The organism is Paenibacillus tianjinensis (genome assembly GCF_017086365.1).
Taxonomy (GTDB): domain Bacteria; phylum Bacillota; class Bacilli; order Paenibacillales; family Paenibacillaceae; genus Paenibacillus_AQ; species Paenibacillus_AQ tianjinensis.
This window is the reverse complement of record NZ_CP070969.1, coordinates 980415-1038085: the sequence shown is the minus strand read 5'-3', so window position 1 is coordinate 1038085 and position 57671 is coordinate 980415. Positions and strand designations below refer to the sequence as shown.

Annotated in this window: 50 protein-coding genes and 1 other annotated feature (2 of these 51 cut by a window edge); of the genes, 13 read left to right on the top strand and 37 right to left on the bottom strand. The window is 52.6% G+C overall.

All coding sequences use genetic code 11. The features are described from left to right. Positions 1–1119, top strand: the 3' portion of a protein-coding gene (locus JRJ22_RS04430; RefSeq protein WP_206103410.1) for an IS256 family transposase. The gene continues 72 nt to the left of window position 1, outside the view; only the last 1119 of its 1191 coding nucleotides appear in the window; its start codon lies beyond the left edge, outside the window; the stop codon is at positions 1117–1119. A gap of 283 nt (positions 1120–1402) precedes the next feature. Here JRJ22_RS04430 and hutH read toward each other — a convergent pair whose 3' ends face one another. The 5 genes from hutH to msrA all read right to left on the bottom strand — a co-directional run bounded on the left by hutH (position 1403) and on the right by msrA (position 7778). Then, positions 1403–2956, bottom strand: a complete 1554-nt coding sequence (gene hutH / locus JRJ22_RS04425; RefSeq protein ID WP_206103409.1) for a histidine ammonia-lyase — start codon at positions 2954–2956, stop codon at positions 1403–1405. Between the two features lie 126 nt (positions 2957–3082). Further along, positions 3083–3544, bottom strand: coding sequence for a histidine utilization transcription antiterminator HutP (hutP, locus tag JRJ22_RS04420; protein WP_206103408.1), 462 nt, complete (start codon positions 3542–3544; stop codon positions 3083–3085). Between the two features lie 330 nt (positions 3545–3874). Beyond that, the gene (locus JRJ22_RS04415; RefSeq protein WP_206103407.1) at positions 3875–5560 is read right to left on the bottom strand and encodes an ATP-binding protein; all 1686 of its coding nucleotides are present in this window, start codon (positions 5558–5560) and stop codon (positions 3875–3877) included. Continuing rightward, a complete protein-coding gene (locus tag JRJ22_RS04410) occupies positions 5553–6644 on the bottom strand; it encodes a cobalamin B12-binding domain-containing protein (RefSeq protein ID WP_206103406.1) in 1092 nt (363 codons plus the stop codon). The genes JRJ22_RS04415 and JRJ22_RS04410 overlap by 8 nt, the downstream gene beginning before the upstream one ends. Before the next feature lie 144 nt (positions 6645–6788). Continuing rightward, a complete protein-coding gene (gene msrA / locus JRJ22_RS04405; protein WP_206103405.1) occupies positions 6789–7778 on the bottom strand; it encodes a peptide-methionine (S)-S-oxide reductase MsrA in 990 nt (329 codons plus the stop codon). A 184-nt stretch (positions 7779–7962) separates the two neighbouring features. Between msrA and JRJ22_RS04400 the strand changes: the two genes are divergently transcribed. The 3 genes from JRJ22_RS04400 (at position 7963) to JRJ22_RS04390 (ending at position 10500) form a co-directional block, all read left to right on the top strand. Further along, positions 7963–9465: an NAD(P)H-binding protein gene (locus JRJ22_RS04400; protein ID WP_206103404.1), complete on the top strand. Its 1503-nt coding sequence runs from the start codon at positions 7963–7965 to the stop codon at positions 9463–9465. Positions 9466–9606: 141 nt separating this feature from the next. Beyond that, positions 9607–9942 carry an ArsR/SmtB family transcription factor gene (locus tag JRJ22_RS04395; RefSeq protein ID WP_206104974.1) on the top strand — a complete coding sequence of 112 codons (336 nt, stop codon included), beginning with the start codon at positions 9607–9609 and terminating at the stop codon, positions 9940–9942. Between the two features lie 48 nt (positions 9943–9990). Continuing rightward, entirely contained in the window at positions 9991–10500 is a 510-nt protein-coding gene (locus JRJ22_RS04390; RefSeq protein ID WP_206103403.1) for an SRPBCC domain-containing protein, read from the top strand. A gap of 123 nt (positions 10501–10623) precedes the next feature. Here JRJ22_RS04390 and JRJ22_RS04385 read toward each other — a convergent pair whose 3' ends face one another. From JRJ22_RS04385 to JRJ22_RS04360, 6 genes are all read right to left on the bottom strand, one after another. Beyond that, complete coding sequence (locus JRJ22_RS04385) at positions 10624–12060, bottom strand: M20 family metallopeptidase (RefSeq protein WP_206103402.1); 1437 nt, start codon at positions 12058–12060, stop codon at positions 10624–10626. A 36-nt stretch (positions 12061–12096) separates the two neighbouring features. Continuing rightward, a complete protein-coding gene (locus JRJ22_RS04380; protein ID WP_206103401.1) occupies positions 12097–13338 on the bottom strand; it encodes an MFS transporter in 1242 nt (413 codons plus the stop codon). Between the two features lie 170 nt (positions 13339–13508). Further along, the gene (locus JRJ22_RS04375) at positions 13509–14807 is read right to left on the bottom strand and encodes a helix-turn-helix domain-containing protein (protein ID WP_206103400.1); all 1299 of its coding nucleotides are present in this window, start codon (positions 14805–14807) and stop codon (positions 13509–13511) included. 106 nt (positions 14808–14913) lie between these two features. Continuing rightward, positions 14914–15243: a hypothetical protein gene (locus JRJ22_RS04370; RefSeq protein WP_206103399.1), complete on the bottom strand. Its 330-nt coding sequence runs from the start codon at positions 15241–15243 to the stop codon at positions 14914–14916. Beyond that, complete coding sequence (locus JRJ22_RS04365; protein WP_206103398.1) at positions 15230–15406, bottom strand: hypothetical protein; 177 nt, start codon at positions 15404–15406, stop codon at positions 15230–15232. Before JRJ22_RS04365 ends, JRJ22_RS04370 begins: the two co-directional genes overlap by 14 nt. After that, complete coding sequence (locus tag JRJ22_RS04360; protein WP_206103397.1) at positions 15403–15687, bottom strand: hypothetical protein; 285 nt, start codon at positions 15685–15687, stop codon at positions 15403–15405. Before JRJ22_RS04360 ends, JRJ22_RS04365 begins: the two co-directional genes overlap by 4 nt. 214 nt (positions 15688–15901) lie before the next feature. On the opposite strand from JRJ22_RS04360, the gene JRJ22_RS04355 reads away from it, so the two are divergent. After that, the gene (locus tag JRJ22_RS04355; RefSeq protein WP_206103396.1) at positions 15902–16873 is read left to right on the top strand and encodes a tRNA dihydrouridine synthase; all 972 of its coding nucleotides are present in this window, start codon (positions 15902–15904) and stop codon (positions 16871–16873) included. A gap of 80 nt (positions 16874–16953) precedes the next feature. Here JRJ22_RS04355 and groL read toward each other — a convergent pair whose 3' ends face one another. The 7 genes from groL to JRJ22_RS04320 form a co-directional block, all read right to left on the bottom strand. Continuing rightward, a complete protein-coding gene (groL, locus tag JRJ22_RS04350) occupies positions 16954–18585 on the bottom strand; it encodes a chaperonin GroEL (RefSeq protein ID WP_054939031.1) in 1632 nt (543 codons plus the stop codon). A gap of 126 nt (positions 18586–18711) precedes the next feature. After that, positions 18712–18993 carry a co-chaperone GroES gene (gene groES / locus JRJ22_RS04345; RefSeq protein ID WP_054939030.1) on the bottom strand — a complete coding sequence of 94 codons (282 nt, stop codon included), beginning with the start codon at positions 18991–18993 and terminating at the stop codon, positions 18712–18714. Positions 18994–19329: 336 nt separating this feature from the next. After that, complete coding sequence (gene tatC / locus JRJ22_RS04340; RefSeq protein WP_206103395.1) at positions 19330–20100, bottom strand: twin-arginine translocase subunit TatC; 771 nt, start codon at positions 20098–20100, stop codon at positions 19330–19332. A gap of 108 nt (positions 20101–20208) precedes the next feature. Then, positions 20209–20448, bottom strand: coding sequence for a twin-arginine translocase TatA/TatE family subunit (gene tatA, locus JRJ22_RS04335; RefSeq protein ID WP_082451926.1), 240 nt, complete (start codon positions 20446–20448; stop codon positions 20209–20211). A 135-nt stretch (positions 20449–20583) separates the two neighbouring features. Continuing rightward, on the bottom strand, positions 20584–21069 hold the full coding sequence (locus JRJ22_RS04330; protein WP_054939027.1) for a MogA/MoaB family molybdenum cofactor biosynthesis protein: 486 nt from the start codon (positions 21067–21069) through the stop codon (positions 20584–20586). 78 nt (positions 21070–21147) lie between these two features. Next, entirely contained in the window at positions 21148–21621 is a 474-nt protein-coding gene (moaC, locus tag JRJ22_RS04325; protein WP_206103394.1) for a cyclic pyranopterin monophosphate synthase MoaC, read from the bottom strand. Beyond that, positions 21602–22252, bottom strand: coding sequence for a 5-formyltetrahydrofolate cyclo-ligase (locus JRJ22_RS04320; RefSeq protein WP_206103393.1), 651 nt, complete (start codon positions 22250–22252; stop codon positions 21602–21604). Before JRJ22_RS04320 ends, moaC begins: the two co-directional genes overlap by 20 nt. A gap of 310 nt (positions 22253–22562) precedes the next feature. Between JRJ22_RS04320 and JRJ22_RS04315 the strand changes: the two genes are divergently transcribed. Continuing rightward, positions 22563–24515: an ABC-F family ATP-binding cassette domain-containing protein gene (locus tag JRJ22_RS04315; RefSeq protein WP_206103392.1), complete on the top strand. Its 1953-nt coding sequence runs from the start codon at positions 22563–22565 to the stop codon at positions 24513–24515. Positions 24516–24965: 450 nt separating this feature from the next. Here the strand turns inward: JRJ22_RS04315 and JRJ22_RS04310 are convergent, their stop codons facing one another. The 9 genes from JRJ22_RS04310 to JRJ22_RS04270 form a co-directional block, all read right to left on the bottom strand. Next, entirely contained in the window at positions 24966–26534 is a 1569-nt protein-coding gene (locus tag JRJ22_RS04310) for a 2-isopropylmalate synthase (RefSeq protein ID WP_206103391.1), read from the bottom strand. Positions 26535–26737: 203 nt separating this feature from the next. Next, entirely contained in the window at positions 26738–28129 is a 1392-nt protein-coding gene (gene ltrA, locus JRJ22_RS04305) for a group II intron reverse transcriptase/maturase (protein ID WP_206100576.1), read from the bottom strand. A 432-nt stretch (positions 28130–28561) separates the two neighbouring features. Further along, positions 28562–28865 (bottom strand) — a binding site (T-box leader). A gap of 420 nt (positions 28866–29285) precedes the next feature. After that, positions 29286–30335 (bottom strand): tRNA (adenosine(37)-N6)-threonylcarbamoyltransferase complex transferase subunit TsaD, encoded by a 1050-nt coding sequence (gene tsaD, locus JRJ22_RS04300; RefSeq protein WP_206103390.1) that lies wholly within the window; start codon positions 30333–30335, stop codon positions 29286–29288. Further along, positions 30332–30856, bottom strand: coding sequence for a ribosomal protein S18-alanine N-acetyltransferase (rimI, locus tag JRJ22_RS04295; protein WP_206103389.1), 525 nt, complete (start codon positions 30854–30856; stop codon positions 30332–30334). The genes tsaD and rimI overlap by 4 nt, the downstream gene beginning before the upstream one ends. After that, on the bottom strand, positions 30853–31692 hold the full coding sequence (gene tsaB / locus JRJ22_RS04290) for a tRNA (adenosine(37)-N6)-threonylcarbamoyltransferase complex dimerization subunit type 1 TsaB (RefSeq protein WP_206103388.1): 840 nt from the start codon (positions 31690–31692) through the stop codon (positions 30853–30855). The genes rimI and tsaB overlap by 4 nt, the downstream gene beginning before the upstream one ends. Then, the gene (gene tsaE, locus JRJ22_RS04285; RefSeq protein ID WP_206103387.1) at positions 31689–32180 is read right to left on the bottom strand and encodes a tRNA (adenosine(37)-N6)-threonylcarbamoyltransferase complex ATPase subunit type 1 TsaE; all 492 of its coding nucleotides are present in this window, start codon (positions 32178–32180) and stop codon (positions 31689–31691) included. Before tsaE ends, tsaB begins: the two co-directional genes overlap by 4 nt. A gap of 85 nt (positions 32181–32265) precedes the next feature. After that, the gene (locus JRJ22_RS04280) at positions 32266–33270 is read right to left on the bottom strand and encodes a DMT family transporter (protein ID WP_206103386.1); all 1005 of its coding nucleotides are present in this window, start codon (positions 33268–33270) and stop codon (positions 32266–32268) included. A gap of 216 nt (positions 33271–33486) precedes the next feature. Further along, positions 33487–33672 carry an H-type small acid-soluble spore protein gene (locus tag JRJ22_RS04275; RefSeq protein WP_206103385.1) on the bottom strand — a complete coding sequence of 62 codons (186 nt, stop codon included), beginning with the start codon at positions 33670–33672 and terminating at the stop codon, positions 33487–33489. Between the two features lie 218 nt (positions 33673–33890). Next, the gene (locus JRJ22_RS04270; protein WP_206103384.1) at positions 33891–34064 is read right to left on the bottom strand and encodes a hypothetical protein; all 174 of its coding nucleotides are present in this window, start codon (positions 34062–34064) and stop codon (positions 33891–33893) included. Positions 34065–34228: 164 nt separating this feature from the next. Between JRJ22_RS04270 and ku the strand changes: the two genes are divergently transcribed. The 3 genes from ku (at position 34229) to ligD (ending at position 37144) form a co-directional block, all read left to right on the top strand. Beyond that, positions 34229–35200, top strand: coding sequence for a non-homologous end joining protein Ku (gene ku, locus JRJ22_RS04265; RefSeq protein WP_206103383.1), 972 nt, complete (start codon positions 34229–34231; stop codon positions 35198–35200). A gap of 35 nt (positions 35201–35235) precedes the next feature. Continuing rightward, on the top strand, positions 35236–36183 hold the full coding sequence (locus JRJ22_RS04260) for an ATP-dependent DNA ligase (protein WP_206103382.1): 948 nt from the start codon (positions 35236–35238) through the stop codon (positions 36181–36183). Between the two features lie 76 nt (positions 36184–36259). Further along, on the top strand, positions 36260–37144 hold the full coding sequence (gene ligD / locus JRJ22_RS04255) for a non-homologous end-joining DNA ligase (protein ID WP_206103381.1): 885 nt from the start codon (positions 36260–36262) through the stop codon (positions 37142–37144). A gap of 203 nt (positions 37145–37347) precedes the next feature. On the opposite strand, the gene JRJ22_RS04250 is transcribed toward ligD, so the two are convergent. Together JRJ22_RS04250 and cls are read right to left on the bottom strand one after the other, a co-directional pair. Beyond that, positions 37348–38178, bottom strand: a complete 831-nt coding sequence (locus tag JRJ22_RS04250; protein ID WP_232381153.1) for a YitT family protein — start codon at positions 38176–38178, stop codon at positions 37348–37350. A gap of 251 nt (positions 38179–38429) precedes the next feature. Then, entirely contained in the window at positions 38430–39857 is a 1428-nt protein-coding gene (cls, locus tag JRJ22_RS04245; RefSeq protein WP_408637886.1) for a cardiolipin synthase, read from the bottom strand. A 250-nt stretch (positions 39858–40107) separates the two neighbouring features. On the opposite strand from cls, the gene JRJ22_RS29420 reads away from it, so the two are divergent. Continuing rightward, positions 40108–41310, top strand: a complete 1203-nt coding sequence (locus JRJ22_RS29420; RefSeq protein ID WP_269751870.1) for a M23 family metallopeptidase — start codon at positions 40108–40110, stop codon at positions 41308–41310. A 49-nt stretch (positions 41311–41359) separates the two neighbouring features. After that, the gene (locus JRJ22_RS04235) at positions 41360–41809 is read left to right on the top strand and encodes a bactofilin family protein (RefSeq protein ID WP_206103378.1); all 450 of its coding nucleotides are present in this window, start codon (positions 41360–41362) and stop codon (positions 41807–41809) included. Between the two features lie 64 nt (positions 41810–41873). On the opposite strand, the gene JRJ22_RS04230 is transcribed toward JRJ22_RS04235, so the two are convergent. From JRJ22_RS04230 to JRJ22_RS04210, 5 genes are all read right to left on the bottom strand, one after another. Next, entirely contained in the window at positions 41874–42662 is a 789-nt protein-coding gene (locus JRJ22_RS04230; RefSeq protein WP_206103377.1) for an ABC transporter permease, read from the bottom strand. Next, positions 42655–43584 (bottom strand): ABC transporter ATP-binding protein, encoded by a 930-nt coding sequence (locus JRJ22_RS04225; RefSeq protein ID WP_206103376.1) that lies wholly within the window; start codon positions 43582–43584, stop codon positions 42655–42657. The genes JRJ22_RS04230 and JRJ22_RS04225 overlap by 8 nt, the downstream gene beginning before the upstream one ends. A gap of 446 nt (positions 43585–44030) precedes the next feature. Next, complete coding sequence (gene gltB, locus JRJ22_RS04220; protein ID WP_206104972.1) at positions 44031–48626, bottom strand: glutamate synthase large subunit; 4596 nt, start codon at positions 48624–48626, stop codon at positions 44031–44033. 476 nt (positions 48627–49102) lie between these two features. Next, on the bottom strand, positions 49103–51457 hold the full coding sequence (locus JRJ22_RS04215) for a YhgE/Pip family protein (RefSeq protein WP_206103375.1): 2355 nt from the start codon (positions 51455–51457) through the stop codon (positions 49103–49105). A gap of 184 nt (positions 51458–51641) precedes the next feature. Continuing rightward, positions 51642–52232 carry a TetR/AcrR family transcriptional regulator gene (locus JRJ22_RS04210; RefSeq protein WP_206103374.1) on the bottom strand — a complete coding sequence of 197 codons (591 nt, stop codon included), beginning with the start codon at positions 52230–52232 and terminating at the stop codon, positions 51642–51644. A 304-nt stretch (positions 52233–52536) separates the two neighbouring features. Between JRJ22_RS04210 and JRJ22_RS04205 the strand changes: the two genes are divergently transcribed. Further along, positions 52537–53727, top strand: coding sequence for an MGDG synthase family glycosyltransferase (locus JRJ22_RS04205; protein WP_206103373.1), 1191 nt, complete (start codon positions 52537–52539; stop codon positions 53725–53727). A 67-nt stretch (positions 53728–53794) separates the two neighbouring features. Here the strand turns inward: JRJ22_RS04205 and JRJ22_RS04200 are convergent, their stop codons facing one another. Then, complete coding sequence (locus tag JRJ22_RS04200) at positions 53795–54682, bottom strand: cell wall hydrolase (protein ID WP_206103372.1); 888 nt, start codon at positions 54680–54682, stop codon at positions 53795–53797. Positions 54683–54764: 82 nt separating this feature from the next. Further along, a complete protein-coding gene (gene thpR, locus JRJ22_RS04195) occupies positions 54765–55364 on the bottom strand; it encodes an RNA 2',3'-cyclic phosphodiesterase (RefSeq protein ID WP_206103371.1) in 600 nt (199 codons plus the stop codon). A gap of 89 nt (positions 55365–55453) precedes the next feature. On the opposite strand from thpR, the gene JRJ22_RS04190 reads away from it, so the two are divergent. After that, positions 55454–56410: a D-2-hydroxyacid dehydrogenase gene (locus JRJ22_RS04190; protein ID WP_206103370.1), complete on the top strand. Its 957-nt coding sequence runs from the start codon at positions 55454–55456 to the stop codon at positions 56408–56410. 71 nt (positions 56411–56481) lie between these two features. On the opposite strand, the gene JRJ22_RS04185 is transcribed toward JRJ22_RS04190, so the two are convergent. Beyond that, on the bottom strand, positions 56482–57671 hold the 3' portion of the coding sequence (locus tag JRJ22_RS04185; protein WP_206103369.1) for a methyl-accepting chemotaxis protein. The gene runs 592 nt beyond the window's last position; only the last 1190 of its 1782 coding nucleotides appear in the window; its start codon lies off the right edge, out of view — the gene reads right to left on this strand; it ends in the stop codon at positions 56482–56484.

The window sequence follows — 57671 nt, the reverse complement described above, 5'->3', positions numbered from 1 at the left end:
CTAGAGTCCATTATGAAAGCGGAAATCCAGCAATTCATGACCAGTGAAGAAGCCGGGAACCACAACAGCCGCAACGGATACTACACCCGGGATCTACACACGAAATACGGAAATGTAGAGGATCTGGCCGTTCCTAGGGACCGTCAAGGAGCCTTCCAAACGCAGTTGTTCGAGCCCTACCAGCGGCGAGATGGATGGCTAGAGGAGGCTGTCATCCAGATGTACAAAAGTGGTATGGGAACGCGAGATGTGGCCCGGTTCATTGAAAGTATGTTCGGCAGCCACTATTCACCCACGACCGTTAGCAACATTACAGCTACGGTACTTGACGACATTCATCAGTGGCAGAAGCGCCCGTTAAACAAACGCTACTCCGTTATCTACCTGGATGGCCTATATGTGAAACTCAAGCGCAGCACCGTTAGCGGAGAAGTCGTTTATTTCGCCATGGGGATCGACGAAGACGGTCACCGCCAGATCCTTGGCTTTTACGTAGGCGGCCAGGAGAGCGCAAACGGCTGGCGCGAGGTGCTCAAAGACCTCTACGACCGTGGTGTCCAGGAAGTCTTGCTGGGCGTGTTTGATGGGCTTCCGGGACTCGATGCAGCGTTCCGTGAAACTTATCCGAAGGCGGATGTGCAGCATTGTATCGTCCACAAAGTGCGTTCGACCTTTCCGAAAATTCGAGTTCAGCACAAAACGGAAGTCATTGAAGATCTGAAGACCATCTACACGGCTGCAGACCATGATCTGGCCCGGGCTGCGTTTGACACGGTGAAGGCCAAATGGGGCAAGCTCTACCCGAAAGAAATGCGGTCCTGGGAAGAACAGTTACCGACGCTGCTGACCTTTTACAAGTATCCCGTGCTCATAAAAGAAGCCATCTACACATCCAATCCGATTGAACGAATGAACAAGGAAATTCGAAAACGCCTGAAGCCGATGAACAGCCTCACGAATATGGATGCGGCAGAGAAAATTGTCTACCTGGACGTCATCGATTACAACGAACGTTTTAGCGAACGGGTCATTCGCGGCTTCGGCGATCTGGAAGTAAAGAAGAAACTAAATGAGATGTTTGAAGAGCGATATCCAGCGCAGGCAGAGCCAGAGAAGTAACTCGAAATCCCTTGTTCTTTGGGGCGGGGTCTCCCCCGCCCCAAAGAACATCTGCACTTACCAACGAACACCCGAGAAGTTACATTCTGCTCTCTTACACAAACTTCTTGACGCTACCGTCTCTGCTCCGCCCGGAGGAATTTAGATGGAGGAAATCCCGTTACTTCGCCCTCCTGAAGCAAGCTTTCCTTCGGAAAGCTTACAGGCGGACGTTATCTTACCGCTCCTACCACTTCAATTCCCCCTGCGTAACTTAACTTCACCGTTTTTGCACCTGCTCCACTCACTTCACACAGCTGCTAAACGGCACCTGGGCTATTAATCCGTCTAGCACGCCTGGCTCCTTCATCCACTCCCTAATAGCAGCAAAATCGCCGGAGAGCACGCGGTCTTCCTTCACCGCAGCCACCTGCTCTCGGCAGCGGTCATAGATCCATTTGGTGCCTTTGCCGAGCCGCTGCGGCCCTCGGAAATCGATGGCCTGCGCCGCGCAGAGCAGCTCAATGGCCAGTACCGCATAGGCATTGTCAACGATTTGCCTTGCTTTGCGTGCACCGATTGTCCCCATGCTGACATGATCCTCTTGATTGCCCGAGGACGGAATGGAGTCCACGCTGGCCGGATGAGCCAGTGATTTGTTCTCCGAGACGACAGCGGCTGCAGCGTACTGTGCGATCATGAATCCGGATTGCAGCCCGCCGTTCAGCGTCAGAAACGGGGGCAGCCCCTCGTTCAGCTGCGGGTTGACCAGCCGCTCAATCCTCCGCTCACTAATATCAGCCAGCTCTGCCGCGCAGACCGACAGATGGTCCATCGGCAGGGCAACCGGCTGACCGTGGAAGTTCCCGCCGGAGATTACCTGCTCTTCATCAGCAAAAATCAGCGGATTGTCCGTAGCTGAATTCATCTCGATACTCAGCTTCTCCGCGATATAAGTCAGCGCGTCCCTGCTAGCCCCGTGAACCTGGGGTGCGCAGCGCAGCGAATAGGCATCCTGTACCCGCTTCTCCCCCTGATTCGTCATCAGGGTGCTGCCGGCTGTCAGATTCCGGATGTTGGCGGCCGCCTGCTGCTGGCCCTTATGCGGCCGGACGGCATGCGTCGCCGGATCAAAAGCATCCCGTACCGCCAGCAGCGCCTCGCAGGTCAGTGCCGCCGTACAGTCCGCCCAGTCCGCCAGCTTCAGCGCATCCCAGCAGGCCAGCGTGCCGACTGCCGTCATGACCTGCGTTCCGTTAATCAGCGCCAGCCCTTCTTTGGCCTCCAGTACAATCGGTGTGAGTCCTGCCTTAGCCAGCGCCTCAACCCCCGGCAGCCGCACTCCCCGGTAATAGGCCTCGCCTTCACCGATCAGGACGAGCACCATATGCGATAACGGAGCCAGGTCCCCGCTTGCGCCCAGGGAACCTTTTTCCGGGATCACCGGCACAACACCTCTGTTAAGCAGTTCTATCATCAGCCTTAGGACTTCCAGGCGGATGCCGGAGTAGCCAAGGGCCAGCGCATTAACCCGCAGCAGCAGGATGGCCCGGACGACCTCCTCCGCAAACGGCGCCCCGATCCCGCAGCTGTGGCTGCGGATCAGGTTAAGCTGCAGCGCCTTCGTATCCTCCGGGGAGATATACGTATCGCTGAATTTGCCGAAGCCTGTGGTCAGGCCATACACCACTTTTTTCTCCTGCAGCAGCTTCTCCACATAGTTACGGGTATGCTCCACTTTCCGGCAGCTCTCTTCACTAAGCTCCACATGGTGGTGGTACCGGGCTACATGGACGACCTCCTCCATGGTCAAAGAATTACCGTATATAACCACTGTAGATTTAGCTGTTTCCAACATAAGCCTCACCTGCTTTTTGAGTAATAGAAAAAGCCCATACCCTAATAAGAGGTACCGGCTTCTATATTACTAATCACTAAATTACGGCTTGATCACGTTAAGGTGACTTCTTCAGCAATCCAACTGCTAAATATGATTGAACCCGAACCCGATGGCCTCATGCTCAAATCCCTTTTTCGGAGCACCAATCGTCCCGTAGGCACATACCACGATCCATTCCCCTTCATGCTCCACAGCCCCCGACATCTTCCCTCTTACAATGGCAAAAGTCAGCCCTACCGTGCGCAGAATATCGCCGAACTGAACGATGCCGCGGCCAATGCTCTGAATCGCCTCAATGATGGCATGATACAGCGAATGCACCTCCCGGTAGGAACCCGGATCGATAATGTGATTGCTTTTTGCTGCTGTTTCGATGGCTGCGATCACTTTAATCATATCCATAGCCCCGACCCGCCCGATCGTATAGCGGAAGTCCTGCGAAGCCAGCTCCTGCTCAATAACCTTTTTCCATTCATGCTCCTGAAGAACCGCAAGCAGTATAGCTAACTTCCCGATCGGAAAAGATGAAACGGATGTTTCCCCCATGCAGAAATTCTCCTCGATTCTTTGGCATTGATTGGTATGTCCGGGATCTTAGTTCATAAAAAAAATGCACCCGAAACTAGGAAACGTCCGTCTCCTGATTCTCAGCTACATTCTGTTGACTAATCACTATAATTCGCTGAGAAGAATATATACCTGGCTCCAGCATTTGTCAATCGTAAATGTGACCTTATATGACATTGTCAGAGAAAAGCAGCAATACCGTCTGCGACCACGCTATATAATATGTCTCTACTGCCTTGATATGATCATGCGTCTAAAAAAAGACCGGCAGCCCCGAAAAATGGGCATACCGGTCTAACATTCCTGTATCTACAGCAGGTTTTCGAGCTCCCGGCAGGCTTCCTCGTAGGCAGGCCCAAGTTTAGTCAGCTGCTGTACGGCCAGGTCATATTCATCTGCTCTGGCATGAAGCTCAACCAACGCGCACAAATGGGAAAAATACTGTGCACCGATGCTCAGACTGCCCGATTTAAGGCCGTGGGCCACCGCCGCCATCTCCGGAAGATCCCTCATCGACGCCGCTGCATCCAGCGCCGCCAGCCGAAGAGGAGTATCACTCTTGAAAATCTCTACCAGCATGCGGAGAAATTGCGGCTCATCTTCACCGTCCATCTCCCGGATGCCGGTCAGCGTGTCTTGTTGAAGTACGGGAATATACGGCTCCCTGCCAAACCATTTGTCCAGAAGCTGCTGCAGCTTCTGCAGACTCAGCGGCTTCGCCGCCCAGTCATCCAAGCCAGCACGGACGAACTGCAACCGGCTCTCCTCCGCCCCGTCTCCGGTCACACCAATGATGGGAATCCTCGGCCTTCCCCCGGATAATTCCAGCTGGCGGATGAGACGGACCGCCTCGTCGCCATTCATGCCCGGAAGCCTGCTGTCCATCAGAATCAGCCCGTACTTCTGCTGCTGCCAGGCTTCTACAGCCTCACTGCCGCTGCCCACCAGATGCACCTCTGTAATCCCCAGCCTCTTGAGCTGCTGCTGCAGCAGTGTACGGTTCAGCCCATTATCTTCCGCAACCAGTACTGGCAGCGTACTGAATCGGGCTACCGGCAATGCAGCTTCAGCAGTAGGCTGCGGCTCCGGCAGGCTTGCCGGTTTGTCCAGCATAAGCTCGAAGCGGAAAGTGGAACCCTCTCCAGGTGAACTGTCCACCCTAATCGTTCCGCCCATCAGCTCAACCATAGATTTGCAAATCGACAGGCCAAGTCCGGTACCTTCAACGGCCTTCTCTGCATCCCGGATTATTTGGGAATACGGTCGGAATAGAGCCGCCTGATCCTCCAGCGGGATGCCGATCCCCTCATCCCGGACTGCGAAGCAAAGCCTCTGACAGAATTCATCCTCACCTTCCAGACTTACTGACAGCTCTACTTCCCCGTTCTGCGTGAACTTCACCGCATTGCCGAGCAGATTGATGAGCACTTGAAGGATTTTTGGGGAATCTCCTTCAAGCGTACCCGCGACACCGCTTCCGGCGTGGCATTTCAGCGTATTTCCGCGCTTTACGGCAGCGGGAGAGAGCAGCTTGAAGGCATGCTCCAGCAGATCATCAACGCTAAAAGATATCTTGTTCAGTTCCATTTTTCTGGCTTCAATTTTGGAGATATCGAGCAGATTGTTGATCATCTGCAGCAGGTACTGAGCGGATTCACGGATCACCTGCAGATAACTCTGCTGTTCTTCCGCCATCCCCTCTGCCCCGAGCAGCTCGGTCATCCCCAGAATACCGTTCATCGGTGTGCGGATTTCGTGGCTGACTGTAGCCAGAAAGAGGCTTTTCGCCCGGTTGGACGCTTCTGCCTCTTCTTTCAGCTCCTTAAGCTCGGCATTATTCTTGGCAAGGAGCCGGTGCATCGTAATCAATTCATTATTCATCGCCGAAAATTCAGCTAAGATTTGTTCTTCCCGGTGCTGGCCGTCAATCACCTGATGCGAGAGCTTCTCGATGGTCCCCCTCAGTTTGCGGATTTCCTGCTCATGGTCAATCATTTGGAAATCCCGCCTTCAGTATGCCCTCTTCCGAAACAAGCCGTTCCGCCACCTCCAGTGCAAGCTTCGCATCCGGGGCATAGCCGTCGGCGCCGACCTTCTTCCATAATTCCGTGTCTATATTAAACGGCATTCCGCCGACCATAATGCGGAGGCTGTCCAGCTCACGGTGGCTCCGGATGGACGATATCACGCGAATGACCTCGGATACATGAAAAGTCATAGTAATCGAAATAGCCAGCAGCTCGGCTGGCTGCTCCTTCAAATGACGGACCAGGCCCTCAACGGGCATATTTGAGCCCAGGTAGAACGTATTCCAGCCCTCCATTTCGAAGAAATCAGCCAGCATCCGCAGTCCAATTTCATGAAGCTCTTCACCCACACCAACCGCAACCAGTCTTTTCTTGCCATTCTGTGCCCGGATCCATTGCGGATAGAGCTGCGAGATGATGCTCTGGGTGCAGGCTGTGCAGTAATGCTCCTGGGCTACCGTAATGCGCCCCATCTGCCACAGCCGTCCAATCTCATATTGGGTTTCCTGAAAGATATGCAGATAAATATCGTGGACCGTTATGCCGTCCTTATACAATCCCAGCACAAACTCCGAAGCCTTGCGCCGTTCTCCGTCCAGAAGCAGTTTTAGATATTCGTCCGCCTCCCGGAAATAGGGCTTCTGCGGCTGAAGAAAAGAAGGCAGGCTCTCCTCCCCGCTTGTATGGTAAAGACCCATGTCCAGATAACTCAGAATCAGCTCTCTTTCCGGCTGTTCTACCCGGACACTTATTGCTTCTTTCAACAGATTAAGGTTAATCCGCAGATCCTCAGCCGTAATCTTGTACTGCACAAGCAGCACTTTCAGCCAGATAACATAGTTAATAAAGAGAAGCGGACTCTCCAGCGTCACACTCTGCGCCAGATACCGCAAATGATATAAGGAATCCTGCTTTGTTCTTACTCTACCGGAAGGACCGAATCTTTGCTCTAGGTCAGGCTGTCGTTCATACTGCCATGTAGTGATTTCCTCCGCCAGCTGCTCGGCTATCACTTTCAGCCGTTCTCCTGCATTCTGTTGATCAAGATGCATGCGGTCACTCCTTTAGTGTTCAAACGCAAAAAATAACGCTTTTATATTAGTATACCTTATTTCCCACACCTACCGGGGAGGATTACTGAATCCTCTTCAGTACTTATTCCCATTTCTAGTGAAGCCGGACAGTCGCTAATGATGCTATTCCTCCACCGGCTCATCATTCGCAAACAATGCCTGGTAACGCTCCAGCCCGTTTACAGCAAGCTCCCCCTTCGGAACAAACCGCATTGCGGCTGAATAAATCCGGTAATGCAGCTTCGAAGGCTCCGGACCATCGTAGGACAACTGCCCGAGGTAAGCACCGCTCAGCCTGCTCCGCAGTAATGTCCGCACCCCGCCGCCGCTATAGTCCGCTTCCCTGCGGACCAGTCCCGGTTCGAGCGGTACGGTGAATGCGGGCCAGCCGGTGCCTGAATCGAACTTGTCCCGGGAGCTGAACAGCGGATCGCCATTCAGCACATCGGTATAAATACCGTCTTGAAAATGGTTCCAGTACGCATTGTCGTAAGCAGGCTCCGTCCCTTTATGCTGGGTCACTTCGTATTGCAGAGCGGTCAGCCGGGAACGCAGCCGTTCCTTGTCTTCACGCCCGTTCCAATGGAGTTCGGTAAAATCCCCCCGGCCGGAACCCTTCAGATACAGCTTATAATCCAGCGGATGGGTCTTATAGTAGTCCTGATGCTCCGCTTCAGCCGGATAAAACGGCGTTGCGGGCAGGATTTCGGTCACAATTGGAGACTTGAACCGCTTCTCTGCCTGAAGCGCGGCTTTTGATGCTTCCGCCTGGGCCCGCTGCTCTTCACTGTGCACGAAGATAGCCGTCCGGTAGGAACTCCCGCGGTCCATAAACTGGCCGCCCCGGTCTGTCGGATCAATCAGCTGCCAATAGATGTCCAGCAGACGCGTGTACGGAAACAGCTCCGGCTCAAAAGTTATCTGTACCGCCTCAAAATGTCCGGTTGTCTCGGTTCCGACCTCAGCATATGTCGGGTTCCCGGTATGCCCGCCCGTATAGCCGGACACCACGGAGACAATACCCGGCAGCTCGTCAAACGGCTTGACCATACACCAGAAGCAGCCCCCGGCAAAGGTGGCGAGCTGCTGCCCGGTATTCTGCTGATCATTCATCCGGCCTGCCTCCTCGATTGTTTCAAATTTTATGCTTGTGAACTTCATTATAACTGAATATCCTTTTTCTTCACAAAAATAAGGGTTATAGCAAGACAGAGGTTGAAACAGCGCGGAAAAGGGTACTGAACAGCACGATACTTCGTTCGGTCATATCTATCATTAATGGGAGCAGGGATAATCTATGAATACACCCGGAACTGCAATAGAAGTAACAAAAGAGAACAGGCCTGAACCAGTCACAGGGAGTGAAGACACCGGCCGGAGAGCGGCCATCGCCTTAACCGGAGCGAGCGGATATATCGGCCATAATCTGCTGAAGCTGTTAACCGGGGATTACGACGTGATCGCCCTGTCAAGGCACGGGAACCAGAAGGAGTACAGTCCGAATGTGGAGTGGCGCTCCTGTGAGCTGTTCTCGATGTCATCGGCAGAGCAGGCATTGCAGGGCGCAGACTATGCCGTCTACCTCGTTCATTCAATGCTGCCGTCGGCTAAGCTGACCCAAGCGGCCTTTGAGGACATGGATGCCATACTGGCAGACAATTTTGCCCGGGCAGCCCGCAAGAACGGCATTAAGCAGATCGTCTACTTAAGCGGCATTATTCCCGGGAATATCCCGCAGGAGCAGCTCTCCCGCCATTTACGCAGCCGGCTTGAGGTGGAGCGAATCCTTGGCTCTTACGGGGTACCCGTTACAACCATACGTGCCGGTTTAATTGTAGGTCCGCAGGGCTCTTCCTTCCCGATCTTGGTCAAGCTGGTCCGGCGTCTGCCGGTCATGCTGCTCCCGAAATGGACGCGGACAACCACCCAGCCAATCGCTTTATCAGAGGTACTCCTTGCACTCCGCAAATGTATCGGCAGCGCTGAGTTATACGGCCGTGCGATCGACGTCGGCGGTCCCGGTAGCATGACTTATAAAGAAATGATGCTGAAGACCGCGGAGGTCCTGCACAAAAAACGAAGATTATTCGATATTCCGCTGCTGACCATCCATCTGTCGCGCCTTTGGGTGACGCTGATCACCGGAGCGCCGAAGGAGATGGCCTACCCGCTGATTGAAAGCCTAGCCCACCCGATGGTTGTTGATCCCGCGCGGACGGTTCCCGGCATCAGCGATGGCCGGATTCCTTTTGTTGAAGCTGCGCGGGAGGCACTGAAGGCGGAGGACGAAGCCGCAAGGAGGCCCAAAGGCAAATCCAACGCCCCTGCCAAATCAAATCCCGGAAGCAAATCAAAAAAGGCCGCCGATGTCCGCTCCATTCAGCGCGTAGTCCTGCCGGGCAATACCAATACCGATTGGGCTGCCCGTTATTATCTGGAGTGGCTGGGCAGAACATTGAAGCCGCTGATCCGTATTGATTATGACGGGAGGAATATCTACCGGGTGCATCTATGGGCCAGCCGCACACCTATTCTGGAGTTGACCTATCTCCCGGAAAGGAGCAGTGCAGAGAGCACAGTGTATCAAATTTCCGGCGGAGCCTTCACCAAAAAAGGCGATACCCATGAAGGCAGGCTTGAATTCCTGCAGATTCCCGGCACCCGTGAATGCGTAATTGCCATCCATGACTATCTGCCCTCCCTGCCGTGGTTTCTCTATAAATACACGCAAGCCAAAGCCCATCTGTGGGTAATGGCCGCTTTCCGCAGACATTTGCAGCGTTTAGGCAGCAGGTCTTAATCTTCGCTCTTCCTCCGCTCCCCTGCCGGTTCATTAATAGGAGGGCGGGAATCCGTTTTAAATATTCCTTTACAGGAATATTCCTATTATAGTATATTGAACTCAGCAAAATAAAGCACCGCAAGCGAATGGATGATGAATATGAATGCAACGGTTATGAGTGCCTTGGCCGAACCTAACCGCCTGCAGATGGTTGAACTGCTGCGCGGGCATCCGCTCACTGTAGGAGAAATCGCCCGGCAGCTGCAGATTCGGCAGCCCCAAGCCTCTAAGCATTTGCGGGTTCTAAGCGAGGCCGGAATCGTGGAGTCCAAGGTCGATGCTAACCGCAGAATCTACAGTCTGTGCCCGGCTCCTTTCCGGGAACTGGACGATTGGCTGCAGAACTACCGTGTACTATGGGAGGACAGATTGGACCGCCTGGATGATTACTTAGAGACGCTGGGAAAGAGATTGCCGACTGAGCAGCAAGACTAGGCTGGACATGATAAGCACATTTCAAGCAATCAGAGAGGATGAGGGCAAATGACTAATCAAATGGTATCCAGAGTAGAGGACAAATCGCTTATTCTTGAACGTGAATTCAATGCTCCGCGTGAGCTGGTCTTTCAGGCCTTCTCACAGGCGGAGCACCTGAAGCACTGGTGGGGGCCGCGCGGCTGGAGTCTTCCGGTATGCCATATCGATTTCCGCGAAGGCGGAGTCTGGCATTACTGTATGAAATGCGAGGACAAGAATCAGGGCGATTTCTATGGAATGGAATCCTGGGGCAAGGCCGTGTACCGCGAGATCACCGAGCCTGAGAAGATTGTCTATGTGGATTATTTCTCTGATGCCGAGGGCAATGTAAACGAAGATTTGGCAGAGACGCTGGTAACACTGACCTTCACCCAAACGGACAGCGGGACACTAGTCATTTGCCGCTCGGATTATGCAACCCCCGAAGACCTGAAGCAGGTCATGGATATGGGCATGCTCCAAGGCATCACGGAAACCTGGAACAGACTGGTTGAGCATTTGGCAAACATACGTTAGAAACAGTTAAACGAAACCAGTGCTTCAACCAGAGGCCCAATAGCAGAGCCCTCTTAAGCATGAAACAGAGCAGCGATCCCCGTCATTGGAGGGCCGCTGCTCTATTTTTTGACTCATAATATTTCACTGCGGACAGAGCCATGATAGGCACGGCGGCAGCTGTAAGGCCGGAATCATTGAGATATAAGATTGGCCCTGCAGCCTTTCCGTTTGTTCGGCTTTTGCTGCGGTAATGATCTGCGGATTCTCCATCGCTTCAATTGCTGTACCGGCAATAACTTTAGCCGCCTGAAGCATTCCCTTGTGGGCAATCGGCATCGTTCCCTGCGCCACAACCTGCCACGTATGCAAGGCCGTACCCATCGCCCAGCAAGCAGTCATGCACTGGACTGTCGGAACGACCCAGCTGACATCCGCCACATCTGTCGACCCCGGCATGGTTGGTTCAACCGGATATAGAGGAATGATAACATCGGCGATCGCCTTGTCTTTCAGTTTCATCACCGTCAGCGGGTCCATCCCATATAGAGCAGCATCCCTTTCCTCAGGCGACAAGGTCGCGCGGATGTCAGCAGCATACTGCCACTCGGCTGCATCATAAGCGGGAATGCCGATTGCGGTCAGGTTGGCATGCATCACCTCAGCCAGTGTTCTGTTAGGAATCAGATTCGCTGCCGCCCCCTCGAATTGGGTCTCCATCACCGTTCCCGTCATCAGCGCTGCACCTTTGGCAACATCATGGATACGGTTGTACAGCTCGACGACCTGCTGCTGCTTGGGTGAGCGGATCAAATAGGATACTTCCGCGTAGGCCTGGACTACATTGGCCGAAGAGCCGCCCGCATTCGTAACCGCATAATGCACCCGGGCCTCTGGAATCATATGTTCTCTTAAATAGTTGACGCCTACATTCATCAGCTCAACGGCATCGAGTGCACTGCGTCCGAGATGCGGGGCTGCTGCAGCATGTGCACTTTTACCGTAAAACTTGAACTTCACCGCATAGTTCGCCAGCGAACTTAAATGCTGTACAAGTGTCGCTGTATATGGATGCCAGCTTAACGCCAGATCAACATCGCTGAACAGCCCTTCACGTACCATATAGGCTTTGCCGGAGCCGCTCTCCTCTGCCGGGCAGCCGTAATACCGTACCGTGCCTTGAAGTCCCGTGCTTTCCATGTAATCTTTAACTGCTACTGCCGCTGCTAAGGATCCAGTTCCCAGCAGATTATGTCCACAGCCATGCCCGTTCCCGCCGGGCTCGGCCGCCTCCGGGCGGGCAAGTCCCTGCAACTGGCTGAGCCCTGGCAAAGCATCAAATTCGCCCAGAATCGCCACCACCGGCTGGCCGCTTCCGTAACTGCCGACAAATCCCGTCTGCAGCCCTGCAACCTGCCGTTCCACGGTAAAGCCTTCTTGTTCAAGCGCCTGGCAGATCGCTTCGGCCGACTGATGTTCTTCGAATGCAGTCTCCGCCATCTCCCAAAGTGTATTGCTTAGCGTAATGAAAGAATCCCGTCTATGTTCAATCGCCGCAGAGATTTTAGCTGTTTTATCCATTAATATCCCCTCTTCTTCACAATGTTTGTATGCAGCTTAGCCATTGGTTTCGGCCAGTGTCAGCTTTTCCTCCGGATCCCCACCTTTGTTGAGGTTCAAGCTGAGCAACGCCACAGTACAGACGAGTGTAAACCCGATCAGCATCCAGAAAGCCGCTTCATAGGAGCCCTTAAATGCATCAACCATGAAACCGATGGCCATAGGTGCAATAAAACCGGCCAGCTGACCTCCGGTATTGACCATCCCCATCGCGGAACCGGTCGAAGCCGCCGGGATTTTTTTCAGCACGATCGCCGGCAGCAGAATAAGCACAAAGGCAAGAAAAATACTTGTAACCGATTGGTAAATAATAAATCCTTCCACACTAGAGGCATTAAACATAAGGTAGAGCATGGCCCCAATTACAGCACAGGAAAATGCACCGGCATACCGTTCCTTTCCTCCAGTCATCTTATCGAGCAAATATCCCCCTGCAAAAAGTCCGGCAAACGAAGCGACACTCGGAATCATCTGGAGCAGGCCAAGCGATTTCATGGAAAGACCGCGGACATCCGACAGATAAGTCGGCATCCAGCTGGCCAACCCCCAGTTCACAGCATAAATACAGAAATAGGCGATCAGCAGGCTCCACATCATGGGGGTTTTGAACAGCTGGCCGAACCCTGACTTCGGGGCTTTCGCAGGATTCCCCACAGCTTCGGCGCCAGCTGCCTGTTGCGGATTGTAGATAAACTTCCCATACAGGACCGCGATGATAATCCCCACGAAGCCTATGTACACGAACATATGGCGCCAGCCTATCGAATCCAGTACATAAGCTGAGAAAATCGGCGTAATAAAGGCCATAAGACCGCCTGAGGTCAATATAATCGACATCGCTCTGGCCCGCTTCTCCTGCGGAAAGACACCTGCAATAAGCTTCGAAGCAGCGGGCTGGAAGCCGCCTTCTCCCATCCCGAACAGGAAGCGGATGATCAGGATGGAACCAAGTGACCAGGCTGCGCCTGTCATTGCCGTAAAGATCGACCACAACACAACAGAAAGGATCAGTACCTTCCTTGAACCAAACTTGTCGGCGAGCCAGCCCCCGGGCATCTGCATAATGGCATAACCGGCAAAAAAGGAGCTAAGCAAAATTCCCGTCGATGTAGCACTGAGGCTTAAATCTTCCGTAATCGTCAGCACTGCGTAATTCATTACGTACCGGTCCAGATTTCCTAAGGACCATCCCAAAAATAACAATGCCAACACCCAATTGCTGCCTAGCACCTTCCGCATACTATTACCTCCCGGTGACCCGTTTTATTTAAGGACTAATTACGGATAATTTCCTTATATACATAATATATAGGAGTCTACCGTTTTTCAATGTTTTTTAATTAACATAACGTTATGAGTCAAGAAACATTACACATAAACACAAAAAAAGAGGCATCACAATGGGATGCCTACTTGAACCGGTATATTTTAATGGGTCTGCCGCGTACTCCCGGTGCTTCCTCGCCGGCGGAGTCAACAAGCCCCGCCTCGGACAATTCTGTCATAATCCGCCGGGCATTGCGTTCGGTCATTTGCAGCTGGACCGCCAAGTCCTTGGCAGTAAAGCTTTCCCAGCCCATCCGCCGGACCAGCGCAACTACTTTATTGAATGTTTTGACGCTAATTCCGCTGGTTTTCAGCTTGGCCATAATTTCCTGATCATTTGTCCGGAACGAATAGACCAGCTTGTCATCCTGATCAGCCGACTCAACGATGACACCGTCCTCCTGTATGATAACGATGCGCTTGTCCGTTTTCTCCTTGGATTGGCGAAGTGCAGTATGCGCATTCGTCTCCGCTGCGAACACCGTCTCACCGAAGCCGATACCCACTGCTACACTGGTATCCGTTTTGGCCGCCAAATAATCAACAGTATCACTCAGCAGCTTCAGCTCCCGTTCAATTGCCCCGCGTGTACTGAAGATGACATACCTTCCACCGCCCTTTTCCAGGAAAGAACCGTCCAGCCTCTCACAGAGCTTGATCAGCTCTTCCTTCAGCTTCAGCTCCAGATACTGCAATTGATAGGAAGTATTCAGCTTTTGCGCGACACGGTCGAAATTCTCCACTTCAATGATTTCCACACCAATCTGTGTATCCTTGAAGTATGAGGTTCTGACCTTCTCTGCAAAGAGCCGGAGCGACTGGATAATTTCCAGACTGCTGGGTGAGACGGTAAAAGTCTGAACCCCTGCCGTCTTCAGCGCTGCTGCAACACTCGGAAAGCAAGTAATCGCTCCTTCGGTCCTGCCCTCTTGCCACAGCGTGAGATGAAAGCTTAGTAACTCTTCCGTATCTGCATCAAGCTCGTAAGTTTTCGTATGCAGTTCCAGCCCCGCATTTTCGATTTGCTTCAGCGCACGGTCTACCAGTCCATCATTCTCCGGCATATCAATGCTGATCCGCTTTGCCAGCCGGCCCTGAGTATAAACCAGATCCAGCAGGCTTTTATAGAAGGCGGATTCCGTCACCCAAATATACTCCACACGTTCAGCCGAACCCAGCGCTGTCAGCGCAAAAGCATAAGGGATCGGACCAGAGCAAAGCCATGAATCCACCTCACGGTCGTGCTGCCGGATAATCTGCTCCGTCTCCCGAGGCTCCTCGTAAACGAAGGATACGAACTCTATTTCCTGTTTCAACATTTGTGCCAAGCTGACTATCCGTTCGACCGAACCTGCCGGCCCGACAATCCCCACTCTATACATCTAAGCCCCGTCCCCCAAGCTGCTTCATCATTCCTTCCATTTTACACGTTTTTCCGGATACTTCATAATGTTCAGCATTAAAATCTATGACCGCCCGGTTGGTTTTTCAATCCTTATGATGGCTGTCCCACAAATCCTTGTGCATTAGTCCCGCAAACACAAGCAGAATCAGTGAAAGGATCATTACAAACTCCCTAAGTGTATTCGATATGCTGTCTACGTTGTAACCAAAAACAATATTAATACGGCCCCATAACAGGTTAAGACAGAGTAAAGCCACGGTGGAGTAAGTGATCCATACACTGCGGAGATAAAGGTTATAGGTGCGTTTCGGCCCGTTACCGATAAAATAGCGGCTGTACCGCACCACATATGCAGTAAATACTATAAAGGCGGTTAACTCCAGGGCGACAAGTGTCAAATCAATAATTCCCATGCAAATCATCTCCTCTCTTGCCCAGGCCGGAATGATGCAGGTCCATCAGGCTTTCGATATCATTCATTTCATAGGCTGCCTGGATTTTGCCTAACTTCTCGATTTCTTTCTTCACACGACTGTGCTTGATCTCATTTTTTCTGAAAATATCGAGGAGCTTCACTTGTCGACGACCTCCCCACTATTAGTATTATCAGCGCTCTCTCTTCCCTTGGTCTCTCTTGCCGTGTCTTCTCTTTCAATAAGCAGCTTGACTAGTGAACGGTTGTATTGATTGAGCTGCTTCTCGTTCTCCTCATCCCGTTTCTGATAATGCTGTATGACCTTTTCTTTATTCGCGATCTGCCGGATACTCCAGACTAAAGCGATTGATAAAAGGACATTAAGCACGACTGAGCCGTCGTTGTTATTGAACAAGCCAGTCAATGCATTCAAATCCATCACGATCACCCCATTTTATGAACAAATCCATAGCTGCTGCCGGAAGAACATCTGCTATACTCTATTCATTTTGCAAACCTATGGAATGGGTAATTTAGTATTTTGTTAGAATGATGCTATATGCCCTCCCTATTGATTCTGTGCATCAAACGAAAAATAATGATACTATGTATGATGGATCAAAGACTTTTTATATGTTGCAACAGGAGAAGATAACATGGAACCGAATTTTTGGATGGATTTACCGAAGCCGTTTTTTATATTAGCTCCAATGGAAGATGTCACAGATATTGTATTTCGTCAGGTCATTAGAGAAGCTGCAACACCTGACGTATTCTTCACGGAATTCACAAGTACAGAACATTATTGTCACCCTGTTGGAAAAGAAAATGTAGGTGGCCGATTAATGTTTACAGATGAGGAGCAACCGATTGTCGCTCATATTTGGGGCAATAAACCGGCACTTTTTGAACAGATGAGTGTGGATATGAAAAAACTTGGTTTTCGTGGGATCGATATAAACATGGGATGCCCGGCACAAAACGCCGCATCCAGTGGAAAAGGGGCTGGATTAATCCGCCATCCTGAACTTGCAGCAGAAATTATTCAAGCAGCCAAAGCAGGTGGATTACCGGTTAGTGTTAAAACAAGATTGGGTTACTCTAAAATTGACGAGTGGCGCGATTGGTTAGGACATCTATTGAAACAAGATATTGCGAACCTTTCCATTCACCTTCGTACAAAAAAAGAGAAGAGCAGAGTAGCTGCACACTGGGAACTGATTCCTGAAATCAAAAAATTGCGCGATGAAATTGCTCCACATACGTTGTTAACCATTAATGGAGATATTCCGGACCGCGCAACAGGATTAAAGATAGCCGAACAACACGGCGTTGATGGTATCATGATTGGCCGCGGTATTTTCACCAATCCCTTTGCATTTGAAAAAGAACCTAAAGAACATAGCGCGAAGGATTTTCTCAATTTACTTCTGCTACAGTTGGATCTGCACGATAAATATTCAACAGAAACCCTGCCGCGTTCATTTAAGCCACTTCTTCGCTATTTCAAAATCTATACTCGTGGATTTAAAGGTGCAGACGAACTAAGAAACCAATTAATGGATACCACGTCAACAGACGAAGTTCGTCGTTTAGTACAACCTCTTTTAGACCAAGTATTAGATTGAAAAACAAAAGAGACCTTTCGTATAACGACTACGAAAGGTCTCTTTATTTAACCCGATGTATAAGGGTTTATCGCCCTTTATTACATCATGCCGCCCATACCGCCCATGCCGCCCATATCCGGCATGCCGCCGCCTTTTTCAGGCTCTGGCTTGTCAGCGATGACAGCTTCAGTGGTCAGGAACATTGCCGCTACGGAAGCTGCATTTTGCAGCGCGGAGCGTGTTACCTTGGCAGGGTCAACGATCCCTGCTTCGAACATGTTCACCCATTCGCCGGTTGCCGCGTTGTAGCCTACACCAACCGTTTCTTTCTTCAAGCGGTCCACGATAACGGAACCTTCTTCACCGGCATTCGCAGCAATCGTGCGGATTGGCTCTTCCAGAGCACGCAGCACGATGTTTACGCCGGTTCTTTCGTCGCCGGTAACATCTACCGCTGCTACAGCGTTATATACGTTCACAAGAGCTGTACCCCCACCGGATACGATACCTTCTTCAACCGCAGCGCGGGTTGCGTTCAGGGCGTCTTCGATGCGCAGTTTGCGCTCTTTCAATTCTGTTTCAGTTGCTGCGCCGACTTTGACAACGGCTACGCCGCCAGCCAGTTTAGCCAGACGCTCCTGCAGTTTTTCTTTGTCGAACTCGGAAGTGGTTTCTTCCAGCTGGGAACGGATTTGGCTTACGCGTGCATTGATGTCCGCTTTGTCGCCGCTGCCGTCTACGATCGTAGTATTTTCTTTGGTTACGCGCACTTGGCGGGCGTTACCCAGTTGTTCGATGGAAGTGCTCTTCAGGTCAAGACCGAGCTTCTCAGTAATCACCTGGCCGCCTGTCAGAGCAGCGATGTCCTGCAGCATTGCTTCGCGGCGGTCGCCAAAGCCAGGGGCTTTAACAGCAACAGCGTTGAAGGTTCCGCGCAGTTTGTTCACGATCAGCATAGCTTGTGCTTCACCTTCGATATCTTCAGCGATGATCACGAGCGGACGGGCCTGCTGTACAATCTTCTCAAGCAGCGGAAGAATTTCCTGCGTGCTGCTGATCTTCTTGTCAGTGATCAGGATGTACGGGTTGTCCAGAACAGCTTCCATTTTGTCCGTGTCAGTAATCATGTACGGGGAAATGTAGCCGCGGTCAAACTGCATACCTTCAACCACTTCAAGCTCAGTCAGGAATCCGCGGGATTCTTCAACGGTGATAACGCCGTCTTTGCCCACTTTTTCCATAGCTTCAGCAATCAGCTGGCCCACTTCGTCGTCAGCAGCGGAGATCGCTGCTACCTGAGCGATAGCTTGGGAATCTTCGATTGGCTTAGCAATCTTCTGCAGCTCAGCAACAGCAGCTTTAACCGCTTTGTCGATCCCTTTACGGATAACCATAGGGTTAGCGCCTGCAGTTACGTTCTTCAGACCTTCGCGGATCATGGCCTGTGCCAGAACCGTTGCAGTTGTAGTACCGTCACCGGCTACATCGTTAGTCTTAGTAGCTACTTCTTTAACGAGCTGTGCGCCCATGTTCTCGAATGCATCTTCGAGTTCGATTTCTTTGGCGATGGTAACGCCGTCGTTAGTGATCAGCGGGCTGCCGAATTTCTTCTCAAGCACCACGTTGCGGCCTTTAGGACCCAGTGTAACTTTTACTGCGTTTGCCAAAGCATCAACCCCGCGAAGCATCGAGCGGCGGGCGTCTTCACTGAATTTAATTTCTTTTGCCATTAGTGTTAACCTCCTAAAAGTTTGTGAGCGTTACTTCATGGCTACACTTCGAACAAACTACCTTCGAAAGCGTAAACCTGGTTTAAAGCTTAAGTATGGTTACGGCTAAACTTATAAACGTTCTTCTTAGTCAAGAATCGCGTGAATGTCGCTTTCCTTCATAATCAGATATTCTTTGCCTTCGTATTTGATTTCGGTTCCGGCATATTTCGAGAAGATCACGCGGTCGCCTTCTTTAACTTCCAGCGGTACACGTACTCCGTCTTTCAGAGCTCCGCTGCCAACTGCGATAATTTTGCCTTCCTGCGGTTTCTCTTTGGAAGAGTCCGGAAGCACGATACCGAAAGAAGTGGTTTCCTGTTGCTCGCTTGGTTCTACCAATACGCGTTCACCTAGTGGTTTGATCATGAAAAATAGCCTCCTTTGAAATTATGTTATTTACCTTGAAAACATAGATTGGGATTGCGGCTGCTTGTAAAAATATCGTCTTGGCGCGGCTTCTGCCGGCTAATCCCATATTCTTCTGCTCCGTTAGCACTCAACCATCTGTAGTGCTAACAACAATTTTTATGATACTCAACTTGAAGACGGATTTCAAGTCCTTTTACGTAAAATCGCATTGTTTTGCGGAAAAATATGGTTTGCAGGGTTGTCCGGCGCACACTCTCTTACATTCTATCCACCGGAAAGCAAAGTATGCCCGTCCGGCTTCAAATCTCACGATTAAAAACCGGAGGGCTGCTGTCAGAGCTCCTCTTGCTTAACATAACGCGCTTCCCGCTTGGCATCCTCCGCCAGCTGTTTGCGGTAGACGAAGGCTGAGAGAAATACACTGAACTCATACAGCACAAGCAGCGGAATAGTTACAAGAAAGTCCGAGATGAAATCAGGCGGCGTAATCACCACGGCGATAAAGACAAGCGCGAAATAGGCATAACGCCGCATCCGGCGCAGGCGCAGCGGATTGAGAATTCTCAGCTTTGTCAAGAACATGACAATCAGCGGCAGCTCAAACAGAAGCGCCAACGGAATGCACAGGCTGAACATGAAGCTGAAATATTCGGCAATCCCGTACGTCTCCATAAGCCCCATGCTGCGGGTAATTGTGATCGTGAATGACAGCGCCATGGGAAACACAATGTAATAGGCAAACAATATGCCCAGTATAAACAGCACAAACACATACGGCACATACCGCAGCGCCGCGCTACGCTCCAGGGGCCGCAGCCCGGGGCTGATAAACGCCCACAGCTGATAGACAATGAACGGCAAAGAGACTGCCAGAGAGACCGCCATGGCGATCTTCATATACATGCCGATGCCGTCCCAGAAGGAGAAGGCATGTAAGACAAAGCCCTCCGCCTGATCGGCATGAATCAGATAAAGATAAATTGGTTTGGCGACGAACAGTCCGCCGATAAGACCGGCCACAAACACAATCAGCACATAGATAATCCGTCTGCGCAGTTCGGTAAGATGATCAACCACTGACATTTCTTCCGCTTCCAGAGACATGATATGGCACCACCCAAATGACTTATGTAGAATTCCCCGTAAAAAAAAGGGGGCGCCGCCCAGTCTTAACCAGACCTGAGAGGAACGCCCCCGCGTAGATAAATCGTATTATTCCGGAAGACGCCGGTCCTGCGGAAGTTCTGCAGCTAATTTCTGCGGGGCCGGCGGAACAGGCGCTTCACTGCGCTTTGCCGGTTCCGGCTCGCTGATAATCTCACGTGCCCCGTCCTTGAACTCACGGAAGGTGCGTCCGACTGCACGCCCAAGCTCAGGAAGCTTGTTCGGACCAAAGAGCAGCAGCGCCAGGATAACCAGTAATATAATTCCGGGAGCACCAATACCATTCAGCATTTGTTATTCCTCCTCGTTACTCTGTCCGTTCATGATATCTTAAACACTAATTTAATAATACCATAACTTTTGTCACACATCCAACCGGCTTTTCTGCAGATTGGATGGGACACAGACAGCGTCCTGCAGAGGTTATTGACGATACTGGCCGGTGACCATCAGCAGTGCTTCCGGCAGCTGATCCATAATCGCTGCGAGATTCTCATGCACACCTTTCGGAGTACCCGGTAGATTGACAATCAGCGTTCTTCCGCGGATTCCGCAAATGCCGCGGAAAAGCATCACCGCGCGGTTCTTTTGCATTACTGTACTCCGCATCGCTTCCGAAAGGCCCGGCACCTCCCGTTCGATCACTCGCCGGGTGGCTTCCGGTGTAACATCACGGATTGCCAGATCGGTTCCTCCTGTAGTCAGCACCAGATCGGCCTTGAAATAATCCGTAAGCTCAATCAATGCGGCAATAATCTCATCCTGCTCGTCCGGCACGATCCTGACCTCAATGATCTCACCGCCAAGCTCTTCTTCCACCAGCTCCCGAATAACCTGGGCGCTGGTGTCTTCCCGTTCGCCCCTGGACCCTTTATCGCTGGCCGTCAGGATTGCTGTTTTCCACGCCATAGGTTGTCCCTCCCTCTCTATGTACTATGTATGGACGGCTGCAGTCTGCAGCCTTCTCGCGCTTTCCTCATGCTGTGCTTAAGCTTCGAGCGCATAATCCCCATTTTTCCCGCCGCTCTTGGACACCAGCATCGTCGGTCCGATAACCATGTCCTTCTGCAGCGCCTTGCACATGTCGTATACCGTCAGCGCTGCTGCTGAAACAGCCGTCAGCGCCTCCATCTCCACACCGGTCAACCCGGTTGTCTTAACAGTTGCTTCTATATAAAGTTCATCTTTGCTGTTATCCGAGAAGCGGATGTCAATGCCGGTCAGCGGCAGCGGGTGGCACATCGGGATCCAGTCGGCTGTTTTTTTGGCGGCCATAATTCCTGCGACCTGAGCGACAGCCAGTACATCCCCTTTACCGATTCTGCCGGCCTTGATAGCATCAAGCGTCCCGGGGTCCATCTTTACCTTGCTTCTCGCAGCGGCTGACCGCTTGGTGATCTCCTTGTCGCTGACATCCACCATACGTGCCCGGCCCTGCTCATTAAAATGGCTTAGTTCCATGCTGTTTCTCCTTCCGGAAATCCATGATACCGTCTTCTGTAATCAACATATCCATATAGGCATCATGGTAATCCATGGGTACCTCCCGTATCAGCTGCTGACCGAATGCCAGGCCGATCCACAGCGGAGCTCCAGCGGATGCCGGAAGCTCTGCTTCCCAGGCCGCCCGCAGACGGTCATAATAGCCGCGTCCGTACCCGAGCCTTCCGCCGCGGCGGTCAAAAGCCAGTCCGGGCACGAATACAGCATCCGGACGGTACTGCCCGCCGGGTTCACAAGCCTGGGCGGAAACAGGCTCCTGGATACCATAGGCTCCGGCGGCAAGCTCTTTCCATGAGTTTACCGGATGCAGGCTCATCTTTCCTATGGACTGGATCACACGGGGCAGCAGCACCTTACGGCCCGCTGCCCAAGCGCCGTCGATCAGCGGGCGTGTGTCCAGCTCCGAACGAAACGGCACGTAGGCTAGCAGTGTCTCTACACCTTCCCGTGCAAGCCACTCCGCTGCATGACCGCAGACCAGAGCAGACAACACCTCTCTCTGGTCTTCCGGCAGCTTATCGCGGACGGCGGCTCTCTCCGCGCGCAGTTCCCGCTTTAATTCGGCGAGCAAGGCGCTCTGGCCTGTCATCTGCAGCCGCCTCCTCCTGTTCATGTGACTAGCTTATCATAGTTTGTAAACTCAGTTTACCACTCTTCTCCCCGGTTCGCCAAGGTTGTATCATTTGCTCTGTTATGTGAATCAAGCAAGAGGTTCTCCTTCTATCCTGCTGTCAAAAAACACCCTGCGTCCCCCAATCCTCCCAGCTTTCCACACCCTGCCGCAAAGTTCCTGCCCCCTCGCGCCGCTGGCGCTTTTCATGTAAACTATAGAATAAGCAAGTTACACGGCCGGGCGTCAGTGCCAAGGCGAAATATGCAAGGGCGGAGGGTTCATCGGTATGCTTCTTCAAGCGACAGGAATTTCGAAATCATATGGTATTCAAAGCGTGCTGGACGGCATCAGCCTGCAGGTGAATGAGAAGGAACGGGTTGGACTGGTAGGCGTTAACGGGGCCGGCAAATCCACCTTTCTGCAGATCCTCGCGGGTGAGATGTCTTTTGACAGCGGGCAAATTCATAAATCCAAAGAAACAACTATCGGCTATCTGGCCCAGAACAGCGGACTTCAGTCGGACAAAACGATTCAGGAGGAGATGCTCGCTGTATTTGCTCCCCTGATCGAGGCGGAAGCCGAGCTGCGGCAGATGGAGGCGAGCATCGCTGATCCTAAGCTTGCCGATGACCCGAAACGGTATGAGGATTTGCTGGAACGGTATGCTAAACGGTCGGACTGGTTCAAAGACCACGGCGGTTATGAGATGAATACACGCATCCGCAGCGTGCTGCACGGGATGGGCTTCGGAGAATTCGCACCGGATACGCCGATTGCCACCTTAAGCGGAGGACAGAAGACACGGCTCGCGCTGGCCCGCATCCTGCTTCAAGCCCCGGATCTGCTCATGCTCGATGAGCCTACGAACCATCTGGACATTGAGACGCTGACGTGGCTGGAGGATTATTTGCGCAACTATGCCGGCGGAATTCTGGTCGTCTCCCACGACCGGTATTTCCTCGACAGGCTGGTTACTACGATCGTTGAAATTGAGCGGCATCAGTCCCGGCGGTATACAGGCAACTATAGCCGTTATATGGAGCTGAAGGCTGCGGAATATGAGATCCGCATGAAGCAGTACGAGAAGCAACAGGATGAGATCTCCCGGATGGAGGATTTCGTACAGCGTAACATTGTGCGCGCTTCTACAACCAAACGTGCCCAGAGCCGGCGCAAAGCTCTGGAAAAAATGGACCGCATCGACAAGCCGCTCGGTGACCTGAAGAAAGCCAGCTTCTCCTTCGAGCCTGACTTCATGTCCGGTAAAGAGGTGCTGCAGGTGCGTGACGTTGCCGTATCGTTCAGCGAAGAAGCCGCGCCGCTCTTCCGTAACGCGTCCTTTGAACTGCGGCGCGGCGAGACAGCAGCACTCATCGGCCCGAACGGGATCGGCAAATCAACGCTGCTGCAGTGCATGACCGGTACCCGGGAACCCTCTGCCGGAACCGTGAACTGGGGAGCCAAGGTGAAGATCGCTTATTACGATCAGGAACAGACAAGGCTCAACCCCCGGAATACGGTTCTGGAGGAGCTATGGAGCGAATATCCGATGCTTGAAGAAGCCCGGATCCGTACCATTCTCGGCAACTTCCTGTTCAGCGGGGAGGATGTCCTGAAGCGGGTCGCAGCGCTCAGCGGCGGTGAAAAAGCACGCGTGGCACTATCTAAGCTGATGCTGCGCGGCGCAAACATGCTTATTCTCGATGAGCCTACCAACCATTTGGATCTGGTCAGCCGCGAGGTGCTGGAGTCCGCCCTGATCGATTTTGAAGGAACCCTGTTATTCATCTCCCATGACCGTTATTTCCTTAACAAAATGGCGGAGCGCGTATTGGAGCTGCATCCCGGCGGCATCGACCAGTATCTTGGCAACTATGATGATTATGTGGAGAAAAAAAAAGAACTGGAAGCCATTGCCCTGGAAGAAGCCGAACTTACAGCAGCCAAAGCCTCGCGCAATACCGATCTTGAAGCTGCAGCGGATAAAGGCAGTGCTTCCTCTTATGAGGCCGACAAAGCGGCCAAACGGGAGGAGCGGAACCGGCAGCGGCGGATTTCAGAGCTGGAAGAAACCATCGCCCGCCTGGAGGAAGAGATCGCCGGCATTGAGCATGAAATGACCAAACCCGAGGTTTATCAGGATTACATGGCGCTTCAGGAGCATGAGAATGACCTTAAGGACAAAAAAACGCAGCTAAGCGAACGGTTTGACGAATGGGAGCAGCTGGCTGACGAATAATGTAATCAGGTTAAATAAATATTTTTAAACTGTTACCGATTTGTTCATAAAAACTTATCCACATACCCATCCACAGTTTTCGTGTATAACTCTCCATAAAAAAAGCCCCTCGGGGCCTTTTTTTATGCGATAAATCGCTATTTTGTTTGTCAAGGACTTTTTATCCACCGAATTATCCACATTATCCACAGTTTCCACAAAAACCTCACACAGGATAACTCCACATTTCTGCGGTTCAAAAAATAGGCGTTATTGCTGATTTTACACGGTTTTTACACAACTAGTGCAGAATATGTGGATAACGTTGTCCACATCTTGACAAAAGCCGCATGGGCTAAATTCCCATCCTGCAAATCAATGAAGGAAGCCGTGCAAGATGCCCGGTCCAACGAAATACAGACCCTCATCATGGCGCGTTTATGCACCAAGATGAGAGTCTGTAGCCCCTGCCTATTCCACTACAGGAAAAGCTTCTTCCCGGACCTGCTCCACCTGGGCGGAGAGCAGTGCCGCATTGCAGGCGGCGATATAAGCGATCCCTGCTGCCATCACAATATCCTGATGGATCGCTGTCCCCCGGAACTTACCGCCTTCCCATTCCACCATAACCGCAGCTTCAGCCTGGGCATTCTCTCCGCTACCGAGTGAATGCAGCTCCAGTCCCGCAAAGCTGATGTGCTCAGTGATTCCCTGGCTGATTGCAGCAATGACCGCTTCCAGCGGACCGCTACCGGTGCTGGTGTACGCTTTTTCTGTGCCGTTCTGCAGGTGGCGGACCGTCACTGCCGCCACCCTCCGCGGGGCGCTGCCGGCCAGCACCTGAACATCGCCCAGCTCGTAGACCTGGGCCTGCTGTCCGGTAGCCGTGCTGACCATCCGCAGCAGCTCGTCATCGCTGACCGCTTTCTGGCGGTCGGCTGTCTCTTTGAAGGATTCGTAGAGGGCATCCAGCTCCGCCGCATCCAAGGCAATCCCATACTTCGCCGCGCGGTCCTTAAGTGCGTGCCTGCCGGAGTGCTTGCCCAGAATGATCATGCTGCGCGGAATCCCCAGCCGCTCAGGGTCCATGATCTCGTACGTGCTGCGGTCCTTCAGCAAACCGTCCTGATGGATGCCGGACTCATGCTGGAAGGCATTTCTGCCGACGACAGGCTTGTTGTAGGCAATCGGGAAATGCATCGCCCCGCTGATGATCCGTGAGGTATCATACAGCTTATCCAGCACGATCCCCGTTTCCGCACCGAGGGCATCGCCGCGGGTCTCAAGGGCCATGACCAGCTCTTCCAGCGCACAGTTTCCGGTGCGTTCGCCTACGCCGTTTACGGTAACCTCGATTTGGGTTGCCCCGCCGGCAATGGCTGCCAGGCTGTTGGCTACGGCAAGCCCCAAATCGTTATGACAATGGGCGCTGTAGCTGACTTTCTCTCCGCCCCTGGCGCCAAGGCGCACCTTCCGGAACATCTCCCCGTATTCATGCGGCAAGGCGTATCCGACCGTATCCGGCAGGTTGATGATGCTGGCTCCCTCTTCAATGACAGCCTCCACCATTTCAATCAGGTCATCGATTCCGGTCCGGGCTGCATCCATCGCCGTGAACTCTACGACCTCGCAGAACTGCCGGGCATAGGCTGTCATTTCACGGGCGGCTGCGACGACCTCAGGGCGGCTTTTGCGCAGCTGGTGGCGCAGGTGTATGTCGGAAGAGGAGATGAACAGGTGAATCCGCCGCCGCTCAGCATCCCGGGTCGCCCGTACTGCGGCATCAATGTCTCCCCGGACTGCCCGGGCAAATCCGCAGATTTCCACGCCCTGCACCTTGCGGGAGATCGTCTCCACAGCGGCAAAATCCCCCGGGCTCGAAATCGGAAAGCCCGGTTCCAGCACATCCACACCCAGCTCAGCCAGCTTATAAGCGAGTATGATCTTTTGCTCCGGCGTCAGGCTCGCTCCCGGAGCCTGTTCGCCGTCACGCAGCGTTGTATCAAAAATTTGAATCCGTTTTTTCACCGGTATAATCATGGAAAACCCTCCTAAATTTTATTTGCATACGCTGTCACTGGATGATGCGCAGGGAACACGTCGACTTGTCCCCTGCTGTTCCCGCCCACTGCTGCCGGCAGCATCTCAACCGCTTTGATCACAAATCGAGTAGGAGGGGGCGGCGAGCCCCCGTCCTCTCACACCACCGTACATGCGGGTCCGCATACGGCGGTTCCAAAAGGTTAACAAAGCTCCAAATAACGTGAAAGCAAACTTTTCAGCCCTTTCCCTTCCCAGTAGGAAGTGGGAAGGGCATTATTTGTGTTCCGGGACATTTCCCATGCGCCTCGCCGTGAGTTTGCCATCGTGAAACAGGCCCACTCAGGCACCCCAAGCGCCCGGAGTTCGCGGATCCGTGTGCGCACTCGTTTCCATTGTTTCCACAGGCACATTCGCAGCCTTCTCCGAATCCACTGGTCCAGCGTTTGGAGGTGTTTCTTCGCCGACGCCAGATGGAAATAGCCAAGCCATCCCATCACATACCGGTTCACTTGGCGAATTCGCTCTTCCATGGAAATAGACCACGTTCGATTCGTTAGTTCACGGATTCTTTCCTTGAATCGCGAGATTGTTTTCGGAGCTAATCGAATCGTTGCCTGCTTCTGACTCAGGAAACTGAAACCTAAGAACTTTCGGTGCCACGGTCTTGCTACCGCACTTTTATCCCGGTTCACTTTCAGTTTCAGCTTTCCTTCTACAAATCGGCTAACCGATTCCATGACCCGTTCGCCCGCTCGTTTACTCGCCACAAAGATATTACAGTCGTCCGCATAGCGTACAAAACGCAGCCCGCGTCCGGCCAATTCCTTATCCAGATCGTCCAGTAGAATGTTTGCCAAAAGCGGACTGAGCGGACCGCCTTGGGGCGTTCCTTCCCGGCTACGTTCCAGCTTTCCGTTCACCATAACTCCGGCGTTCAGATACGCACGAATCAGGATCAGTACTCTTTTGTCTGTCACTTTCCGCGCCACTCTTGCCATCAGCATGTCGTGGTTTATCCGGTCAAAGAATTTCTCCAGATCGAGGTCTATGACCCACCGGAGGCCACTTTGGATATATCTTTGCGCTTGTTTCACGGCGTCATGTGCACTTTTCCCCGGTCGAAAGCCATAGCTATACCAGGAGAACTCTGCGTCAAAGATCGGGTTCATGACTTGTAGAAGCGCCTGCTGGAGAAAACGGTCCATAACGGTTGGGATGCCTAGTAGCCTTACACCGCCTCCGGGTTTGGGGATTTCCACCCGTTTGACTGACGCAGGTCTGTAAGCCCCCGCTAGAAGTTCGGCTTTCACCGATTCCCAATGTGTTTTCAAATAAGCTTGTAGATTCGCTACCGTTACATTGTCCACACCGGGCGCTCTTCCGTTTTGTACCACTCGTTTATACGCGAGCCGAAGGTTGTCTCCTTCGAGCATTCGCTCCAGCAAGTTGCTCTCTGCTTCGCGAGAGGAAGGGGCGATTTGTGCCGACGAAGAACTCGGCGCTCCGGCATACCCTGGCGGCTTCACCGCTTCTCTTTGCCGTAAGCTCTCTTGCGAGATATTCTGCTGTCTTTGCACTTCATGCGAACGCATCGGTTTCCTCTCTCCTTTCGGTTCAGCCCTTCCGTAAACGCTGCAGCAGTTTACGTACTATGGCCTCTGCTGACTCCTGCCGGTTCAGCGCAGCCTCTCGGCTACGGTTACAAGTTTTTTTTTCCTTGCCCCTCCGGCAGGCCTCCCCAGATAAGAACGTCATCTTTCCGCCCGCACCTGCCCAAGTTTACGGCTGCAGCCCTTGGCAGCTTTGGATTTTGTCATGTATGGGTGACTCATCCGGCTGCAACCGCCTCAAATTGGATTCGTGTACCTCAGGTCGTGCTTTTGCCTCCGGCTTCCTTCAGATTCCGCCTCACGGTGGACACCCTTGCCCTTGGCTAACGGTAGGCGCTTGCCAGCCCCCGCTCGGGACTTTCACCCTAGAGATGACGCCCATGCTGGGCGTACCACAAAAACCCGCCGTCTCTATAAAGAGACGGCGGGTTACCCCTCCGCGGTACCACTCTTTTTGACGCATCCGGCTCCTATTCAATAGCATAGCAAACCGCAAGCTGCGTCCAGCTCTTTCCCATCCTTGGCCTTCCGTCCATTGAAGGCACAAGTCAACCAAGGATGAGTGTCTGGTAACGGAGACATCCGTCGCGGCGTACATCTGTATTTTCCGCCGCTCCGCTCCCGGGCGAGATTCAATGCTTCATAGGCGTCTGCGTCGCACCACCCCGCAGCTCTCTGCACACCTTCGTCATCTACTGCTCCCGTTCATTGCGTGTAATCCCTATAAGTACACAAAAAAGCCTGCCGTCTCTATTCAAGAGACGACAGGCTGTTAACCTTCGCGGTACCACTCTTGTTGATATACCGGATCAGCCCAATTTCTGCTGTCCTCTGAATATCCACTCAATAGTCAGGCAAGTTCATACGGTTGCATCCGCCCCCCACTGCCTTGACCACCCTCTCACGGAGGTTACCCGTAGTCGGTGTACGAAAGGTCCGGCACACTCTTCATGCCGCTCAATGCCCCTCTAGAAAGGACATCCCGCTTCCACCGCTCCGCTCCCGGACGAGTTCAGGTCTCCTTCGGCTGCGTCGCACCTACCCGCAGTTCTCTTATCCCGGAGTAACCCTACTGCTTCCCTTCATCGCGTTTATATCGTTTAATTGGGTAGATTATACTCTTCCCGACTAAAGGATGTCAATAGGCGGTCACAGACCACTTTTCCAGCGACAAACCGGGATCGGCAACCATATCCAGCGATGTGCTGCCGTCATGCCGCCATTTCACATAGGCCGCAGCACCGATCATCGCGGCATTATCCGTGCAGTACACCGGCGGAGGAATGATCAGCTCTATGCCTTCAGCCTCGCAGCGGGAGACCAGTGTTTCACGCAGCCCTTTGTTGGCGGCAACCCCGCCGCAGAGCAGAAGCTGCTTGGCCTCACAGGCTTTGACAGCCCGGACGGCCTTCTCCACCAGCACCTCGACTACAGATTCCTGGAAGCCGCGTGCGATGCCGGCCACATCCGGTTCCAGTCCCTTCATCTTGCTCTGGTTCACCACATTCAGCACAGCAGACTTCAGACCGCTGAAGCTGAAATCATAGGAATCCGGCTCCAGCCAGACACGGGGCAAGGCTACCGCTTCTGCCGCTTCACGGGCCAGACGGTCTACATGCGGACCGCCCGGATACGGAAAGCCAAGTGCGCGGGCAACCTTGTCGTAGGCTTCACCGACCGCATCATCGCGGGTGCGTCCGATAATCCGGAATTCTCCTTCGCGCTCCATGTTAACCAGCTCTGTATGTCCCCCGGATACAACTAGGGTCATGCACGGATACTGCAATTCCTTCACCAGCCGGTTGGCATAAATGTGCCCGGCAATATGATGCGTGCCGATAAGCGGCTTACCCCAGGCCAGCGCGAGGCTTTTGGCCGCAACAACACCCACCAGCAGCGCGCCGACGAGTCCCGGTCCTTGCGTAACCGCGACAGCTGTAAGCTCCCCAGGCTGTACCCCTGCGGCTGTCAGCGCCTCCTCGATCACCAGGGTGATCACCTCGACATGCTTACGTGAGGCAACCTCCGGCACTACGCCGCCGAAGGCGCGGTGAGTTTCAATCTGGCTGGAAATAATATTCGCCAGCACCTCGTGTCCGTCTTTGATGACTGCTACTGAGGTTTCATCACAGCTCGTCTCAATAGCCAATATAAGTACAGGCTCAATAGCGCCTGTTTCAGTATTCATTTTAGATCCACGCTTCCTTCCGTCAACCCTTGCTCTCCATACTCCGGCAGATCCGCCCACATAATCAGCGCATCCTCACGGTTGTCCGAATAATACCCCTTACGGGTACCGGCCGGCCGGAAACCTTTTTTGCGGTATAAATTCTGGGCCACCTCATTCGAGACCCGGACCTCTAGCGTAATCGACTTCATGCCCAAAAAGCTCGCCGTCTTCATCAGCTCCTCCAGCAGCCGGTCGCCCCATTTGCGTCCCCGGTAAGCTTCGAGCAGGGCAATGTTCGTCACATGGGCCTCGTCGACAATCGCCCACATCCCGGCATAGCCGATGATATGGCCGGCCAGCTCCATCACCATGTATTTGGCAAAATGATTATGCGTCAGCTCATTACGGAACGCTTCCTCCGTCCAGGGCATCGTAAAAGCTTCCCGTTCGATCACGAGAATCTCTGGAATATCCTCAAGCTTCATCAGGCGAAATACAGGACCGCTCTCCTGTTCTCCCGCCCGCGTAGGTTCCGTCATACTTTGCTCGCGCTCCCTTCACTGCTCCGGCGCAGATTGGCTTCCGCTTCAGTAAGCTGGGTATAATTCGGGATTAACCCGTGAATATCGTCACCGCCGCTGCCCTCCAGCAGGCGTTCCTCACCAAGGAGCGCTGCCCAGCGCCCCTCCAGCTCATAAGGCTCCGCATGTACGTCCGCTGCTCCCAGCAGCGGACGAAGACTGTCCCCGCTGCCATGCAGCGCAGTCTCTCCGACAAACCAGACGGACCGGGGTCTGCTGCCCTCTGCCTCCGCCTGTTTTAGCCTGTCTGATAAATACATCACCCAGTCAGCCATAAGGCGGATAGCATCCGGTTCAAGGCGCTGCGGAGCACGGAGCCCGCAGGATGTGAATAACCCTGTGTAGACTTGTCCCCGCCGTGCATCGAGCAGAGGAATAATCCAGTCCGGACCAAATCCTTCCGTCCGTGCAGCTTGCTCAGCCGCAGCAGCAGCCTGCTTCTCCTGTATAGCAGCATAGCCGCCCCAAGCCAGGGCATGCAGGCTGGAAATGCCGACGACCGGCACCTTCCAGGCCCAGGCCAGTGTCTTGGCAGCAGTCACCGCAATCCGGGTACCCGTGTATGATCCCGGACCCAGGCCGACAGCCACTCCGCCAAGCATCGAGGCCTCTGTACCGCTGGCCTGTAAGGCCTGCTCAATTATCGGCAGCAGGTGCACCGAATGGTTCCGCTCCCCGGATGCATTAATTTCATGCAATAGTCTGCCATCTTCAGTTACAGCTACTCCCAGGACAGCCGTTGACGTATCCAGCGCCAAAAGCCGCTTGCGCGGCCCATTATTTTCGTTCATCATCCTTGTTTACCCCACTTCTGGATCAGCGCCCGGCACAATTCACCATACGGCTCTCCGGTTCCGGTTATCGTAATGATACGTTCCTCCGGTCCAGCTGTTTCCATGTATATATGCAGATGCCGCGGCGGCATCAAGTCTGTAATGATACTGCTCCATTCCACCAGGCATACTCCCTGCCCGTAGAAATATTCGTCCAGTCCAAGCTCGTCCGCTTCCTGCAGCGAGATCCGGTATACATCCATATGATACAGCGGCAGACGCCCATCATACTCTTTGATTATAGTAAAAGTAGGACTGTTAACAATCCCCTGCACGCCCAAATGGCGCGCAAAACCTTGCGAGAATGCCGTCTTCCCCGCACCTAGATCCCCGTCGAGGCCAATCACCATACCGGCTGTGGCTGCGGCGGCTATCGCAGCTGCCAGCAGCTCCGTATCCTGGAGGCTGTACGAACGGTAAGTAAACACCGTTTCATCGTTAATGTCCAAGCTGCAACTCCACCTTTTAAAATAGTACCAACACCGCAATACTTTTAATTATATCGGTATACTACGGGTACCGCAACAACCCTCTCTACTCCTCGCTGCCTGCAGCCACGGGGGGAGGGAGCTTCGGGCTTTTGGCCCGCGGCGTCCTGCTCAGTGCGCGATGGGAGAACATACTGTGCAGAGCCATCCCGATGATAATGACAGCAATACCTATCCATGACAGCAGTGAAGGCAGCGGTGAGGACAGAATCAGCATTTCACCGGCCAGGGCGAACAATACCTCAAGCGACTGGGTGGCCTCCACTGCCGCGAGCCCGCTCATGCTGCTGCGTACCATATCCGTGGCTCGGAAGAACAGGACGGTAGCGATCACTCCGGAAGAGACGGCAACAATCAACGATTGTCCTGCTTGGGAGCCTGAAGGCAGTCCGGCATCTGCATAGCCGATGAGCGCCAGAACCAGCCAAAAAGGGAGACTGCCCAGAGTCATGCCAAGAATGCGCTGAAAGACGTCCAGCCGGTCTCCGCACAGCTCCATCATCTTGCGGTTGCCGAGCGGATAGGCGAAGGAAGCAATCAGGACTGGCACGATGCCCAGCAATACCTGAGATGCTGCCAGCTCGCGGGCTTGTTCAGCCTGGAGCAGCACCACTCCGGCCAGAATAATCAGTGACAATCCGAGCCCGCGAAGCGGGATTCTGCCGCGCTCATAGACCCGCCCGTCGGGTCCGTTCACCCATCGGCCGAAGAAGGGGGCGAGCAGCGAGCCGGAAATAATCGTCAGCTGCCAGGTTCCGGCTGTCAGCCAGCCTGGAGCATATGCAGCTGCGAAGCAGATCGGAGCATAGAACAGGCCAAAGCCGACCGTTCCCCAGAGCAGCCATGCCGCCGGGTGCTCCTTCATCGCTGACAGCAGCGGCTTCAGCCGGCCGCGCCCAGCCACAATCGCCACCAGAAACGGCAATGTAAACAAGTAGCGCAGCGAGGCACTCCATGCCCAGCTCCCCCCTGACAGCTCCATCCGCCGGTTAAGCACAAAAGTTACTGCAAAAAACAGCGCCGAGCAGACGCCTAGTATAATAGGACGCACGGATATCATCTCTTTTCATCAAATTCACATCCCAAATATAGGCGTTAGCAGCAGTTAGCGTCAACCTTTGTGTCAGCTATCAAGCAATTGCAGTAAGATGGGTATGCCAAAAAAGCAGAGCCAGCGATTATTCCTAACAGAAGGATCGCTGCTCTGCTCAAATTCCAGTTAATTAAAGTCTAACTGTATAAACTCAGCCCTAACTGATGAGGACGACTAACTTCTCTGCTCTTCCAGCCGCTCCACACCCACTGTATGTGTATTTGTCGGACGTGAACCCACCTGTACCGTAGCCATGCCGTTTGCTTCGTCCACACGCTCAATCCACACTGGCTCCCCGTCCAAATGTACAGAGATCATCTCCTTGGAAGCATAAATGTCCTTTGCCCGCTTAATGTCCATTTTTTGGTCTCCTTAAAGTTTTGTAATAGCATAAGCTTCACTGAATTTGGTTCGTACAAAACTCGCTTCGGAAGCATACGCTTAGTTTTGTAATAGCATAAGCTTCACTGTATCCGGTTCGTACAAAACTCGCTTCGGAAGCATACGCTTAGTTTTGTAATAGCATAAGCTTCACTGTATCCGGTTCGTACAAAACTGGCTTCGGAAGCATACGTTCCTTATTCCTCATCCGCTTCGGGTTCGCCAATCGTTGCATCCGCATCCAGATACCCGGCGGCGTCTATATTCAGCTCATCATCCGGATCTGCGATAATATTCGCCCAATCCACGACCTCTGCCGGAATATCCTGCCGAGGTAGCGCATCGCTCCATTCATTCCGTCCTCTGTCCATAGGTTCCTCCACTTTTCTAACACTGTAATGCATGCCGCTTGACGCGGCTCCCCTTCAGGGCCTGGCTTTATTTTTTCCCAAGGTTAGCAAAAAATGCATCAGGCTAGAAAATGCGGCATCGCCCCATACTAAGCCATAGCACTTATTATCAGGAGGCGATATCGATGCATACCGTTTGGAAAGGAGCCATCAGCTTCGGACTTGTGCATGTACCGGTCAAAATGTTCTCCGCCACGGAGGATAAGGACATCTCACTGCGCTACATCCACAAAGAATGCGGCAGTCCGCTGTCCTATGTACGCAAATGCCCGGTTTGTGAGAAGGAAGTGGGCTGGGAGGAAATCGGCAAGGGCTATGAGTACGAAAAAGGAAAGTTTGTCCTGTTTGACAAAGAGGAACTGGACCAGCTGACCGAGGAAAGCAGCAAAAGTATTACGATCCTTGATTTTGTGGATTTGACGGAGATCGACCCGATTTATTTTCAAAAAACCTACTATCTGTCTCCGGACCAGGCGGGCACCAATGCTTACCGGCTGCTGATGGAGGCAATGCGCCAGACAGGTAAGATCGGGATTGCCAAGATTTCCATCCGCTCCAAAAGCAGCCTGGCCGCCATCCGTGTGCTGGAGGACTGCCTGGCGATTGAGACCATCTTTTATCCCGATGAGGTGCGGCCGGTCTCCCAGGTTCCCGGATTGCCGGAAGCGGGAATGGTGAGCGATAAAGAGCTGGATATGGCCAAGCTGCTGATCTCTCAGCTGTCCACACCGTTTGAGCCGGAGAAATATACGGACGACTACCGTCAGCGGATGCTGGACTTGATCTCCCACAAAGTCTCCGGGGAGGAATTCCATATCGCACCGTCGCAGCAGGAGAGCAATGTTATCGATCTGATGGCTGCACTGCAGGCCAGTATCGAAGCTGTCCAGCACATCCCGGCCGATCCTGGCCCTTCTCTGGCCGGCTCAGCCAGCAAGCCAAAAACGGCAGCCGGTACAAAGAAAAAAACAGCCAAAGCCAAAACAGCTGAAGCGGCGCCGGGAACTGCCGTAGTTAACGAAGTAACCGGACCGATTCCGGTCATAGCTCCCAAAGCGAAGCGGCGCAGCCCTAAAAGCAAAGAGACCGTTTCCTAAGCCTTCGTGCATACAAAATAGTCAGGAGGTGCGCCATGGAAATGCGGCCGGTTATACCGTTTGAACCTGTACTCGCTGCGCAGCTCCCGTCCGGCAGCCAGTGGATTGCCCAGATCAAATGGGACGGGGTCCGTATGCTCTCTTATTATGACGGGAACCATATAGAGCTGATCAACCGCCGCGGCAACCGGCGCACATTACAATATCCTGAGCTGACGGTGCCCCGCACCTACTGCCGCGCAGACTCCTTCATCCTGGACGGCGAGGTCATCGCGCTCAGCGGCGGCAAGCCGTCCTTCCATGAAGTGATGCGCCGCGACAGCCTGAAGAGCGAAACAGCCATCCGGGCTGTGACGCCGCAGGTACCGGTCCTGTATATGGTATTTGATATGCTCTACTGCAACGGGGTGTGGCTGCTGGATCAGCCCTTATCCCGGCGGCAGCAGCTGCTCAGTGAGATGCTGCTGCCGCATTCCCATGTGCAGAATGTGCCCAGCTACACGGATCCGGCAGAACTATTCTCCGCTGCCCTGAAAGGACGGCTGGAGGGAATTGTCTGCAAGGACATGGGCAGCACCTATGCCCCCGGCGGGAAAGATAAACGCTGGCAGAAACGCAAGATCATCTCTGATGTGACCGCAGTTGCCGGCGGCGTCACCTTCCGTGACGGCATCGTAAATGCCCTGCTGTTCGGTCTCTATGATGATGCGGGCAAGCTGCATTATATCGGACATGCAGGAGCGGGACGGATGACTGCCATGGATTGGCGGAATCTGACCGCACAGGCACATAACCTGACCATTCCCGTTATGCCTTTCGCGTCCCTTCCACAGCGCAGTAAGGGCGCTGTCTGGATCAGACCCAGCCTTGTATTCAAGCTGCATTTTCTGGAATGGAACAGCTCAGGCACACTGCGCCAGCCGGTGATTCAGGCACAGGTTGACCTGCCTCCGGAGGATTGCCAGATCGGGCAAAGAGGGTAAGCTCTGCTTCCAGGCTGATTAGAAGTATAACTTCCCGCTGTACAGAGACTTAAGTAAAGGTAAAGGAGGATACCCTATGCCGGCTGTGCTCAAAGGCTCCATCACCGTAGACGGACAAGAGATCACAGTAACGAACCCGGACAAGCCCCTCTGGCCGGAGGTTGGAATCACCAAGCGGATTTACCTGCAAAAGCTGGCTGCACTCTCCCCTTACCTGCTGCGTTACTGCAAAGACCGGCTGTTAACGGTTATCCGCTATCCGCACGGAGTGCCGGGGATGTCCTTCTATCAGAAGAATGCCCCCCAGCCGCTGCCCGGTTTTGTGAAGACAGCCCTGCATGAAGGTATTGAGTATATCGTCCTGCAGGGCCTTCCCGAACTGATCTGGCTCGGCAATTTGGCCGCGCTGGAATTTCATCCTTCGCTGCACTACGCGGGGAGCAGCCTGCCCTGTGAGTGGATGATCGATCTGGATCCTTCTCTTGAAGTGGAGCCGCGCATTATGGAGGCGGCCGCTATGGTCGGGGATGTGCTGAAATCACTGGGGCTGGCTTCGGTTCCCAAAACCTCCGGGGCAACGGGAGTGCAGATTATTATCCCGGTGAATCCGGGAATTTCCTTTGATGAGCTGCGTAAAATCGGCCATTTCGTCGGGCGTTATGTCACCGAGAAGAGGCCGGACCTGTTCACATTAGAGCGGCTCAAGAAACACCGCGGCGACAAGATTTATTTCGATTATCTGCAGCATTACGGCGGCAAAACCTTAGCCGCTCCCTATACACCGCGCGCACGCCCGCTGGCTACGGTGTCCACCCCGCTCCTGTGGGAGGAGGTCGCCCGCAATGTCTCACCTGCTGATTATCATCTGCTGAATATTGAGGAGCGGCTGAGCCGCATGGGAGATCTTATCGCCAAGGTGCCGCCGCAGCCGGTCAGTGATATTGTCTCGAAGCTGCCATGAAAAGCTCCCACACCCTTCCACAGGCAGCAATAAGCCCGCAGATGCCTTTCACAGGCTGCGGGCTTATCGGGTGTCCAGCTTTTGGACGGAAGGTATTCTATATGAGAATACGGCGTGGCTTGCTGCGGGCGCCGGATTGATTGCTCTGACTTTCGTAAATATACCTTCCTTCAGGGTAGCGTGCCCGCTATTCTGGACAAACGCTAATGGATTGATTTTTTCTTAAAACGGCCGCCTTTTACATCATGGATATTACCGATAGCAACAAATGCGTCCGAATCCCAGTCTTCAACAATCGATTTAAGCTTCGCTTCTTCCAGCCGTGTAATGACTACAAAGATTACTTTCTTGTTTTCACCGGAAAATCCGCCTTCGCCATCGAGATACGTAACACCGCGTCCAAGACGCTCCGTCAGCGCTTCTCCGATATCGCGGAATTTATCGCTGATAATCCAGACCGATTTCGACTGATCCAGCCCCTCAAGGGTAACGTCGATCATCTTAAAGGCAATGTAATACGCAATCAGGGAGAACATGGCATTATTCCAGCCGAATACAAAGCCCGCTACGGAAAGAATAAAGAAGTTGAAGAACATAACTACTTCGCCGACAGAAAACGGCAGCTTCTTAGCAACCAGAATAGCTACAATCTCCGTACCGTCAAGCGATCCCCCGTATCTTACAACGAGTCCTACGCCGACCCCGAGAATAACGCCCCCAAACACGGCTGCCAGTAAAGGCTCAACTGTAATCGGCTTGACCGGATGCAGCAATTGGGTGCCGATAGACATCAGAATTACGGCAAACAAGGTGGATAAGGCAAAGGTTTTGCCGATCTGCTTATACCCGATAACCAGAAACGGCAGGTTGAGCAGCGTCAGCAAAATGCCGAGAGGAATATTAAAAATATGGGATAGCATAATAGAAATACCGGTTATTCCGCCGTCAATCAACTCATTGGGAACAAGAAAAATTTCAAGCGCAACGGACATCATTGCCGCGCCCAGCACCATCATCACAATCCGTTGAGCCATCTTTAGTCTGGCTGTCTTCACAGACCCGGATTTTTGAGGTTTTTTCTGATCCTCATTCGTAAAGATTTGCTGGCTTACATTCATAGAACTCCCCCTATAAAAAAGTATTTAAAAGAATTATCGAAAGCATCATTTTAAGAGATACTCTCTTATATTTCTTCTTATACCTTCATTATATCACAAAATAGGGCCAAATAAGGAATGGAACATGTTTCAGCCTTTGAAAAGCGCTGTTTTTGTGCCCTTTTCGGTCATAATAGCGGGGATAACAGCTGACAAAGGCTTTGAATCAACTTGACATTCCAGGCTCGCTCTTTAAATTGTTCGGGATCAATAAATGGGCTGTACTGCAAGTCCTTTTCAAAGTCCGAGGCCAGCTTAGCAATGCTCTCCGGATGGAGCAGAACGGCCGTCAGCTCAAAATTGGAATAGAAGCTGCGCATGTCCAGATTGGCACTGCCAATGGTGGCCAGCAGATCGTCAACAATCATAACCTTGGCATGCATGAAACCTCTGGTGTAGCGGTAAAACTTCACTCCCGCATCCTGCAGATTCTCCAGATAGGACAATGAAGCCGAGTAAACAAGCTTGTTGTCCGGTTTGGCAGGAATAATGATTCTAACATCCACCCCGCTGAGTACAGCATTTTTGAGCGCCCGGCAGATGGTCGGATCAGGGATGAAATAAGGCGAGGTAATCCAGATACGCCTTCTGGCCGAACAAAGCGCGGCAAAGTACATCTCCTCGGACGCATCAATCGCTCCATCCGGCCCGCTGGCCACCACTAGTACAGCTTCCTGTCCCGTACAGCTATGGGTTGGAAAAAAGCGCGGATGGCTCAGCCAGTCACCTGCCGCAAGCTTCCAGTCCTTCAGAAATATAGCCTGCAGATGATATACGGAATCTCCCTCCAGTCGCAGATGGGTGTCGCGCCAATAGCCCATTTTGGGGTCTTTGCCCAAATAATCATCTCCGACATTCATCCCTCCCGTAAACCCTATCAGACCGTCAACTATCATAATTTTACGGTGATTCCGGTAATTGAACCTGCGGTCCAGCAGCGAATGAAGCAGCGGCAAAAAGAAATGAACCTCGACTCCCGCATGTTTTAAGGTGCCGATAAATTTCCGTCTCAGGCTATGACTGCCGAGCCCGTCGCACAGCAGACGTACCTTGACCCCCTGACGCGCTTTGCGGACCATCACCTCCTGGAAGTGCTCCCCAATCTCATCGTCACGAAAAATATAGAATTCCAAATGGATATGTTCCCGCGCCGCTTCCATCGCCTCCAGCATGGCAGCATAGGCCTCCTGTGCATCTGGCAGGATCCGGCTGCGGTTGCGGCCTGTAATATTCCGGCCGGACAGCCTAGCGAGCAGATAGAGCAGTTCCTCATGGCCGGTAAAAGCCGGATTTCCGCATTCCTCCGGCTTCTGGACAATTTTGATTTTACCGGAGGCACGGACACCGATTTCACTAAGCCTCGAAGGTGTACAGCGCTTGTCTATCTTGCGGCTCTGCCAATAATCCCGCCCCAGGAAATAATAGAGCAGCAGACCCAGCGGAGGGCAGCAGAAGCTAAGGAACACCCAAGCCAGCGCCCTTTGCGGACGGCGGTATTCCAGCAGCACGATGATAGCAATCTGCAGCACAAAAAGACTGAGTAAGAGCACAATTATTTTCAAGCCGTCACCTCCATTTATTTCGGCAGCCTGGTGAGGCAGAGCATTGCACCCTGCCCTGACAAGCTGATTTCAGTACAGGTTTTGCCGTAACTCTCCTACTTTATTCAAGCAAACCGTTGTCATGTTCACCAAAGAGCTGGAATACATAGAGTAGTAGGACGAATCGGATGAGCCCATTTGATTACAAACCACTAGACCGCATCAGAACACAAGGCGGCTCCCTAAGCCGCAGAAAGGAGAAGCTATGAAAACTCAGCCAGATCACAACCGGATTACCCTGCTTGTTGTCCGCGAGGCCGGACGTCCGGTCAGGCAGCTCCAGTTATCCAAGCCGCTTGCCCTGGCCATTCCGGCCGCAGCTGCCCTCTCCATCTCCAGTCTGGTCACCTCGATGCATTTTCATGCCTCACGCTCCATTGCCGAGCTGGAGGCCGAGGCTGCTTCCCTGTCGCTGACCAATCTCCGGATGGAAATGAAGGTTTCCGATAAGGAACAGACCCTCCAGCAGCTCCGCAGCCAGGTGATGGAGCTGTCAGAGGAGGCCGAGAGCATCCGGGATCAACTGAAGAGCGTGGATGCGCTTGAAGCGCAGCTGCAATCCCTGATTAATCCGGATGGCAGTACCGGCCGGGATACAGACTCAGAGACCGATCCGGTTTCTACTTCTATGTCCACTCCCGGTCCCCTCTCCGGAATGCTCCCGGCTGCAGACACAGCGGCGTCATCCGCCCGGAACTATGGAGTCGCTTTCGGTGCAGAACCGGAGCCAGCTGCTGCTTCCTCTTCCCTGTCTGCCGTCAGCTTCCGTCTTGGAGCTGTCTCTTCCGCATTCAACAGCACTGTAGTGCCACAGGTTGGCGGGGAGTATATCGCTGTCTATCAGGATGACCCTCTGGAGCTGGTGCAGGAAACCAGAGATGATTACGCAGAAATCCGCAGCCTGCTGGAAGAGATGGTAACCAGCATCACCACAACGATTACAGAAGCCAAGGAGGCCAAGAGCGCAGAGGCTCAGCTGCAGGCTACAAAAGCCCTCGCAGAAAAAAAACGTCTGGCGCCGGCCGTCATCTGGCCTACCCACTCCAAAATGATCACTTCCAGCTTTGGCTACCGCTCTGATCCCTTTGAAGGCGTCTCCGCCTATCATTCAGGCATTGATATTGCCGGCAGCATCGGGGATCCGGTCTACGCGGCAATGGACGGTGAGGTCACTGCGTCCGAGCAAATGGGAGCAAGAGGCAAATACATTATTCTCAAGCATTCGAACGGTCTGGAAACCTGGTACATGCATTTGAACGGGATGACTGTCAGTGTGGGTGATAAGGTGAACAAGGGCCAGCAAATCGGCACACTTGGCAATACCGGACGCAGCACAGGCCCTCATCTCCATTTTCAGGTAGTGAAGCAGAACAAAGCAGTCAATCCCTTAGGATATGTGAAACCATAAGGCAGGGCTTCAACTATTAAACCCATACAATGTTTAGGAGGGTAAAAGCATGTGGAATCGAAACAAGCAATCAGCGTTGTTCAGGTCTACCGATTCGTTGATCGGACATGGAGGGAATCTGGAGGGCAAGATGCAATGCGATACCAATTTACGGATTGAGGGTAACTTCAGCGGGGAAATCCAGTGCCAGGGGACTGTAACCATCGGCGAACAAAGTACGGTTCTCTCCACGATCAAAGCCAGGGAGGTCATTATCGCCGGAAAAGTATATGGTGACGTTACTGCCGATCACCGGCTCACCATGACGGGAACCGGACAGCTGCACGGTAATATCCAAGCAGGCATGCTCAGCATCATGGAAGGCAGCGTGCTAAACGGCTCTGTCATCACAGCCGAACAGCCCGCCATTGAAACGGCAGGCGGGCACACCGAAGCCAAGAAGGCTGACAAGGCAGGCAAACGCGCCTCCAAGCAGCAGAATAAGCTCGAAGCGGGCTAAGCGGGCTTAGCCCGCTTCGTTCGGCCGGGTTCACTTAAATACAGTTAGCAATAGCTTTGTCTCCTTAAGCGGCGACATCTCTTTTGCTGAAAACCAACCAGGAAACTCCCAGGAACAGCAGGTAGTAAACTGCCAGTACCGCTATGGAGAACCCGATGGTAACCCCTCCCGGACCGCTGTCTGTCAGCAGATATCCCCGCAGATCCATATGCGTGAAGATCAGATATTTGGCCCAATCAAAGCGATCGGGATTGAAGATGCTGACGAAAATATTTTTGGTAAACATAATGAACAGCGACAGCCCGATGGCCAGACCGCTAGCCCGGAAAACGCTGGAGACCATAAAAGCCAGTGCAGCGGTCAAAAACAGCTCGATATACCCGCAGAACACATCCAGGAAGGAATATTCCGCCGGACTCCAGGACATCTGATTCGCTACTGCGCCCCCCTCGGAAGAGGAGAAAATCAGGGATGAAGCATAGGCGAATACAATCAGCACGGCTGTACTAAGCAAGCTGAACAAAACCATGGAAATGTATTTGGAGAGCAGGATTTTGGAGCGGCTCCACGGGCGGATCAGCAGCAGCTTAATTGTTCCCCAGGAGAACTCGCCCGCCACAGCGTCAGAAGCCACCACCACTGTAAAGATTGTATTCAGGAAAAAGGCGATCGTCACCGCCATCTGAAAGTTGTCCCATAATCCGGTTCCCGATGAATCTCCGCTGCTCGTATAGTAGACCAGTGCAGGGAACAGCGCACTCATGAGTGCCAGAATAAACAGCATAATCCATGTACGGACACGGCTGTAAATCTTGATATTCTCATTATGTATGAGAGCTGCGAACTCACCCAATGCCTTCACCTCCGGTAATTTCCAAGAATTGATCTTCCAGTGAACGTGACAGCGCCCTGATGCTGTACACCTTGAAACCGGCAGCTACCAGCCGGGCGTTCAGCTCGGCGATTTCCTCGCGTCCTGCCTCAATAGAAACCCCGCCGTTCTTCACTGCTCCGCGGCCGATCAGCGCCAGTGCAGCTTCCGGATCATTGACCTCAAACAGCGTTTCCTGAACCGGCAGCACCGCATCTCCTACCGTCTTCAGCTGTTTGACATCAACCAGACGCCCGTTCTGGATAATGGCCACACTGTCACACATCAGCTCCATCTCCGACAACAGGTGACTGGAGACAAACACCGTTGTTCCTTCCTCCTGGCACAGGCGCCGCAAATAATCCCGCAGCTCACGAATCCCTTGCGGATCCAGCCCGTTGGTCGGCTCGTCCAGAATCAGCAGCTTTGGCCGGTGCAGCAATGCCTGAGCGACTCCCAGCCGCTGACGCATACCAAGCGAGTATGTTTTTACTTTGTCATGAATTCTCTGGCCAAGCCCGACCAGCTCTACAACTTCATCAATCCGCTGCTTCGTAACCCCCTTGACCATTCGGGCATACTGCCGCAGATTCTGATAACCGCTTAAGAACTTATACATCTCCGGATTTTCCACGATCGCACCGATGTTGGCTACAGCTTCCTCAAAATGGTCCTTGATGCTGCGCCCGCAGATCAGAATATCCCCGCGGCTGATAGAAATCAGTCCCACCATCATACGGATCGTTGTTGTTTTACCGGCACCGTTCGGCCCAAGGAACCCGAAAATTTGTCCGGGCGTAATATCCAGCGTCAGATCACTGACCAGCGTCTTGGAACCCATTTTTTTGGTGACCCCTATCAGGCTGGCAACCGGCTTATTCGCTACTTCTGCCGTAACTGGCATACTTTCACTTCCTTTCTTTGTTTATAAAATGAAACATATAGATTGGAACTAGATATTTCTGTTTCGGGATTGGGGGTGACTCCAGAGAATGTTTGGACTTCCAGCCGCTGTTGTCTGCAGATTTCTTGATTTTGCCCGCTGTTGCGGTAGAAATCCGCAGAAGGGTTATGCTTCCGAAGTGAGCTTTCCTGCAGAAAGCTTTCAGGCGGACGCTTCGCTCTTCCAGTTCCAAAATTCCCTTCCGCCACTCTTTCCCTAGCTCAAATATTCAAGTTCAATTCTACCATTTCATTTTATTTATTATTCATATTACCACAAACTGCCTTTTTCCTGAAAAGAAGAAAAAAAGGCAGTAATAGTAAAAAAGGCTGAATCCTTCCTCATTCGGAAGGATTCAGCCTTTTACTACTTATTACAGCCGTTCAGTACGATACGGCAATTTCTAATTAGCCTCCAACACGCGCAAGTTCACGCATATTGGCTTCGAAGGCAGCCATCAGGGCAGCTTCACCGGTTAACCCGGTCTGTTCTACCTTGCGGATCTGCTCCAGCATCCGTTTGTAATCCTTCGGAATAACACGGACGAATTTCGGCAGCGAAGCCTCCCAGCTGTCCAGGATCCGGCTTGCAGCAGCACTATCTGTAAGCTCTGCATGGCGGGCAATCAGGCTGTGCAGTTCAGCTGCTTCATCCGCTTCCTCCACACGCTCCAGAAGCACCATTTCCAGGTTGCAGCGTTTGATGAAGGTATTGTCCGGGTCATAGACGTAAGCGATACCCCCGGACATCCCTGCCGCAAAGTTGCGGCCGGTTGGACCAAGCACGGCCACACGGCCGCCGGTCATATATTCACAGCCGTGGTCGCCCACGCCTTCAACAACTACCTTCGCACCGGAGTTACGCACGGCGAACCGTTCACCGGCGATACCACTGATATACGCCTCACCGCTGGTCGCTCCGTAAAGCGCCGTATTCCCTATAATAATGTTGTCCTCAGCAGCAAAGGTAGCCTTCGGCGACGGCTTGATAATCAGCTTGCCTCCGGACAGCCCTTTACCCACATAGTCATTGGAGTCGCCTTCGACCGTAATTGTAATGCCCTTCGGTACGAAAGCTCCCAGACTTTGTCCGGCAGAGCCGGTGAAGTGCAGACGGATTGTATCATCTGGCAGACCTGCGGCCCCGTATTTGCGGGTAAGCTCGCTCCCCAGAATCGTGCCCACTGCACGGTTGACGTTCGTAATCGGCAGTGAAGCTTCAACCACCTGGCCGGATTCCAGTGCCGGTGCTGCCAGATCCAGCAATTTCGATACATCGATGGTTTCTTCCAGGCCGTGGTTCTGGAATTTGCTGCGGAAGCGGGTGCTGCCTTCAGGCAGTTCCGGAGTATGCAGCAGACTGCTCAGATCTACGCCTTTCTTCTTCCAATGACTCGAAGCACGTACAGCATCGAGGCAATCCGTGCGTCCGACCATCTCTTCAATGGTGCGGAAGCCTAACTCAGCCATAATTTCGCGCAGGTCCTGAGCCACAAATGTCATAAAGTTCACGACATGCTGCGGGTCGCCGGTAAAGTTCTTACGCAGTTCCGGATTCTGTGTCGCAACACCAACCGGACAAGTATCCATCTGACATACGCGCATCATGATGCAGCCTACCGCTACAAGCGGTGCTGTAGCAAATCCGTATTCTTCTGCTCCCAGCAGTACTGCTACCGCAAGGTCGCGTCCGCTGAGCATTTTACCGTCGGTTTCCAGTACAACACGGTCACGCAGGTTATTCAGCATAAGCGTCTGATGCGTCTCCGCGAGTCCAAGCTCCCACGGCAGACCGGCATGACGGATGGAGTTCAACGGGGATGCCCCTGTACCGCCGTCATATCCGCTGATCAGAATAATATCGGCACGGCCCTTGGCTACGCCGGCAGCGATCGTTCCGACACCCACCTCAGACACGAGCTTCACATTAATGCTCGCACGCGGATTGGCATTCTTCAGATCATAAATCAGTTCGGCCAAATCCTCGATGGAATAAATATCATGATGCGGCGGCGGTGAAATCAGGCCCACACCCGCTGTGGAACCGCGCACTTCGGCTACCCAAGGATATACCTTGCGGCCCGGAAGCTGTCCGCCTTCACCAGGTTTAGCCCCCTGTGCCATCTTGATCTGGATCTCATCAGCGTTCACCAGATAGTTCGAGGTTACCCCGAACCGGCCGGATGCCACCTGCTTAATCGCACTGCGGCGGGAATCGCCGTTAGCGTCCGGAATAAAGCGCGCCGGATCTTCCCCGCCTTCACCGGTATTGCTCTTGCCACCGATGCGGTTCATTGCAATCGCCAGTGTCTCATGAGCTTCCTTACTGATGGAACCGAACGACATGGCTCCGGTCTTAAAGCGTTTCATAATCGATTCTGCAGGCTCTACTTCTTCGAGCGGAACCGGCTGGTTCGTTGTTTTGAATTCCAGCATGGAGCGGATGGTCTGGTGCTTCTTGCTCTCACCCTGAACGAGCGCCGCATATTTCTTGTACAAGCCATAGTCCCCGCTCCGCACGGAATGCTGAAGCAAGTGAATCGTCTGCGGGTTGAACAAATGCTCTTCCCCGTCACTGCGCCATTGATATTCACCGCCGGAATCAAGCACCTTGTCGTTGCCGTCCTTGTCGGTGAACGCACGGTTGTGATGAATCAGTGCTTCAGCAGCTACTTCCTCAAGGCCGATACCGCCGATACGGGAAGGTGTCCAGGTAAAGTAACGGTCCACAAACTCCGAATTCAGGCCGACAGCTTCAAAAATCTGTGCACCGCGGTACGATTGGATCGTGGAGATCCCCATCTTGGACAATATTTTAACTACGCTCTTCGTCGCAGCCTTAATGTAATTCTTCACAGCCTTCTCATGCGAAATTCCGCGCAGCAGGCCTTGCCCGATCATGTCATCCAAGCTTTCAAAAGCAAGGTATGGATTGACCGCACTGACGCCGTAGCCAAGGAGAAGCGCGTAATGATGCACTTCACGCGGTTCGCCGGACTCCAGCAGAATGCTGACCTTCGTCCGTGTCCCGGAGCGGATCAAGTGGTGATGCAGGCTGGATACAGCGAGCAGAGCCGGTATTGCGGCATTCTCACGGTCTACACCGCGGTCAGACAGAATAAGAATATTATGTCCTTTAGCCATTACACGGTCAGCTGCTTCATTCATGCGTTCGAGGGCAATGCGCATTCCTTCCGCTCCAAGCTCAGCCGGGAACAGGATCGGAATCGACATCGACTTGAAGCCGGCACGGCGGACATGGCGGATCTTCGCGAAATCCTCGTTGGAGAGAATCGGCGATTCCAATGAAATCTGCCGGCAGCTCTCCGGTTCCGGCTTCAGCAGGTTGCGTTCCGGCCCGATCGTGGTGGCTGTAGAAGTAACCAGCTCCTCACGAATCGCATCGATCGGCGGATTGGTTACCTGCGCGAACATTTGTTTAAAATAGTTGTAGAGACGCTGCGGGCGGTCCGATAGCACGGCCAGCGGGGCATCGTAGCCCATGGAAGCAACGGCTTCGGCACCGGTGGAAGCCATAGGCTCCAATACCTTGCGCAGATCCTCAAATGTGTAGCCGAATGACTGCTGCAGCTGCTGCACATTGTCATGCTTCGGATTTGGCAGCTCCGGAGCATCCGGAAGCTGGTCGAGGCCGATGAGATGCTCATCCAGCCACTGGCGGTAAGGCTGCTCGGAGGCGATGGCGGCCTTTACTTCCTCGTCGGAGATAATTCGTCCCTGCTTTGTATCCACCAGCAGCATGCGGCCTGGTCTCAGGCGGTCTTTATATAGTACATTCTCTGCCGGAATATCAAGCACTCCAGCTTCAGAGGATAAGATAATCATATCGTCTTTGGTTACATAGTAGCGTGCAGGGCGCAGGCCGTTACGGTCAAGCATTGCACCGATTTGCACACCATCGGTAAAGCCCATCGCGGCGGGGCCGTCCCACGGCTCCATCAGAGTGCTGTGGTATTCATAGAAGGCTTTCTTCTCATCGCCCATACTTTCATGATTGCTCCAAGGCTCAGGCACCATCATCATCGCCACATGCGGCAGGGAGCGTCCGCTGAGATACAGGAACTCAAAGGTGTTGTCGAACATCGCAGTGTCAGAACCGTCCGGATTTACGATCGGTTTGATCTTGCTCAGGTCTTCACCGTATACTTCGCTCTTGAACAGGGACTGGCGGGCATGCATCCAGTTTACATTCCCCCGCAGTGTGTTGATCTCGCCATTATGGATCATGAAGCGGTACGGGTGGGCACGCTCCCAGCTTGGGAACGTATTGGTGCTGAAACGGGAGTGCACCATCGCAATCGCCGACTCCAGCTCTTCATTCTGCAGATCCAGGTAAAACTGGCCTACTTGCTCGGTTGTCAACATGCCTTTGTATACGATCTTCCGACAGGACATACTTGGCATATAGAAGGATTCAGCCTCTTCCACACCGCCGTAGCGGATGGCGAGCTCGGCACGCTTGCGGATCACAAACAGCTTGCGTTCAAAAGCCAGCTCATCGGCAAGGCCCTCAGCACGGCTGATAAATACCTGGCGGACATAAGGCTTGGCTGCCTTAGCGGTCTTGCCCAGCATTTCGTCGAAGGTAGGCACATCACGGTATCCAAGCACCGCCTGGCCTTCTTCGGCAATAATCTCATTTAAGAGAGCCTCGTGACGGGCGCGGATCTCCTCGTTGTGAGACAAAAAGATCATACCCACGCCATAAAAGCCCTGTTCCGGCAGTTCAAAGCCAAGCTTACTGGCTTCACCGGCAAAGAAACGGTGAGGAATCTGCAGCATAATGCCAGCTCCGTCACCAGAGTTCGGCTCGCTTCCCTGTCCTCCCCGATGCTCCATATTAAAGAGCATAGTCAAAGCGTTGCTAACGATATCATGGGAAGGTTTTCCTTTAATATGGGCAACAAAACCCATGCCGCATGCATCTTTTTCGAACTGGGGATCATAAAGGCCCTGTTTGCCGGGCAGTTCAGTGTGTCTCATCATACGCAACCTTTCTATTATAAAGTAGACGTTATCTTCACAAGAAGCGGCTGCACGTCCTTAAATCAGGCGGCATCCGCTTCACTTAAAATATAAGATAAAAAGACCTAAAGAGTATAGTACCTTATATCTTAGGAAAATTTTTCAGAAATATCTTAATAATTATTCAAGCCAGATTGGTTATATAAGTTTATCATCGACCTGACATGAGTGCAATTTAAAGTTTTTTATGAGTTTGATTAACAAATGTTTTTACGGTACAGCTTTAGTGAGTAAAAGTGTAAAAAAACTTTCCGCTGCATATTTATTCACAAATAACGAATAACTTCTTATTCATTGAAAACGCTTCATTTGTTTTCTTTCCATATGATGTAAATTTTACAGTGTATTTTTGGATCAATCTAGTGAAGTATAACAAAGAACGCCCCGGTCCGGGGCGTTCTTTGTTAATTTTATTCTAAACAATGAAATTCTGATTATACAGACAACACTTGTTCACCTTTCACCATCACTTCATTTTCCTGTTCACGGGTCATGAAATAGGTGAATGTTAATGCCAGGAATACGATGCCGTAAATGGCCAGGAGTCCCGCATCACCCCACATGGCACTGAAATCTCCGGTGGAAATAGCTGCTTTGAATCCGCGCACACTGTAAGTCATAGGCAGCAGCGGATTGAAGAATTTCATCCAGTTCGGAATCAGCTCCAGCGGGAAGGTACCCGCACTTGTAGTCAATTGGAAGATGAGTATAACGATGACTACGAAACGTCCAGGCTGATCCATCCAGGTAACAATCGCTTGAATCATCCACATGAAGGAAATGCTTGTAATAAAGGTAAAGGCATAGAACAACGGTACACTTTGTACCTCAAGCCCCAATCCGTAAAGCACGATCATCGCCGCCATCAGGGATTGCAGCATACTCATCATAGAGAAGGTCAGTGTGCGGCTCATAAACCGGTTGAACCGGCTCGCCTCAAGCACTTCAGAGCTTCTCATCGGAACAACGAGTGTACAGATCAGCGCGCCTACGAACAATCCGAGCGACAGGAAGTAAGGAGCAAAACCGGTACCGTAGTTCGGTACTGCACTGACCTTAACTTCTTCGATCTTCACCGGCTGTGCGAACATGGACACCAGCGCATCCGTTTTGTTCACCGTGCTGGTCTGCGAAGCAGCATCGCCAAGCTTCGTGGCCAGCTCGCTTGATCCCGATTTCAGTTCATCCAGGCCATCTTTAAGCTGGCCTGCACCGTCGCTGAGCTTCTTCGAACCATCGGCTACCGATGTGAGGCCGCTGCTAAGCTGGCCTGCGCCAGCCAGAAGCTTGGATGTTCCGGCCTCCAGCGCCTTGCCGCCATCCGCCAGCTTCGCACCGCCTGCTGCCGCTTCATCCAGCTTCGCGCCGAATTGCTTCATACCGGCGGAAAGTGTATTACCGCCTGTTTCAAGCTTCGCAGCACCTGCCAGCAGCTGCTGTTGTCCTTGCAGCAGCTGCGTGCTGCCCGCATTCAGCTGCTGCGCTCCGTCATGCAGCTGGCTGACACCTGCGTCCAGCTGCTGCGAACCGTCATGCAGCTGGTTCGCGCCCTGTACCAGCTGCTCTTGGCCGCTGTGCAGGGAGGTCGCACCTGCCAGCAGCTGCTGCTGGCTCGCATCCAGCTGCGCTGTGCCTTCGGCTACAGCGGCGCTTGCCGCCAGCAGCTTCTGCACATCTGCGCTCGCCGCGAGCTGCGGACTCGATTTAACCAGCTGCTGCAGGCCATCCGCCACTGCCTTGGCTCCAGCGCTTACTTTGGCGCTGCCGTCCTTGGAAGCCTTCAGACCGGCTTCCAGCTTCGCGCTGCCTTCGGCGGAAGAGGTCAGTCCTGCCGCCAGCTTCGAGCTGCCGTCAACCACTGACTGCGTTCCTGCCTGCAGCTTCGCAGTTCCGTCTACAGCCGACTGTGTTCCGGCTTGCAGCGCTGCTGCTCCGGCTTCAGTCTTCTTCAAGCCATCGCTAAGCTGCTTGCTGCCGGCTGCTGTCTGCGATACGCCGGCCTGCAGTTTTTTGTGGGCGGCAGACAGTTGCTCAAGTCCGCCTGCCAGGGTGCTGCTGCCATTCTCCAGTGCCGCTGCACCTGTATTCAGAGCAGTCACACCTTCTGTAAGAGGTGCTACGCCGTTAACCAGCTTGCCGGTACCTTCGGTCAGCACAAGCAGGTTATCTCTCAGCTTCAATGCACCATCGTCCAGCTTCGTTGCGCCGTCAGCGATCTTTGAAGCGCCGTCTCCGGCATCACCAAGGCCGCTGGCGATCTCAGTAATTTTATCAAATACGGAATCTGTATAAGCTTCAGTTATCTTGGCCGATACTTTTGTCTTAATATCTTTTACTGCAGTTCCGCCGATTTGACCGGCAAGGAAGTTGTAGCCTTCATTAGGCTCGTAAATAATTTTGGCCGGCTGCGGATCTGCATCCAGCAGGGTAGTTGCTTTGGCTGAGAAATCTTCAGGAACGATGATCGCCATATAATAGGTATTATCGTCCAGTCCGGCTTCTGCCTGCTCACGGGTCACAAAGTTCCATTTGAACCCGTCGGTCTTCTTAAGTTCCTCTACCAGCTCGTTACCGGCGGCCAGCTTCGAGCCTTCATAATCGGCACCTTTATCTTCATTTACAACAGCGACCGGCAGCTCGTTCATTTTACCGTACGGGTCCCAGAAGGCTTTCAGGAACAATCCGCTGTACAGCACGGGAATGAAAAGGACAACGAACATAGGTATCAGCACTTTAGGATTCTTAAGCGCCGCGCCAAGGTCCTTAATAAACACGGATAAAGATTTCATTCTGGTTCTCTCCTTATGATCATATGCTCTTTTTATGAAGCTATAAGTCTCTCTCTATCAGAACAGTTTTCACAAAATTGCTAATCTGCTGAAAGTTTGCAGGAACACTGGTTGACCATTTTCCCCAATCGGTCAGAGAAAGGCAAAAAAAATATGTTGTAACGCGGCTGTACGCAAGAGCCCATCAGCAGTTCAAAGCTTGTCGTGCCAAGCCTTCGGACAGAAACAATTGAAAATAATCTTTGATCTGTTCTTTGCTTAAAGACACATGCACCTTGTTCAGCTCGGCTGTCAGCACGATATAAAGCCTAAACATAACTACGGACACAATCTTAGGGTCGCAATCCTTAATCTCGCCCTGACGTATCGCCTGTTCCACCTCCCGTTCCAAATATTCAAGTACAACACGCTCGATCTTATCGAGCCCTTCACCAGCCTGCGGCGTTCCGAAATCGCGACTTTCCTGGGAAAGCTTGATGAATAGCTCATGTTCGCTTCGAAATTCAAGCAGCGCATCCAGAACCCTGTGCAGGTTATCAAAAAACGGCTTATCGCGTTTGACTTCCCGCTCGGCGATTTTCTTCATCTCGATAATGACATCACGCAGGATCTCATCAAACAGCTGCTCCTTATTCGTAAAAAAGGTATAGATCGTTCCTTTTCCGACATTCGCAATCTTTGCGACCTGATCCATTGTGGTTGCCTTATAACCGAATAATGAAAAACATTTCGTCGCGGCCTGAAGCACCAGCTGCCTTCGATCTACCACAGCCACCCGTACACACCCTTTCCTTCGAAAAATCGTTGCCACCGCATTTTGACCACTTTACTAATCCGGTCATTCGGTCATTACCCACTTTATCACTTTATATATCTGTTTGCAATACCTGAGCTCTCCATATTTTTTTATTTTTTTGCAGGGTTTTAACTTTCTATTTACGTCTTATTTGTATAATGTGAGAAAAGAAGCTAATTCCCTTGTATACTATAAGAGAATGTTTTACTGAAGAGGTATCTCCAATTCGCCCTAAGAAGAGAACCCGCAATTCTACCCATGAAGGAAAGTAGCAGGTGAACTTATGCGAAAGAAAAGAGTACTGCTGTTTTCGGAAGGCTTCGGCACGGGCCATACAGGGGCAGCCTATGCTCTAGCCGAAGGAATCAGACAGCTTAACCCGGACGTCCAGTGCCGGGTCATTGAGCTGGGGAGATTCCTGAATCCTACGGTTGCTCCTTGGATTCTTTCCGCTTACCGCAAAACAGTCAGCAGCCAGCCTAAGCTGGTCGGCATGATGTATAAAACCCAATATCATAAATCACTGAACCGGCTGACCCGAGCGGCACTTCACCGGATTTTTTATACACATGCCCAAAAGGTGATTGAGCAGCTTAAGCCTGATCTCATTATCTGCTCCCATCCGATTCCTGCTGCCGTCATTTCCAGGCTGAAGCATCAGGGGCTGGAAATACCGCTGTATACACTTATAACTGATTATGATGCGCACGGAAGCTGGGTTAATCCCGAGGCAGACCGCTATTTGGTCTCAACCTCACGGGTCAAATCGATTCTGACCGGACGGGGGGTTCCTCCTGAGCTGGTAACAGTCACCGGCATTCCGGTGCATCCGAAATTCTGGGAGCGTTCCAGCAAGCAGCAGCTCCGCAAGGAGCTCGGGCTTGCCGATATCCCTACCGTATTGATTATGGGCGGTGGATGGGGTCTGATGTTCGGCAAAGATGTCATGGATTCATTGACCGCCCGGATGGACGACATCCAATTGGTCTTCTGCATGGGCAGCAACGATAAGCTTGTGGCCAAAATGCGCGCCACTCCCCTGCTGAATCATCCCAATGTGAAGATCCTGGGATACAGCAGCGAAATCAATAAGCTGATGGATGCATCTGATCTGCTGATTACGAAGCCTGGCGGGATGACCTGTACGGAAGGTCAGGCCAAGGGCATACCGATGCTCTTCTACAGTGCCATTCCAGGACAGGAAGAGAAAAATGCCCAGTATTTCGTAGAGTTAGGACTCGCCGAAGTGCTCGATTCGGATGTGGTGGACAGATGGTTTTCCCTGTTGCTGCGGGAATATGCCGGTCTTGAGGAGCAGCGGAAACGCCGGCTGGCCCTGGAACGGCAGCAGCCGCATAACTGTGCCTCCACCGTGCTGCAGCTCTTGGGCAAGAGTGCAGACGGGGCAGCTGAACCACGGACTGCACGGGCGCAACAAACGCGGACGGAAGAGCCTGTCTATGTTACACCTTAATGAAGAACCCAAAAAAAGCCTCCAATCCGGCGTAATGCGGATATGGAGGCTTTTTCAGTTTTCGTAATTATTTATAGAATGTATGATTGCCGATAGTCTTGGCGTAGGTCCGTGAATGATGCACGGTAAGATCCTGTGCCAGCTTTAGAGACAGGAAAAAATAAGTATCATCAGTAACCTCTTTCACCCCGGAAAGCGCGGCATTGACTGCTTTAATACTGTCCTCATTCGGCTTTACGCGCTGAAGACGCCCGTTCGCCACAGGACTGAACTGGCTTTTCTGATAAATAACCTCATGTATAGTGTCGGGAAAATTGGCTGACCGCAGCCGGTTCAGAACAACGTTGGCGACTGCCACCTTGCCCTGGTACGGTTCACCTTCCGCTTCTGCCATAACGATTTTTTGCAGCAGTAGCAGGTCTTCTTCGGATATTGCGTAGCTCCAGGTTGCTTGTGCTTGCTGTTCCTGGCTTAGTAGCTTGGTCCGGGAGAAGAACAATTTTGTGGGGGGATGTTGCTGAGATGCCGTTTTTACTTTGGTTACGCTCTGACTCCCCTTGACTGCCGCCTGCTTCAGCGCTTGCTGCGCTTCGGGCGACACCTTCACCACAACGGTCCTCGGCTTGGCTGGCTGCGTCCCGGCTGCTGCCTTAAGCTTCAGCTTAGCGGGAGTGAACCAGTCCACCGTTTGCTTACCGTTCCAGACATGGCCCGGAATTGCCGCTGTGGTGAAGAGCATGGGTTTAGCCGTTCCTTTTATCCTCTCAGGGGTTACTGCTGTCTGCGGCAACAGAGCTGCTGCAGATGCATGGCCGGAACCTCCAAATTTATCCATTTTCAATGTATTTTGCCCTTCGTTAATTTTACCGGGGCTGAGCAAGCTTATAGCAGAGAAACACACTAGAATAACGCCGACAAGCAGCGCGATACAGCGGTTTTGTTTAAAAATTTCCATTTTTTACCTCCTATTTTACGGCACATTCCTATTGTATGTAACCGAAAATGGAAGCTTTGAAAACTTTCTTGTCGATTTATCATTAAAAAAATGTCAAATTTTCGATGATTTCATACATAGGAATGGCATGCATCCTAGTAGCATACACCACAAAACAATCTACCGTCCAGTCATTTTCCGAACAATTGTTCTCGTCTCCCAGCTTAGGGACCCGTAATTTCCCAAGCCGTTCCGTGCTGAAAGGCAGCTCATCCCGGTATTTACGGGCCAGCGTAAGATGGGGGGCATACGGTCTTTCCTCCGCCCTGAAACCCAGGGGAGCCGTGGCAGAAACCACACCGTGCTGAAGCCCCTGAAGCTTCTCGAGCTCGCCTGACACCCCGGCCCAAAGCACTCTTGGCGCACTTCCCGGGCCAAAGGTTCCCCCTTCCTTCAGCTGCAGTTTAAACGGAGTATGCTTGCCGGAAATTTCCTTCAGCGCTTCAAGCAGCGCCGGAATCTGTTCCTTTCGTGTGTCACCCAGAAATTGGAGGGTAATATGATAGTCTAGCGGATGTGTCCATTTGGCAAACTTCAGCCTCTCAGATATCTCAGCGCATTCTTGCCCTAATACTCTACCTATTTCCTCAGGCAGCTTCACAGCTATAAACAGCCGCTCCGTTTCTTTCGCAGCAGATTTCATCAATTTCACCTTTCCAGACAGATTTGTTATCCTTATTGTATACAGGATCAGCCATTTTTACTAAAAAGCATACCAGGAGGGAACCTTTATTGACTAAATCTATCGTATGTTTACAGCCCCTTACATCCCGGCAGCAGGAGTCCATTCTCGCCGCCGCCCCAGGTTATACCCTTACACTGGGAGATGCCAAAAAACCGGATCTGGAGGTGCTCGCCCAGGCAGAAATCGTAATCGGTTGGGGCAAAGGCATCAGTGACACCTTGCTGCGTCCGGATTCACCGTTCCGTTGGCTGCAGACCTGGTCAGCCGGTGTTGAAAAACTGCCGCTGGAACGCCTTGAGCAGCGGGGGATTATACTGACGAATGCCAGCGGTGTCCATGCTGAACCGATTACAGCCGTCATCTTCGGTTTCATGCTGATCTTCACCCGGAATTTGCATACCGCTATCCGTAATCAGCAGGAGCGCAACTGGCATTCAGACGGTACGGAGAGTGAGCTGACCGGCAAGACAGCCGTTATTGCCGGTACGGGCTCCATTGGCAGCGAAACGGCAAGAATCGCCAAAGCCTTCCGGATGAACACGATCGGAGTCAGCCGTTCAGGTGAGCCCGCTCCCGGCTTTGATCAGGTTTACACAACCGGCCAGCTCACGGAAGCTGCCAGCCAGGCTGATTTCATCATAAACACGTTGCCGCTTACGGACGAAACGCAGGATCTGTTTAATGCAGACGTATTTGGAGCCTGCAAAACAGGCGCTTATTATATCAACATCGGGCGCGGAGCCACAACAAATACAGAAGACCTGATGGCCGCGCTGAACAGCGGCCGGCTGGCCGGTGCCGGTCTGGATGTATTCGAGACTGAGCCGCTGCCTTCAGAGCACCCTCTCTGGGGTATGGAGCAGGTCGTCATTACCCCGCACTGTGCGGGTTCGACGGACCGCTACGCCGACCGGGTGGTCGAAATTTTCACAGCCAATATGGAGGCTTATCTGAAGACAGGCGCCCCTTCACATAACGTTGTTGACTATAGACGCCAATACTGAATACAGACGAAAACAGCCCCCTGTAAAGACATGTACTCTTTGTGAGTATATGTCCCCAAGGGGCTGTTTTCTTATACTACAAACCGCTTTACAGATTCTTCAAGCTCAATCAGACGGCTTTTCAGCTGCCCGATTCCTGCCGCAACCTCACTTGTTGCACTTACCTGCTCATGGGCAGAAGCCGAAGTTTCTTCTACACCGGCTGCCGATTCCTGCGCCAGGGCTGAAATATGCTGGCTGAATTCGCTCATCTTTTCGCTGGCACCGGTCATCTGCGCAATATTATGGCCCATATTCTCAATGGTTACAGCCATAACATTTACCGACCTGTTGATCTCGGCCAGAGCTTCGCCTGTCTCTACGATCTGCCGGCTGCCTTCCTCTGTCTTCAGGACACCTTCGCGCAAATTCTCTACCATATCCCTCGAATCCAGCTGAATCCCCTGCGTTATGCCGGTAATTTCCGCTACCGTCTGCTGCACATCCTCCGAGAGCTTGCGCACCTCCTGCGCGACTACCGCAAAGCCGCGTCCACTTTCTCCGGCCCTGGCGGCTTCAATTGCAGCATTGATGGCCAGCAAGTGTGTCTGTTCAGAGATATTGCGGATCGAGCCGACCAGCCGGAATATGCCTTCATTCTTGCGGTTCAGCTCTTCTACCGTCTCCATGGACTGAGATACAGCCTCGGCAATCTGCCCCATCTGCGCGACTGAGCTATCCATCAGCTGTCTGCCCCGGTCGCCTTTGGAACGTACCTGCTCGGAGTGAAGCAGCAGCTCATTTCCTTTATCGGCAAAATCTCCGATCAGCTTGTTCAGGTCATCGACAGCTTTGGAGGCATCCACTGCGGCTTCTGCCTGGCTTCCTGACGCTTTGGCCAGTTCTTCCATGGTAAGGGCAATCTGGCTGCTTCCTTCCTTCGTACCCGAAACCGTGCGCACCAGCTCTTCCCCTTGGCTGGCGATAATCCCCGAGACATGGCGGATCTGGTTAACAATCTCCAGAAGTGTGCGGTTCGTCTCATTTACGGTTTTGGCCAGCCGGCCGATCTCATCCTCATTCACGATAAAGGTATCCTCTGAGGTCAAATCTCCGCTTGCAATCCGCTGCAAATGGACGGTTACTTTCTTAAGCGGGTTAATCATTGTCTTGCGGATCACCATATTGATTAGGCCTATGACCACAAGTACCAGCACAATGATCACAATATTTATCGTAATCGAGGTATGGAACGTTTGAACGGAATGACTTCCCTCTTGCG

Excerpts from the sequence above, each read along its gene's own strand:
- hutH (WP_206103409.1), bottom strand. The coding sequence starts at position 2,956 with ATGTTGGAAACAGCTAAATCTACAGTGGTTATATACGGTAATTCTTTG.
- hutP (WP_206103408.1), bottom strand. The coding sequence starts at position 3,544 with ATGGGGGAAACATCCGTTTCATCTTTTCCGATCGGGAAGTTAGCTATA.
- JRJ22_RS04415 (WP_206103407.1), bottom strand. The coding sequence starts at position 5,560 with ATGATTGACCATGAGCAGGAAATCCGCAAACTGAGGGGGACCATCGAG.
- JRJ22_RS04410 (WP_206103406.1), bottom strand. The coding sequence starts at position 6,644 with ATGCATCTTGATCAACAGAATGCAGGAGAACGGCTGAAAGTGATAGCC.
- msrA (WP_206103405.1), bottom strand. The coding sequence starts at position 7,778 with ATGAATGATCAGCAGAATACCGGGCAGCAGCTCGCCACCTTTGCCGGG.
- JRJ22_RS04400 (WP_206103404.1), top strand. The coding sequence starts at position 7,963 with ATGAATACACCCGGAACTGCAATAGAAGTAACAAAAGAGAACAGGCCT.
- JRJ22_RS04395 (WP_206104974.1), top strand. The coding sequence starts at position 9,607 with ATGAATGCAACGGTTATGAGTGCCTTGGCCGAACCTAACCGCCTGCAG.
- JRJ22_RS04390 (WP_206103403.1), top strand. The coding sequence starts at position 9,991 with ATGACTAATCAAATGGTATCCAGAGTAGAGGACAAATCGCTTATTCTT.
- JRJ22_RS04385 (WP_206103402.1), bottom strand. The coding sequence starts at position 12,060 with ATGGATAAAACAGCTAAAATCTCTGCGGCGATTGAACATAGACGGGAT.
- JRJ22_RS04380 (WP_206103401.1), bottom strand. The coding sequence starts at position 13,338 with ATGCGGAAGGTGCTAGGCAGCAATTGGGTGTTGGCATTGTTATTTTTG.
- JRJ22_RS04375 (WP_206103400.1), bottom strand. The coding sequence starts at position 14,807 with ATGTATAGAGTGGGGATTGTCGGGCCGGCAGGTTCGGTCGAACGGATA.
- JRJ22_RS04370 (WP_206103399.1), bottom strand. The coding sequence starts at position 15,243 with ATGGGAATTATTGATTTGACACTTGTCGCCCTGGAGTTAACCGCCTTT.
- JRJ22_RS04355 (WP_206103396.1), top strand. The coding sequence starts at position 15,902 with ATGGAACCGAATTTTTGGATGGATTTACCGAAGCCGTTTTTTATATTA.
- groL (WP_054939031.1), bottom strand. The coding sequence starts at position 18,585 with ATGGCAAAAGAAATTAAATTCAGTGAAGACGCCCGCCGCTCGATGCTT.
- groES (WP_054939030.1), bottom strand. The coding sequence starts at position 18,993 with ATGATCAAACCACTAGGTGAACGCGTATTGGTAGAACCAAGCGAGCAA.
- tatC (WP_206103395.1), bottom strand. The coding sequence starts at position 20,100 with ATGTCTCTGGAAGCGGAAGAAATGTCAGTGGTTGATCATCTTACCGAA.
- JRJ22_RS04330 (WP_054939027.1), bottom strand. The coding sequence starts at position 21,069 with ATGGCGTGGAAAACAGCAATCCTGACGGCCAGCGATAAAGGGTCCAGG.
- moaC (WP_206103394.1), bottom strand. The coding sequence starts at position 21,621 with ATGGAACTAAGCCATTTTAATGAGCAGGGCCGGGCACGTATGGTGGAT.
- JRJ22_RS04320 (WP_206103393.1), bottom strand. The coding sequence starts at position 22,252 with ATGACAGGCCAGAGCGCCTTGCTCGCCGAATTAAAGCGGGAACTGCGC.
- JRJ22_RS04315 (WP_206103392.1), top strand. The coding sequence starts at position 22,563 with ATGCTTCTTCAAGCGACAGGAATTTCGAAATCATATGGTATTCAAAGC.
- JRJ22_RS04310 (WP_206103391.1), bottom strand. The coding sequence starts at position 26,534 with ATGATTATACCGGTGAAAAAACGGATTCAAATTTTTGATACAACGCTG.
- ltrA (WP_206100576.1), bottom strand. The coding sequence starts at position 28,129 with ATGCGTTCGCATGAAGTGCAAAGACAGCAGAATATCTCGCAAGAGAGC.
- tsaD (WP_206103390.1), bottom strand. The coding sequence starts at position 30,335 with ATGAATACTGAAACAGGCGCTATTGAGCCTGTACTTATATTGGCTATT.
- rimI (WP_206103389.1), bottom strand. The coding sequence starts at position 30,856 with ATGACGGAACCTACGCGGGCGGGAGAACAGGAGAGCGGTCCTGTATTT.
- tsaB (WP_206103388.1), bottom strand. The coding sequence starts at position 31,692 with ATGATGAACGAAAATAATGGGCCGCGCAAGCGGCTTTTGGCGCTGGAT.
- JRJ22_RS04275 (WP_206103385.1), bottom strand. The coding sequence starts at position 33,672 with ATGGACATTAAGCGGGCAAAGGACATTTATGCTTCCAAGGAGATGATC.
- JRJ22_RS04270 (WP_206103384.1), bottom strand. The coding sequence starts at position 34,064 with ATGGACAGAGGACGGAATGAATGGAGCGATGCGCTACCTCGGCAGGAT.
- ku (WP_206103383.1), top strand. The coding sequence starts at position 34,229 with ATGCATACCGTTTGGAAAGGAGCCATCAGCTTCGGACTTGTGCATGTA.
- JRJ22_RS04260 (WP_206103382.1), top strand. The coding sequence starts at position 35,236 with ATGGAAATGCGGCCGGTTATACCGTTTGAACCTGTACTCGCTGCGCAG.
- ligD (WP_206103381.1), top strand. The coding sequence starts at position 36,260 with ATGCCGGCTGTGCTCAAAGGCTCCATCACCGTAGACGGACAAGAGATC.
- JRJ22_RS04250 (WP_232381153.1), bottom strand. The coding sequence starts at position 38,178 with ATGGCTCAACGGATTGTGATGATGGTGCTGGGCGCGGCAATGATGTCC.
- JRJ22_RS29420 (WP_269751870.1), top strand. The coding sequence starts at position 40,108 with ATGAAAACTCAGCCAGATCACAACCGGATTACCCTGCTTGTTGTCCGC.
- JRJ22_RS04235 (WP_206103378.1), top strand. The coding sequence starts at position 41,360 with ATGTGGAATCGAAACAAGCAATCAGCGTTGTTCAGGTCTACCGATTCG.
- JRJ22_RS04225 (WP_206103376.1), bottom strand. The coding sequence starts at position 43,584 with ATGCCAGTTACGGCAGAAGTAGCGAATAAGCCGGTTGCCAGCCTGATA.
- gltB (WP_206104972.1), bottom strand. The coding sequence starts at position 48,626 with ATGAGACACACTGAACTGCCCGGCAAACAGGGCCTTTATGATCCCCAG.
- JRJ22_RS04215 (WP_206103375.1), bottom strand. The coding sequence starts at position 51,457 with ATGAAATCTTTATCCGTGTTTATTAAGGACCTTGGCGCGGCGCTTAAG.
- JRJ22_RS04205 (WP_206103373.1), top strand. The coding sequence starts at position 52,537 with ATGCGAAAGAAAAGAGTACTGCTGTTTTCGGAAGGCTTCGGCACGGGC.
- JRJ22_RS04200 (WP_206103372.1), bottom strand. The coding sequence starts at position 54,682 with ATGGAAATTTTTAAACAAAACCGCTGTATCGCGCTGCTTGTCGGCGTT.
- thpR (WP_206103371.1), bottom strand. The coding sequence starts at position 55,364 with ATGAAATCTGCTGCGAAAGAAACGGAGCGGCTGTTTATAGCTGTGAAG.